Source organism: Achromobacter deleyi (genome assembly GCF_016127315.1).
GTDB lineage: Bacteria > Pseudomonadota > Gammaproteobacteria > Burkholderiales > Burkholderiaceae_B > Achromobacter > Achromobacter insuavis_A.
Map to the genome: position 1 here is coordinate 4,172,944 of NZ_CP065997.1, position 57,303 is coordinate 4,230,246.

The 57,303-nt window shown below is 67.4% G+C and carries 48 protein-coding genes and 1 pseudogene (2 of these 49 cut by a window edge); 31 read left to right on the top strand and 18 right to left on the bottom strand.

Translation table 11 applies throughout. The features are described from left to right. The 6 genes from putA to I6I07_RS18980 form a co-directional block, all read left to right on the top strand. Nucleotides 1-3,746: the 3' portion of a trifunctional transcriptional regulator/proline dehydrogenase/L-glutamate gamma-semialdehyde dehydrogenase gene (gene putA, locus I6I07_RS18955; RefSeq protein ID WP_198483250.1), read on the top strand. 76 nt of this gene lie to the left of the window's left edge; 3,746 of the gene's 3,822 nt are visible here — the last part of the coding sequence; the start codon falls outside the window, past its left edge; the stop codon is at nt 3,744-3,746. A 187-nt stretch (nt 3,747-3,933) separates the two neighbouring features. Next, complete coding sequence (locus tag I6I07_RS18960; RefSeq protein ID WP_198483251.1) at nt 3,934-5,079, top strand: branched-chain amino acid ABC transporter substrate-binding protein; 1,146 nt, start codon at nt 3,934-3,936, stop codon at nt 5,077-5,079. A gap of 235 nt (nt 5,080-5,314) precedes the next feature. Beyond that, nucleotides 5,315-6,166, top strand: a complete 852-nt coding sequence (locus I6I07_RS18965; RefSeq protein ID WP_420094591.1) for a branched-chain amino acid ABC transporter permease — start codon at nt 5,315-5,317, stop codon at nt 6,164-6,166. After that, nucleotides 6,163-7,251: an ABC transporter permease subunit gene (locus I6I07_RS18970; RefSeq protein ID WP_198483253.1), complete on the top strand. Its 1,089-nt coding sequence runs from the start codon at nt 6,163-6,165 to the stop codon at nt 7,249-7,251. Before I6I07_RS18965 ends, I6I07_RS18970 begins: the two co-directional genes overlap by 4 nt. Then, nucleotides 7,248-8,048, top strand: coding sequence for an ABC transporter ATP-binding protein (locus tag I6I07_RS18975; protein WP_006396014.1), 801 nt, complete (start codon nt 7,248-7,250; stop codon nt 8,046-8,048). Before I6I07_RS18970 ends, I6I07_RS18975 begins: the two co-directional genes overlap by 4 nt. Next, nucleotides 8,045-8,782 (top strand): ABC transporter ATP-binding protein, encoded by a 738-nt coding sequence (locus tag I6I07_RS18980; RefSeq protein ID WP_198483254.1) that lies wholly within the window; start codon nt 8,045-8,047, stop codon nt 8,780-8,782. The genes I6I07_RS18975 and I6I07_RS18980 overlap by 4 nt, the downstream gene beginning before the upstream one ends. A gap of 62 nt (nt 8,783-8,844) precedes the next feature. On the opposite strand, the gene I6I07_RS18985 is transcribed toward I6I07_RS18980, so the two are convergent. After that, nucleotides 8,845-9,642 carry an alpha/beta fold hydrolase gene (locus I6I07_RS18985; protein WP_198483255.1) on the bottom strand — a complete coding sequence of 266 codons (798 nt, stop codon included), beginning with the start codon at nt 9,640-9,642 and terminating at the stop codon, nt 8,845-8,847. Between the two features lie 149 nt (nt 9,643-9,791). Next, nucleotides 9,792-11,075, bottom strand: coding sequence for an MFS transporter (locus tag I6I07_RS18990; protein ID WP_198483256.1), 1,284 nt, complete (start codon nt 11,073-11,075; stop codon nt 9,792-9,794). A gap of 131 nt (nt 11,076-11,206) precedes the next feature. On the opposite strand from I6I07_RS18990, the gene I6I07_RS18995 reads away from it, so the two are divergent. The 7 genes from I6I07_RS18995 (at nt 11,207) to I6I07_RS19025 (ending at nt 18,149) form a co-directional block, all read left to right on the top strand. Continuing rightward, nucleotides 11,207-11,830 carry a TetR/AcrR family transcriptional regulator gene (locus tag I6I07_RS18995; protein ID WP_232625651.1) on the top strand — a complete coding sequence of 208 codons (624 nt, stop codon included), beginning with the start codon at nt 11,207-11,209 and terminating at the stop codon, nt 11,828-11,830. Nucleotides 11,831-12,008: 178 nt separating this feature from the next. Beyond that, nucleotides 12,009-12,230 (top strand): hypothetical protein, encoded by a 222-nt coding sequence (locus I6I07_RS19000; protein WP_006396009.1) that lies wholly within the window; start codon nt 12,009-12,011, stop codon nt 12,228-12,230. Between the two features lie 115 nt (nt 12,231-12,345). After that, nucleotides 12,346-13,263, top strand: coding sequence for a LysR family transcriptional regulator (locus I6I07_RS19005; RefSeq protein WP_198483257.1), 918 nt, complete (start codon nt 12,346-12,348; stop codon nt 13,261-13,263). Between the two features lie 135 nt (nt 13,264-13,398). Further along, nucleotides 13,399-15,540, top strand: coding sequence for an FUSC family protein (locus tag I6I07_RS19010; protein ID WP_232625652.1), 2,142 nt, complete (start codon nt 13,399-13,401; stop codon nt 15,538-15,540). Further along, nucleotides 15,530-15,724 (top strand): DUF1656 domain-containing protein, encoded by a 195-nt coding sequence (locus I6I07_RS19015; protein WP_198483258.1) that lies wholly within the window; start codon nt 15,530-15,532, stop codon nt 15,722-15,724. Before I6I07_RS19010 ends, I6I07_RS19015 begins: the two co-directional genes overlap by 11 nt. 7 nt (nt 15,725-15,731) lie before the next feature. Then, nucleotides 15,732-16,661, top strand: a complete 930-nt coding sequence (locus tag I6I07_RS19020; protein ID WP_420094509.1) for a biotin/lipoyl-binding protein — start codon at nt 15,732-15,734, stop codon at nt 16,659-16,661. Nucleotides 16,662-16,670: 9 nt separating this feature from the next. Beyond that, nucleotides 16,671-18,149, top strand: a complete 1,479-nt coding sequence (locus tag I6I07_RS19025) for an efflux transporter outer membrane subunit (protein WP_198483259.1) — start codon at nt 16,671-16,673, stop codon at nt 18,147-18,149. Here I6I07_RS19025 and I6I07_RS19030 read toward each other — a convergent pair. Continuing rightward, the gene (locus I6I07_RS19030; protein ID WP_198483260.1) at nt 18,122-19,411 is read right to left on the bottom strand and encodes an Nramp family divalent metal transporter; all 1,290 of its coding nucleotides are present in this window, start codon (nt 19,409-19,411) and stop codon (nt 18,122-18,124) included. The genes I6I07_RS19025 and I6I07_RS19030 overlap by 28 nt on opposite strands. A 122-nt stretch (nt 19,412-19,533) precedes the next feature. Continuing rightward, nucleotides 19,534-19,959 (bottom strand): OsmC family protein, encoded by a 426-nt coding sequence (locus I6I07_RS19035; protein WP_006395999.1) that lies wholly within the window; start codon nt 19,957-19,959, stop codon nt 19,534-19,536. 252 nt (nt 19,960-20,211) lie between these two features. Between I6I07_RS19035 and I6I07_RS19040 the strand changes: the two genes are divergently transcribed. The 7 genes and pseudogenes from I6I07_RS19040 to I6I07_RS19070 all read left to right on the top strand — a co-directional run bounded on the left by I6I07_RS19040 (nt 20,212) and on the right by I6I07_RS19070 (nt 26,768). After that, complete coding sequence (locus I6I07_RS19040) at nt 20,212-21,156, top strand: ornithine cyclodeaminase family protein (RefSeq protein ID WP_198483261.1); 945 nt, start codon at nt 20,212-20,214, stop codon at nt 21,154-21,156. 38 nt (nt 21,157-21,194) lie between these two features. Continuing rightward, nucleotides 21,195-22,364 (top strand): annotated as a pseudogene (locus tag I6I07_RS19045) (ABC transporter substrate-binding protein). A gap of 177 nt (nt 22,365-22,541) precedes the next feature. After that, entirely contained in the window at nt 22,542-23,453 is a 912-nt protein-coding gene (gene ehuB, locus I6I07_RS19050; protein WP_198483262.1) for an ectoine/hydroxyectoine ABC transporter substrate-binding protein EhuB, read from the top strand. 9 nt (nt 23,454-23,462) lie between these two features. After that, the gene (gene ehuC / locus I6I07_RS19055) at nt 23,463-24,116 is read left to right on the top strand and encodes an ectoine/hydroxyectoine ABC transporter permease subunit EhuC (protein ID WP_198483263.1); all 654 of its coding nucleotides are present in this window, start codon (nt 23,463-23,465) and stop codon (nt 24,114-24,116) included. After that, on the top strand, nt 24,113-24,784 hold the full coding sequence (ehuD, locus tag I6I07_RS19060; protein ID WP_006395995.1) for an ectoine/hydroxyectoine ABC transporter permease subunit EhuD: 672 nt from the start codon (nt 24,113-24,115) through the stop codon (nt 24,782-24,784). The genes ehuC and ehuD overlap by 4 nt, the downstream gene beginning before the upstream one ends. After that, complete coding sequence (gene ehuA, locus I6I07_RS19065) at nt 24,781-25,551, top strand: ectoine/hydroxyectoine ABC transporter ATP-binding protein EhuA (RefSeq protein WP_198483264.1); 771 nt, start codon at nt 24,781-24,783, stop codon at nt 25,549-25,551. The genes ehuD and ehuA overlap by 4 nt, the downstream gene beginning before the upstream one ends. A gap of 104 nt (nt 25,552-25,655) precedes the next feature. Beyond that, nucleotides 25,656-26,768 carry an NADH:flavin oxidoreductase/NADH oxidase gene (locus I6I07_RS19070; protein ID WP_198483265.1) on the top strand — a complete coding sequence of 371 codons (1,113 nt, stop codon included), beginning with the start codon at nt 25,656-25,658 and terminating at the stop codon, nt 26,766-26,768. A 69-nt stretch (nt 26,769-26,837) separates the two neighbouring features. On the opposite strand, the gene I6I07_RS19075 is transcribed toward I6I07_RS19070, so the two are convergent. The 3 genes from I6I07_RS19075 to I6I07_RS19085 form a co-directional block, all read right to left on the bottom strand. Further along, the gene (locus I6I07_RS19075) at nt 26,838-27,488 is read right to left on the bottom strand and encodes a dUTPase (RefSeq protein ID WP_006395992.1); all 651 of its coding nucleotides are present in this window, start codon (nt 27,486-27,488) and stop codon (nt 26,838-26,840) included. A gap of 94 nt (nt 27,489-27,582) precedes the next feature. Next, complete coding sequence (locus I6I07_RS19080; protein WP_006395991.1) at nt 27,583-28,131, bottom strand: hypothetical protein; 549 nt, start codon at nt 28,129-28,131, stop codon at nt 27,583-27,585. Nucleotides 28,132-28,142: 11 nt separating this feature from the next. Beyond that, nucleotides 28,143-28,781, bottom strand: a complete 639-nt coding sequence (locus I6I07_RS19085; RefSeq protein ID WP_049073130.1) for a DedA family protein — start codon at nt 28,779-28,781, stop codon at nt 28,143-28,145. A 105-nt stretch (nt 28,782-28,886) separates the two neighbouring features. Here I6I07_RS19085 and I6I07_RS19090 point away from each other — a divergent pair, with 105 nt between their 5' ends. From I6I07_RS19090 to I6I07_RS19115, 6 genes are all read left to right on the top strand, one after another. Beyond that, nucleotides 28,887-29,927 (top strand): metal-dependent hydrolase, encoded by a 1,041-nt coding sequence (locus I6I07_RS19090; protein WP_198483266.1) that lies wholly within the window; start codon nt 28,887-28,889, stop codon nt 29,925-29,927. A 168-nt stretch (nt 29,928-30,095) separates the two neighbouring features. Then, nucleotides 30,096-30,863 carry an IclR family transcriptional regulator gene (locus I6I07_RS19095; protein WP_198483267.1) on the top strand — a complete coding sequence of 256 codons (768 nt, stop codon included), beginning with the start codon at nt 30,096-30,098 and terminating at the stop codon, nt 30,861-30,863. Between the two features lie 93 nt (nt 30,864-30,956). Further along, nucleotides 30,957-31,661, top strand: coding sequence for a dipeptidase PepE (gene pepE / locus I6I07_RS19100; protein ID WP_198483268.1), 705 nt, complete (start codon nt 30,957-30,959; stop codon nt 31,659-31,661). After that, nucleotides 31,658-32,587, top strand: coding sequence for a DUF1177 domain-containing protein (locus I6I07_RS19105; RefSeq protein WP_006395986.1), 930 nt, complete (start codon nt 31,658-31,660; stop codon nt 32,585-32,587). The genes pepE and I6I07_RS19105 overlap by 4 nt, the downstream gene beginning before the upstream one ends. After that, nucleotides 32,584-33,273 (top strand): AroM family protein, encoded by a 690-nt coding sequence (locus I6I07_RS19110; protein ID WP_006395985.1) that lies wholly within the window; start codon nt 32,584-32,586, stop codon nt 33,271-33,273. Before I6I07_RS19105 ends, I6I07_RS19110 begins: the two co-directional genes overlap by 4 nt. Before the next feature lie 12 nt (nt 33,274-33,285). Continuing rightward, complete coding sequence (locus I6I07_RS19115) at nt 33,286-34,275, top strand: Bug family tripartite tricarboxylate transporter substrate binding protein (RefSeq protein WP_054430035.1); 990 nt, start codon at nt 33,286-33,288, stop codon at nt 34,273-34,275. A gap of 93 nt (nt 34,276-34,368) precedes the next feature. Here I6I07_RS19115 and coaBC read toward each other — a convergent pair whose 3' ends face one another. The 4 genes from coaBC to I6I07_RS19135 form a co-directional block, all read right to left on the bottom strand. After that, a complete protein-coding gene (gene coaBC, locus I6I07_RS19120; RefSeq protein WP_198483269.1) occupies nt 34,369-35,565 on the bottom strand; it encodes a bifunctional phosphopantothenoylcysteine decarboxylase/phosphopantothenate--cysteine ligase CoaBC in 1,197 nt (398 codons plus the stop codon). Between the two features lie 156 nt (nt 35,566-35,721). Next, nucleotides 35,722-36,246 (bottom strand): signal peptidase II, encoded by a 525-nt coding sequence (gene lspA / locus I6I07_RS19125; protein WP_061074174.1) that lies wholly within the window; start codon nt 36,244-36,246, stop codon nt 35,722-35,724. 2 nt (nt 36,247-36,248) lie between these two features. Further along, on the bottom strand, nt 36,249-39,110 hold the full coding sequence (gene ileS / locus I6I07_RS19130; RefSeq protein WP_198483270.1) for an isoleucine--tRNA ligase: 2,862 nt from the start codon (nt 39,108-39,110) through the stop codon (nt 36,249-36,251). After that, nucleotides 39,100-40,065, bottom strand: coding sequence for a bifunctional riboflavin kinase/FAD synthetase (locus tag I6I07_RS19135; RefSeq protein ID WP_054430028.1), 966 nt, complete (start codon nt 40,063-40,065; stop codon nt 39,100-39,102). The genes ileS and I6I07_RS19135 overlap by 11 nt, the downstream gene beginning before the upstream one ends. Before the next feature lie 63 nt (nt 40,066-40,128). On the opposite strand from I6I07_RS19135, the gene purN reads away from it, so the two are divergent. Further along, nucleotides 40,129-40,794 carry a phosphoribosylglycinamide formyltransferase gene (gene purN, locus I6I07_RS19140; protein WP_054430027.1) on the top strand — a complete coding sequence of 222 codons (666 nt, stop codon included), beginning with the start codon at nt 40,129-40,131 and terminating at the stop codon, nt 40,792-40,794. A gap of 1,109 nt (nt 40,795-41,903) precedes the next feature. Continuing rightward, on the top strand, nt 41,904-43,298 hold the full coding sequence (locus I6I07_RS19145; RefSeq protein ID WP_198487599.1) for an RsmB/NOP family class I SAM-dependent RNA methyltransferase: 1,395 nt from the start codon (nt 41,904-41,906) through the stop codon (nt 43,296-43,298). A gap of 22 nt (nt 43,299-43,320) precedes the next feature. Here the strand turns inward: I6I07_RS19145 and I6I07_RS19150 are convergent, their stop codons facing one another. Beyond that, a complete protein-coding gene (locus I6I07_RS19150; RefSeq protein ID WP_198483271.1) occupies nt 43,321-43,716 on the bottom strand; it encodes a hypothetical protein in 396 nt (131 codons plus the stop codon). Between the two features lie 322 nt (nt 43,717-44,038). On the opposite strand from I6I07_RS19150, the gene I6I07_RS19155 reads away from it, so the two are divergent. From I6I07_RS19155 to I6I07_RS19165, 3 genes are read left to right on the top strand one after another with little or no spacing between them, the layout of a single operon-like run. After that, the gene (locus tag I6I07_RS19155) at nt 44,039-45,247 is read left to right on the top strand and encodes a fatty acid desaturase (protein ID WP_006395975.1); all 1,209 of its coding nucleotides are present in this window, start codon (nt 44,039-44,041) and stop codon (nt 45,245-45,247) included. Next, the gene (locus I6I07_RS19160; RefSeq protein WP_198483272.1) at nt 45,244-47,535 is read left to right on the top strand and encodes a UvrD-helicase domain-containing protein; all 2,292 of its coding nucleotides are present in this window, start codon (nt 45,244-45,246) and stop codon (nt 47,533-47,535) included. Before I6I07_RS19155 ends, I6I07_RS19160 begins: the two co-directional genes overlap by 4 nt. A 5-nt stretch (nt 47,536-47,540) precedes the next feature. Then, complete coding sequence (locus tag I6I07_RS19165; RefSeq protein WP_006384334.1) at nt 47,541-47,846, top strand: chorismate mutase; 306 nt, start codon at nt 47,541-47,543, stop codon at nt 47,844-47,846. 117 nt (nt 47,847-47,963) lie between these two features. Here the strand turns inward: I6I07_RS19165 and I6I07_RS19170 are convergent, their stop codons facing one another. The 6 genes from I6I07_RS19170 to I6I07_RS19195 all read right to left on the bottom strand — a co-directional run. Further along, on the bottom strand, nt 47,964-49,412 hold the full coding sequence (locus I6I07_RS19170; RefSeq protein WP_232625653.1) for a cytochrome-c peroxidase: 1,449 nt from the start codon (nt 49,410-49,412) through the stop codon (nt 47,964-47,966). 169 nt (nt 49,413-49,581) lie between these two features. Continuing rightward, nucleotides 49,582-50,244, bottom strand: a complete 663-nt coding sequence (locus tag I6I07_RS19175) for a hypothetical protein (RefSeq protein ID WP_198483273.1) — start codon at nt 50,242-50,244, stop codon at nt 49,582-49,584. A gap of 131 nt (nt 50,245-50,375) precedes the next feature. After that, entirely contained in the window at nt 50,376-52,781 is a 2,406-nt protein-coding gene (locus I6I07_RS19180) for a TonB-dependent receptor (protein ID WP_232625654.1), read from the bottom strand. Nucleotides 52,782-53,343: 562 nt separating this feature from the next. Beyond that, nucleotides 53,344-53,751, bottom strand: coding sequence for a hypothetical protein (locus I6I07_RS19185; protein WP_198483275.1), 408 nt, complete (start codon nt 53,749-53,751; stop codon nt 53,344-53,346). Nucleotides 53,752-53,876: 125 nt separating this feature from the next. After that, complete coding sequence (locus I6I07_RS19190) at nt 53,877-54,647, bottom strand: TolC family protein (RefSeq protein ID WP_198483276.1); 771 nt, start codon at nt 54,645-54,647, stop codon at nt 53,877-53,879. Between the two features lie 870 nt (nt 54,648-55,517). After that, nucleotides 55,518-57,303, bottom strand: the 3' portion of a protein-coding gene (locus I6I07_RS19195) for a TonB-dependent receptor plug domain-containing protein (protein ID WP_198483277.1). 854 nt of this gene lie beyond the right edge of the window; only the last 1,786 of its 2,640 coding nucleotides appear in the window; the start codon falls outside the window, past its right edge; its stop codon occupies nt 55,518-55,520.

Consider the following 57,303-nt stretch of genomic DNA (forward strand, 5'->3'; position numbering starts at 1 on the left):
ATTGCACGCCGCACTGGCTGCACAAGCAGGCGATCCTCGCCTACCTGGACAAGATCGAGCGCGGCCACCTGCCGGCCGAGATGTCCCATCTGGGCGGCGAAGAGGGCGGCGATGACGAGGGCGGCGATCACCAGGCCGCCGCCACGCCGCCGTTCTACGAATTCGGCCAGGACGTGCAGCCGCAATCGGTGCTGCGCGCCGCCATCACCGCCGCCTACCGCCGCCCCGAACCGGAGTGCGTGCCGCTGCTGCTGGGCCAGGCCCGCATGCCGAACCTGGAAAAGGTGCACGCCGTCGCCACCGATCTGGTCAAGAAGCTGCGCGGCAAGCGCACCGGCGGCGGGGTCGAGGGCCTGATCCAGGAATTCTCGCTGTCGAGCCAGGAAGGCGTGGCGCTGATGTGCCTGGCAGAGGCGCTGCTGCGCATTCCCGACCGCGCCACGCGCGATGCGCTGATCCGCGACAAGGTGTCCCGCGGCGACTGGAAGTCGCACATGGGCGGTTCGCAGTCGCTGTTCGTCAACGCCGCCACCTGGGGCCTGATGATCACCGGCAAGCTGGTGGCCGTGAGCAGCGAACAATCGCTGTCCAAGGCGTTGACGCGCCTGATCGGCAAGGGCGGCGAGCCGCTGGTGCGCAAGGGCGTGAACATCGCCATGCGCATGATGGGCGAGCAGTTCGTGTCGGGCCAGACCATTTCCGAAGCGCTGGCCAACAACCGCAAGATGGAAGGCCGCGGCTTCCGCTATTCGTACGACATGCTGGGCGAGGCCGCCACCACGGCCGAGGACGCCGACCGCTATTACGCGTCGTACGAGCAGGCCATCCACGCCATCGGCAAGGCCGCCGCCGGCCGCGGCATCTATGAAGGCCCGGGCATCTCGATCAAGCTGTCGGCGCTGCACCCGCGTTATTCGCGCGCCCAGCGCGAGCGCGTCATGGCCGAGCTGCTGCCGCGCGTGAAGGCGCTGACGATCCTGGCGCGCAGCTACGACATCGGCCTGAACATCGACGCCGAAGAGGCCGACCGCCTCGAGATCTCGCTGGACCTGCTGGAGGCGCTGTGCTTCACGCCCGAGCTGGAAGGCTGGAGCGGCATCGGCTTCGTCATCCAGGCCTACCAGAAGCGCGCGCCGTTCGTGATCGACTACGTCATCGACCTGGCCCGCCGCAGCCGCCATCGCGTGATGGTGCGCCTGGTCAAGGGCGCCTATTGGGACAGCGAGATCAAGCGCGCCCAGGTCGACGGCCTGGAGGGCTATCCGGTCTACACCCGCAAGGTCTACACCGACGTGGCCTACCTGGCCTGCGCCCGCAAGCTGCTGGGCGCGCCGGAAGCCGTGTATCCGCAGTTCGCCACCCACAACGCCTACACGCTGGCGGCGATCTACCAGCTGGCCGGCCAGAACTACTACCCGGGCCAGTATGAGTTCCAGTGCCTGCACGGCATGGGCGAACCGCTGTACGACGAAGTGGTCGGACCGCTGGCGCAGGGCAAGCTGAATCGCCCCTGCCGCATCTACGCCCCGGTCGGCACGCACGAAACGCTGCTGGCCTACCTGGTGCGCCGCCTGCTGGAGAACGGCGCCAACACCTCGTTCGTCAACCTCATCGGCGACGAGAGCATTCCGGTCGAGACGCTGGTGGCCGATCCGGTCGAGGCCGCCTCGCGCATCGTGCCGCTGGGCGCGCCGCATGAGAAGATCCCGTTGCCGCGCGAGCTGTATGGCAATCCGCAGCAGGGCGCGCGCGCCAACTCCGCCGGCCTGGACCTGAGCAACGAACACCGCCTGGGCTCGCTCTCGGCCGCGCTGCTGACCAGCGCCGCCACGCCCTGGCGCGCCGCGCCCATGCTGGGCGAGGGCGACGGCGCCTGGGACATGGCCCGCGCCATCGAAGTGCGCAACCCGGCCAACCTGCGCGACGTGGTCGGCCATGTCATCGAAGCCAACGGCGAGGAAGCCGAGATCGCCTTGCGCGCCGCCGCCAATGCCGCGCCCATCTGGCAATCGACCCCGGTGGCCGAGCGCGCGCAATGCCTGCGCCGCGCCGCGCAATTGCTGGAAGAGCAGATGCAGACCCTGCTGGGCCTGATCGTGCGCGAGGCCGGCAAGTCGCTGCCCAACGCCATCGCCGAAGTGCGCGAGGCGGTGGACTTCCTGCGCTACTACGCCGACCAGGCCGACCGCGAATTCGGCAACGACACGCACCGCCCGCTGGGCACCGTGCTGTGCATCAGCCCGTGGAATTTCCCGCTGGCCATCTTCACCGGCCAGGTCGCGGCCGCGCTGGCCGCCGGCAACACCGTGCTGGCCAAGCCCGCCGAGCAGACGCCGCTGATCGCGGCGCAGGCGGTGGCGATCCTGCGCGCCGCTGGCGTGCCGGCCGGCGCGGTGCAACTGCTGCCGGGCCGCGGCGAGACCGTGGGCGCCCAGCTGGTGGCCAGCCCCGGCGTGCGCGGCGTGATGTTCACCGGTTCGACCGACGTGGCGCGCATCATCGCGCGCACGCTGGCCGATCGCCTGGACGACGACGGCCACACCATTCCGCTGATCGCCGAGACCGGCGGCCAGAACGCCATGGTGGTGGATTCGTCGGCGCTGTCCGAGCAGGTGGTGTTCGACGTGCTCAGCTCGGCCTTCGATTCGGCCGGCCAGCGCTGTTCGGCGCTGCGCGTGCTGTGCGTGCAGGAAGACAACGCCGATCACGTCCTGACGATGCTGCGCGGCGCGATGCGCGAGCTGAGCGTGGGCAACCCGGACCGCCTGTCGGTCGACGTCGGCCCGGTCATCGACACCGAGGCGCGCAATGGCATCCAGCGCCACATCGACACGATGCGTACCGCCGGCCACCGCGTCGACCAGGTCGAGCTGAACGGCGAATGCCGCCACGGCACCTTCGTGGCGCCCACCATCATCGAGATCGACCACGTCAGCGAGCTGACCCGCGAGGTGTTCGGCCCGGTGCTGCACGTGGTGCGCTACGCCCGCGACGAGCTGGACGCGCTGCTGGACGCCATCAACGGCACCGGCTACGGCCTGACCTTCGGCGTGCATACCCGCATCGACGAAACCATCGCCCACGTGACTGGCCAGGTCCATGCCGGCAACGTCTACGTCAACCGTAACATCGTCGGCGCGGTGGTCGGCGTGCAGCCCTTCGGCGGCGAGTGCCTGTCGGGCACCGGTCCCAAGGCTGGCGGCCCGCTGTATATGTACCGCCTGCTGGGCACGCGCCCCGAGGGCCTGCCGCCGGCGCTGGACGCGGCGGCGCCGCTGCCGCAGCGCATCGCGCTGCCGGGCCCCACGGGCGAGACCAACACCTATCTGGTCGAGCCGCGCGGCGCGGTCTATTGCGTGGCCGCCACCGAGGCCGGCGCGCGCGCGCAGTGGGCCGCGGCGCGCCTGACGGGCAACCACGCCTGGTTCGCCGATACGCCGGCCGCACAGGCGCTGCTGGCCACGCTGGATGCCGAGCAGCAGGGCCAGGCGGGTATCCTGGCGGATGACGAGGTCGACCAGGCCGATTATCGGGCGGTGCTGTTCGAGGGCGACGGCGACGCGCTGCGCGCCCTGAACCAGCGCATCGCGCAGCGGCCGGGCGCGATCCTGGCGGTGCATGGCCTGACCTCGGACGCGTTGGCGGCCGGCGTCTCGTATGTGCCGGAACGCCTCCTGACCGAGCGTTCCATCAGCGTCAACACGGCCGCGGCCGGCGGCAACGCCAGCCTGATGACCATCGGCTGAGCGTGACCGAGGGGTAACCCTTGGGAAACCAAGGGTTATCTCCAATATCTCGCAAGGTTGCACTGGAAGCAAAATCCGGTCGCACCTGAAGTTCGATTGTGGCAACCCGGCAATCGCACTCAAATAGATCACCTGGCCCAAAAGCCCAGGTATAACAAAGCCACATCCGACATACCGGAGGATTCCAATGAAGTTTCGCACCACTTTGAAGCTTGTCGCCGCCAGCATCGCCGCGGTCGGCATGGCCGCCGCCGCGCAGGCCGCCGACATCAAGTTTGGCTTTGCCGCGCCCCTGACCGGTCCCCAGTCGCACTACGGCGAGGACATGCAGAACGGCCTGAACCTGGCCTTGGAAGAAGCCAACAAGAAGGGCATCAAGATCGACGGCCAGCCCGCCAAGTTCGTGCTGGTGTCGCGCGATGACCAGGCTGACCCGCGCGTCGGCGTGCAGGTCGCGCAGCAGCTGGTCGACGAGAATGTCGTCGGCATCCTGGGCCACTTCAATTCGGGCACCACGATCCCCGCGTCGCGCGTCTACCACGAAGCCGGCCTGCCGCAGATCGCCATGGCGACCTCGCCCGAGTACACCAAGCAAGGCTACGAAACCACCTTCCGCATGATGACCAGCGACACCCAGCAGGGCGCCGCGGTCGGCAAGTTCATGGTGCAGAGCCTGAAGGCCAAGAAGGTCGCCATCATCGACGACCGCACCGCCTACGGCCAGGGCCTGGCCGACGAGGTCGAGAAGGCCGTCAAGGCCGCCGGCGGCCAGGTGGTGCGCCGCGAGTACACGACGGACAAGGCCAACGACTTCACGGCCATCCTGACCAACATCAAGGGCTCGGCGCCCGACGCCATCTTCTATGGCGGCCTGGACGCGCAGTCCGGCCCGATGAAGCGCCAGCTGGCCACTCTCGGCCTGAAGGCGCCGCTGGTCTCGGGTGAAATGACCCGCAGCGACACCTTCATCAAGCTGGCCGGCGACGCCGCCGACGGCACCTTCGCCTCGCTGGCCGGCGTGCCGCTGGACAAGATGGCCGCGGGCAAGGACTTCGAGCAGCGCTACCAGGCGCGCTTCAAGAAGGCTCCCGGCGTCTACGCGCCGTACGCCTATGACGGCGCCTGGAACATGATCAGCGCCATCGAAGCCGCCGGTTCGGCCAAGCCCGAGAAGTACCTGCCGGAACTGGCCAAGCTGAACCGCAAGGGCGCGACCAGCGAGCACATCGCCTACGACAAGAACGGCGACCTGAAGGAAATCTCCGTCACCATCTACGAAGTCAAGAATGGCAAGTGGGAGATGGTTGAAACGATGGTCAGCCAGGCCAACTAAGGTTGCCTGACCCGGCCAGGACGCGGCGCCGCCGCGCCTGGCCATCTTGACCCCGCGCGCGCCGCCCGGCGTGGCGGTGATCTGCGCGAAGGCGGCCCCCCGGGCCGCGCCGTATCCGATACTCGCGTGATTTTTCCAGGCTTATTCTGCGGCCCCTATGGATATCTTCATTCAACAACTGATTAACGGCGTCACGCTAGGCAGCGTGTACGCCCTGGTCGCCCTTGGCTACACCATGGTGTACGGCATCATCGGGCTGATCAACTTCGCGCATGGCGACGTCGTCATGATCGGCGCGATGGCGGCGACCACGATCGCCATCTCGCTGGTCGGCGGCGACCCGTCCGCGTCCGCCTTCCTGGTGCTGGGCCTGGGCCTGCTGGTGTCCGTGCCGCTGTGCATGGCCGTGGGCTGGACCGCCGAGCGCGTGGCCTACCGGCCGCTGCGCCGCGCCCCGCGCCTGGCCGCCCTGATCACCGCCATCGGCGTCTCGATCATCCTGCAGAACGTGGCGATGATGGGCTGGGGCCGCAACTACCTGAACTTCCCGCAGGTGCTGACGCCGCAGGTGTTCGAGATCTTCGGCGCCCGCATGAGCACGCTGCAGGTCGCCATCGTCGCGATCGCCGCGCTGATCATGGGCGGGCTGCTGGCCGTGGTGCACAAGACGCGCCTGGGCACCGCCATGCGCGCCACCGCGCAGAACCGCGAAGTGGCCGGCCTGATGGGCGTGAACATCAACACCGTGATTTCGGCGGCGTTCCTGATCGGTTCGGCGCTGGCCGCCGTGGCCGGCATGATGGTCGCCACCTACTACGGCGTGTCGCAATACACCATGGGCTTCATGCTGGGCCTGAAGGCCTTCACGGCCGCGGTGCTGGGCGGCATCGGCAACCTGGTCGGCGCCATGGCGGGCGGCCTGCTGCTGGGCATCATCGAATCGCTGGGCGCCGGCTACATCGGCGACCTGACCGGCGGCTTCCTGGGCAGCCACTACCAGGACGTGTTCGCGTTCTTCGTGCTGGTGCTGGTGCTGATTTTCCGTCCGTCCGGCCTGCTGGGCGAACGTGTGGGGGACCGCGCATGAGCGCCACCCTGAAAAACAGCGGGCTGTCGACCCGCAACCTGATCGGCATCGCGCTGATCGGCATCGTGCTGGCGGTGCTGCCGTTCGTGATCGGCATGGCCGGCCAGAGCTGGGTCCGCATCCTCAACTTCGCGCTGCTGTACGTGATGCTGTCGCTGGGCCTGAACATCGTGGTGGGCTTCGCCGGCCTGCTGGACCTGGGCTACATCGCGTTCTACGCGGTGGGCGCCTACACCTGGGCGCTGCTGGCCTCGCCGCACTTCGGCCTGCACCTGCCGTTCTGGGCGATCCTGCCGATCGCGCTGGCGGTGGCGTGCCTGTTCGGGGTGCTGCTAGGGGCGCCGACGCTGAAATTGCGTGGCGACTACCTGGCCATCGTGACGCTGGGCTTCGGCGAGATCATCCGCATCTTCCTGAACAACCTGAACGCGCCGGTCAACATCACCAACGGTCCGCAGGGCATCAACCGCATCGACACCTTCAAGGTGGGCGAGTTCGCCTTCGGCCGCACCGAGAGCCTGCTAGGCATCCGCGTGACCGGGCCGGAGAAGTACTACTACCTGCTGCTGGCGCTGACGCTCATCATCATCCTGGTGTGCGTGCGGCTGCAGAACTCGCGCATCGGCCGCGCCTGGGAAGCCATCCGCGAAGACGAGATCGCCGCCAAGGCGATGGGCATCAACACCCGCAACATCAAGCTGCTGGCCTTCGCCATGGGCGCCTCGTTCGGCGGCGTGGCGGGCGCGCTGTTCGCGTCGATGCAGGGCTTCGTCAGCCCCGAGAGCTTCTCGCTGATGGAATCGATCTCGATCCTGTGCATGGTGGTGCTGGGCGGCATGGGCCACATCCCGGGCGTGATCCTGGGCGCGCTGATCCTGGCCGCGCTGCCGGAATTCCTGCGCGCCGTGGTCGAGCCGGTGCAGCACATGCTGTTCGGCGCGGTGGTGCTGGATCCCGAGGGCATCCGCATGCTGCTGTTCGGCCTGGCGATGGTGTGCGTGATGCTGTTCCGTCCCGCCGGCCTGTGGCCGTCCGCCGTGCGCAAGCGCGAGCTGGCCACCAAGACCCAGGGAGGCGCGGCATGAGCAAACTGCTGCAAGCCCAGGGACTGGGCAAACGCTTCGGCGGCCTGCAGGCCTTGTCGGACGTCAGCTTCGACATCGAGCAGGGCGAGATCTACGGCCTGATCGGCCCCAACGGCGCGGGCAAGACCACGCTGTTCAACGTGCTCACGGGCCTCTACATCCCGGAAGACGGCAGCTGCACCTTCAACGGTGTCTCGATGTCGGGCAAGAAGCCGCACGAGGTGGCGCACGCCGGCCTGGCGCGGACCTTCCAGAACATCCGCCTGTTCGCCAACCTGAGCGCGATCGAGAACGTCATGATCGGTCGCCACCTGCGCACCCGCGCCGGCGTGCTGGGCGCGGTGTTCCGCACCCGCGGCACGCGCGCCGAGGAAGCCGCCATCGAGGCCCGCGCCCAGGAACTGCTGGACTACGTCGGCATCGGCCACCGCGCCAACGACGTGGCGCGTTCGCTGCCGTACGGCGACCAGCGCCGCCTGGAAATCGCGCGCGCATTGGCGACCGATCCCAAGCTGCTGGCGCTGGACGAACCGGCCGCTGGCATGAACGCCTCGGAAACCGTGGTGCTGCGCAAGCTGATCGAGAAGATCCGCGACGACGGCGTCACGGTGCTGCTGATCGAGCACGACATGAAGCTGGTCATGGGCCTGTGTGATCGCGTGCTGGTGCTGGAATACGGCAAGGTGCTGGCCATGGGCAAACCGGCCCAGGTGCAGCGCGACCCCAAGGTCATTGAAGCGTATCTGGGCGCGGGCGCCGCCCAGGATCCGCTGATTCATCAGGAGCGCCCGGCATGACGACGGCAAGCAAACCCCTACTGGAACTGCGCGGCCTGCAGGTCGCGTACGGCGGCATCCGCGCGGTGCGCGGCATCGACCTGCGCGTGGACGAAGGCGAACTGGTGTGCCTGATCGGCGCCAACGGCGCCGGCAAGAGCACGACCCTGCGCGCCATCTGCGGCCTGGTGCCGCTGGCCGGCGGCGAAGTGGTCTACGACGGCCAGTCCATCGGCGGCCGCAAGTCGCACGAGCTGGTGCGCCAGGGCCTGGTGATGGTGCCGGAGGGCCGCGGTATCTTCGGCCAGCTCACCATCGAGGAAAACCTGGCGATGGGCGCCTACATCCGGCGCGATGCCGCGCAGGTGCGGCAGGACACCGACCGCGTGTTCACGCTGTTCCCGCGCCTGGCCGAACGCCGCAAGCAGGCGGCCGGCACGCTGTCGGGCGGCGAGCAGCAGATGGTGGCCATGGGCCGCGCGATGATCGCGCGCCCCAGGCTGCTGCTGCTGGACGAGCCCTCGATGGGCCTGGCGCCACTGATGGTCGAGAAGGTCTTCGAGGTGGTGCGCACCATCGCCAGCGAAGGCGTGACGATCCTGCTGATCGAGCAGAACGCCCGCCTGGCGCTGGAGAACAGTCATCGCGGTTACGTGATGGAGTCCGGCGAGATCACCTTGTCGGGTCCGGCCCGCGACATGCTGCACGATCCCAAGGTGCGCGCCGCGTACCTGGGGGAAGTGGAAGAGGCCTAGGCCCGTCCGTTTGTCGCAATGAAAAAGCCCGGCCATGCCGGGCTTTTTTTCGTGCCTCTGGATCAGGCGGCGTGGCGCTTCAGGAAGCCTTCGATGAGGGCGGCGAAGGCGGGCGGGCGCTCCTGCATCGGGTAATGGCCGCAATGCGCGATGACGTGCAGCGTCGCGTTGGGATGCCAGGCCAGGAAGGTGCCTTGCATCGCTTGCGCGTCGATTCCCGGATCCTGGTCGCCGACCACGACCAGGAACGGCGTATCGAGTCCGCGCACGGCGTCGACGAAATCCGCCGTCACCAGCATGTCCAGGTACTTGTGCCGGCAGGCGGGCGCCACGGTCGCGCGGTTGTGCCGCACCTTGGCCCGCGCCCAGGCGTCGGACAGGCCGCCGGAGACGAACTGGAACAGCCGCCGCAAGGCCTCGTCGTCATCGGCCGTGCTGGCGAAGAACGCCAGGGCTTCCGGGCCCAGTCGGTTGCCGGTGGCCGAGACGGGGCATACCGCAATGGCGCTGATGACGCGCGACGGCGCGTCCGCCGCCAGCCGCTGCGTGATCATGCCGGTCATCGAGTGGCCGATGACGTGGAATCGTTGCCAGCCGAGCCGGTCGGCGAGCGCGAGGCAGTCGGCGGCGATTTCCTCGACCGTGCAGGCGCCGGTCAGTTCGATGGACAGGCCGTAGCCGCGCAGATCGGCGAACACGTAGGTGAACGCGTCGCCGTCGAGCCAGGGCATGACGGCGTCGTAGTTGCCGTGGTCGCCGAGCCAGTCGTGCAGGACCAGCACCGCAATCGGGCCATTGCCATGGCGCGCGTAGCCGAGGCCGGCATGCGAGCCGGGATGGATTTCAGGGGACGTCTTCATTCCAGGTTTCCTTGTGTGAGGGGAACGAAAACGAAACGCCCTCCCGGCGGACCGGGAGGGCGTTTTCAAAGTGCCGCCATCCTATCAAATCGGCGGCGCGGGCGTCAACGGGGCGGCATCGCCGGCGGCGCGCTGGCGGGAAGGCCGGCTCAGGCCGGCTGCGGCACGGCCCGCTCGCGGCCAATCAGCAGCGCGATGACGGCGGCGATCAGGCCGGTGGCGCCGGCCGCGACGAAGGCCATCAGGTAGCTGCCTTGCGATTGGCGCACCACACCCGCCATCCAGGCCGCGCTGGCCGCCCCCAGCTGGTGGCCGGCGACGATCCAGCCGAACACGATGGGCGCCTCGCGGTCGCCGAAGGCTTCGGTGGCCAGGCGCAGCGTGGGCGGCACGGTGGCGATCCAGTCCAGGCCGAAGAACACCGCGAAGATCGCCAGGCTGTAGAACGAGAAGTCGGAGTAGGGCAGGTAGATCAGCGCCAGGCCGCGCAGTCCGTAATAGACGAACAGCAGCTTGCGCGGATCGTAGCGGTCGGTCAGCCAGCCCGAGGCGGTGGTGCCGAACAGGTCGAAGATGCCCATGATCGCCAGCAGGCCGGCGGCCTGCACTTCGGGCATGCCATGGTCGCCGCAGAGCGCGATCAGGTGCGTGCCGACCAGGCCGTTGGTGGTGAAGCCGCAGATGAAGAAGGTGGCGAACAGGAACCAGAAGGTGCGGGTCTTGGCGGCGCGCGCCAGCGCGCCAAAGGTGGCGGCGATCATGCCGGTGCGTGGCGCCGCGGGCGCGGGCGGCGCATGCGGATCGCTGCCGAACGGCACCAGGCCGACGCTGGCGGGGCGGTCGGGCACCAGCCACCACGCCAGCGGCACCAGCGCGGCGGCGGCGGCGGCCACGGTCCACACCACGCGGGTCCAGTCGCCCGACGACGCCAGCGCCGCCAGCAGCGGCAGGAAGATCAGCGTGCCGGTGGCGGTGCTGGCCGTCAGCAGGCCCATCATCAGGCCGCGGTGCTTGGTGAACCAGCGGTTGACCACGGTCGCGCCCATGACCACGGCAACGGCGCCCGAGCCGATGCCCGAGAACACGCCCCAGGTCATCAGCAGGTGCCACGGCTGGGTCATGTAGGCGCTGATGGCGCTGGAGGCGGCCATCAACGACAGGGCGGCGATCAGCACGCGGCGCAGGCCGAAGCGTTCCATGGCGGCCGCGGCGAACGGCCCGACCAGGCCATACAGGAAGATGCCGACGGCGGCGGCGAACGAGGTGGTGCTGCGGTTCCAGCCGAAGTTTTCCTCCAGCGGCACCAGCAGCACGCTGGGCGAAGAGCGCAGGCCGGCCGATACCAGCAAGGCCAGGAAGACGACAGCGACCACGACGAACGCGTACTTCTGGCCGGCGCGGCGGAAGGGGATGGGGGGTTGGGCTATACTCATGTTACTGACCGGTACGTAATTTGGTTTGCGAATAGTACGTACCGGTTAGTAACATCGTCAAGTGTTATTTTGACGACCCTGTTTTCAGGGCGGCCGGCCTTGCCGGCCGGTCTCAGTGAGGAGTTCCAGTCATGGCCAGCAAATCCCCGGCGGGCGGCAAGAAAGCCGCCGCCGATACTCCCGTGAAGCCGCTCCTGGCGGCGGATCGCATCCGCAAGACGGCGCGCGAGATGTTCTACCGCGACGGCATCCGGGCGGTGGGCGTGGACGCCATCGTCAACCAGGCCGGCGTCACCAAGCCCAGCCTGTACCGCAGCTTTTCGTCCAAGGACGAACTGGCCGCGGTCTACCTGCGCGACTACGACGCCGAGTTCTGGGGGCGCTTCAACGCTGCCTGCGACGCGCATCCCGGCGATCCCCAGGCGGGGTTGCGGGCCTATCTGTCGGGCCTGAGCGTGCGCGCGGTGCAGAACGGCTATCGCGGCTGCGGACTGACCAACGCGGCGGTGGAATATCCCGAGGCCGGCCATCCGGCGCGGGTGGTCGCGGTCGAGCACAAGGTCGAGCTGCGCCGGCGCCTGGCCGCCATGGCCGCCGAGATGGGGGCGCCCGATCCCGCCAGGCTGGGCGATGGGTTGCTGCTGCTGATCGAGGGCGCCTTCGTGTCCAGCCAGTTGTTCGGCGAGGGCGGTCCGGCGGCCCGGGTGGCCGACATGGCCGACCTGCTGATCGACGCGCATCTGGGGCGGCGATAGGTTTTTGCACTGCACAATACTGGTGCCAGATATGGTGCCGGATGCACCGTTGTGGTGGTGTTTGTACCCATTCCGCAACGGCGAAAATAATGCTAGGCATTTTTATTGCAACGCAGCATGCGCGGATCTAAGATGAATTCGTGCTGTTCCCCCATCGCGCTTTCTCAAGGAGAGAATCATGAGCGATACCGCGTTGAAAAATGCCCGCATGTCGGATGCGCTGGAGCGGTCCCTGATCCGCGAGGCCATCAAGGCGGAAACCCTGTCCGGCCCGTTCTCGCGCACCGGCTGGCGCCGGCTCAAGCTGCGCCTGCGCCGCTTTGGCGGCGCTGTCGGCGAAGTGCTGCACGACATGGACGCCGGCCGCCGCCAGCATCCGGTGATCTCCGCCCGCCGTTGAACCCAGGCCTGCGCCGGAAAAAAACGCCAGCAATCGCTGGCGTTTTTCATTGATGCCGGCAACGTCATGGGATGCTGCCCTATGATTGCGTCTTGATCATTCATCGGGAGCCGTCATGGCGCGTCCGGATCTCAACCTGCTGCTGGCGTTGGATGCGTTGCTGGATGAGGGCAGTGTCATTGGCGCGGCGCGCCGCATGAACCTGAGCCCGCCGGCGATGAGCCGCACCCTGGGCCGCATCCGCGAAGCCCTGGGCGATCCGGTGTTCGTGCAGGTGGGCCGAAAGCTCATGCCCACCCCCAAGGCGCTCGCGCTGCGCGAGCAGGTGCGCGCGGCGCTCGAACAGGCCACGCAGGTGTTCGAGGCCGGCGCCGCGATCGACCTGAAATCCCTCGACCGGCGTTTCAACGTCCGCGCCACCGACGAGTTCGTCAGCGTTCACCTGGGGCAGCTGCTGGACGCCATGGCGACCGAAATGCCGCGCGCCACGCTGCGCTTTTCGCCGGAAGAGGATGACGTCGATGACGAGGCGCTGCGCAGCGGCCGCATCGATCTGTTCATCAGCGGGTCGCGCAAGCTCGGCCCGGAGATCCGCGTGCAGTCGCTGTTCACCACCACTTTTGTCGGCGTCGCCCGCGAGCATCACCCGATTTTCGACGATGAGATCACGCCCGAGCGCCTGACCCGCTGGGAGCACATCAACGTGTCGCGGCGCGGCAAGTCCGTGGCGCCGATCGACACCGCCCTGGAGGCGCACGGCCTGCGCCGCCATGTCGCCCTGGTCGTGTCGAGCCCCTACACGGCGCTGTTCGCGCTGCAGGATTCGGACCTGCTGCTGCCATTGCCCCGCCACCTCGCCAGCGGCGCGCTTGCCGCGGGCCTGCGCATCCGCCTGTTCGACTTGCCGATGCCCCTGGAAACCGCTTTGTTGACGCAGGCCTGGCACCCGCGCCAGGAGGGTGACCCCGCCCATCAGTGGCTGCGGCAGACGATCCACGCCCTGTGCAGCGGCGAGGCGCGACAGGGGCGCTGACGTCTCGTCGCGCGACGGAGGGCGCGCGCCGGTAAGTGCGTCGAGCGCAATCATGCCAGTGCGATAAATTCACTTTTCCGCACGCATGGCGGTCTCTACAGTGGTGCGTCTGAATCACCATTGAAGAGTCTCATCGTGCGTTCAACGAACGTATCCGCCGCGGCGGCAGCGCGGTCCTGCCCCAGCCTCCTGTCGCTCCGGGCAGGGGCGGTGCGCGCGCTGCAATGCCTCGACCTGACGACCCCGCGCGCCACCTATGTGATGCGCTCGATTCTGGCGGCCTGGCTGGCGCTCGTCCTGGCCTTTGTACTGGATCTGCACGCGCCTTACGCGGCGGCCTCCAGCGTGCTTCTGGTCATCAATCCGGTGCAGGGGGCGGTGATCGGCAAAGGCATATGGCGGGTCATCGGCACGCTGGTCGGCATGCTGGCCGCCTTCGTCCTGATGAGCGCTTTCGGCCAGATGCCGTGGCTGTTCCTGCTGGGGTTCGGCCTGTGGCTCGGGGCCTGCGTGGCCGCCATGACGCTGCTGCGCCATTTCCGCGCCTATGGCGCGACGCTGGCGGGATACACCGTGGGGCTGGCCGCCTATGGCGCCATGCAGAACCCGCAGCTGACCTTCGATCAGGTGATGGGGCGCGGCGCGTCCGTGTTGATCGGCGTGGCGAGCCTGGGCGTGGTGTCGGCGCTTTTCAGCCGCCGCGGCGCCCGCAGCCGCTTGACGGCCCAATTGCACCGGTTGGCGGCGTCCGCCGCCAGCGTTCTGGCGCGGGATATCCAGGCGCTTGAAGGCGCGGGCCGGCAAGGCGGCAAGGCGCTGGATGCGGGCAGGCGCAGCCTCATCGTCGACATCTACGCCGTCGATGACCTGCTGGCGCTGGGAAAGGCCGAGTCCGCCGACCTGGCGCGACGCGCCGCCGCGGTGCGGCGCGCCATGGTGTCCTTGTTTTCCGCGCTGGTCGGCGGCGTGGCGCCGATGCGGCCAGGCGGCGCCAGCTTGCAGGCGCTGGCGGCGCTGCAGCCCGCCTGGGAGCAGGCGTGGCGGCAAGCCAGCGAGGCGTTGGCGCGGGATCCGGGACCCGGCGGGTCGGACCTGGCGGCGCGGTCCTTGTCGGCGATGCGTGCGCGACTGGCGCAAACACTAGCTGCGGCAACGACCGGCGATCCGCAGGCGCATGCCGTCCTGATGATCGCGGGCGACCGGCTGATCGAGCAGCTCGACGATTACCTCGAGGTCCTCGCTGGCATCGCGGTCCTGCATCAGCATCGGCGGCCGGCGGCGGCGCCGGTCCCGGTGCCGTTCCATCGCGACACGGGGGCCGCGCTGCAGAACGGCCTGCGCGCCTTGTTGACCGTGTTGCTGGGTGGCGCCTTCTGGATGGCGACCGGCTGGTCGAATGGCAACCTGATGCTGGCGGGACTGGCGGCGGCCTGCGGGCTGCTGTCCACCGCGCCCAATCCGGCGCTCGGCGCGGTGGCGTTGATTCAGGGCACCGTCGCCGCCGTCGTGATGGCGTTCCTGTGCGCCTTTCTGGTCTTGCCGCAGGTCTCGGGGCTGCCGCTGCTGCTGGTGGTGCTGGCGCTGTTCTGGCTCCCCGGGGTCTATGCCAGCGCCATGCCCCGCCACGGATTGGCCGGCGTCGCCTATCTCGTCGCCTTCACGACGCTGGTGGCGACGGACAACCCCATGCGCTATGACGTCGCCTCGTTCCTGAATGGCGCGGTGGCCTGGATACTGGTGGCCTTCTTCACGCTGCTCGGGTTCCGGATCGTGCTGCCGCGCAATCCGTCACGCGACACGGCGCGCCTGCGCCTGGCCATTCGCGATGACGCGCTTGCCCTTTTGCGAGGCGGCCGCGCCGACGCGCGCGCCTGGCAATGGCGGCAGCAGCATCGCACGGCGCAACTGGGCGCGCTGCTCAGGACGCGGCCCGACGCGATGGAGCGGGCCATCGCCGATGCCCTGGCCAGCATTCATCTCGGCCGTGAGCTGCTGCGCCTGCGCCGGGGATGGCGGCGCATGCCCGCCGGCGCCCGGCCGCGCCGCCTGCTCGCGGTGGCGTTGCGCCACATGCGGCGGCGGGCCGGCGAACCCCGGCTGGCCGCCCGGCATGCCCGCCGGGCGGCGCAATCCCTGTCGCGATTGCCGCCGGCGGATTGGGCCGCGCACGCCGACATCGGGCGATCGCGGGCCATGCTGCTCGATATCGCGGCGCTGCTCGAAGACCACGCGGATTATTTTTCTCGACGCCCCGGGAGGCTTCCCCATGCTCAGTGAGTTCGCGGTGGCAGGCATCTACCTGCCGCCATTTTTCGTCTACGCGTGCGTGACGCTGCCGATCTATCTCGGGGTTCGCCTGGTGCTCGCGCGCAGCGGCGTGCTGCGCCGGGTCTGGCACCCGGGCCTGTTCGAGTTCGCCATTTCCCTTTGCCTCGTTTCGGTGTTGATTCTCTATGTCTGATCGTCCCTTGCCTGATCGTTTGTTGCCCTTGAGGCTGCTGGCTCGCGTCGGCTTCACGCTGTGCGCGGTGATCGCCGCCGCCGTGCTGGTCGGCGCGCTTTGGCGCGCCTACGTCGTGGCGCCCTGGACGCGCGATGGCCGCGTCAGCGCGCAGACCGTCCGCATCGCCCCGGAGGTGTCCGGCACGGTCCTGGACGTGCCGGTGACGGACGATCAGTACGTGAAGCAGGGCGAGGTGCTCTACCGCATCGATCCGGCCCACTTCGAGCTGGCGCTGGCGCAGGCCGAGGCGCGACTGGCGGCGGCGGACGCGTCGTTGCGGCAGAAAACCGAGGACGCGCGGCGCCGGCGGGGCATGGAGAACCTGGTGCCCGCCGAAGACATCCAGCGTGCGATCCAGGCCGTGGCCATCGCCGAGGCCGAGCAGCGCGGCGCGCGGGTCGCTGTGGACATGGCGAAAATGGATGTGGCGCGCACCGTCCTGCGGGCCCCGGTTGACGGCTATGTGACACGGTTGAAACTGAACAAGGGCGACTACGCGGTGACGGGCCAGCCCAACATCGCGCTGGTGGACGCCCACAGCTTCTGGATCATCGGCTATTTCGAGGAGACCAAGCTGCGCGGCATCCGGCCCGGCGCGGCGGCGCGCATCCGCCTGATGGGGTCCGATGACATCATTGCCGGCCGGGTGGTGAGCATCGGGCGCGGCATCGCCGATACCAACCAGCAGGCCGATGCCCAGGGCCTGCCCAGCGTGGCCCCGACCTTCAGCTGGGTCCGCCTGGCGCAACGCATTCCGGTGCGCGTCGCGTTCGAGCAGTTGCCGCCGGATCTGGTGCTGGCCGCCGGCATGACGGCCAGTGTCGAGGTGGCGACGGCGGGAGGCGACGCGCCTGCCCAGGGCCGCCTCCTGTCGTTGCTGTACCACTGGATGTGAGGGGCGACGATGCCGCACAAATCGAATCGTCCGCGATCCGGCCTGCGCCGCGCGGCCCTCATGGCCTCGCTGGTGATGGCGGCGTCCGGCTGCACCACCGTTGGTCCCGACTATCACCCGCCCACCGTCGAGGTGCCTGCCGCCTGGGTCGAGGCCGTGGGCGCCCAGAGCCTGCGCGACCAGGCGGGGCTGCGCGCCTGGTGGCGCGCGTTCGACGATCCCATGCTCGACCGCCTGGTCGACCAGGCGCTGGACCGCAACCAGGATCTCGATATCGCGCTGGCGCGCCTGCGGCAGGCGCGCGCCGAACGCATCCAGATCGCTTCCGCGTCCTTGCCGACGCTCGGGGTCGGCGCGGCGGGCGAGGCCCGGCGTAGCAGCAAGGCGCTCGGTCCGCTGCCCGGTGGAGAGTCGCGCACCTGGCAGGTCGGCTTCGATGCGAGCTGGGAGCTGGATCTGTTTGGCGGCACGCGCAGGGCGGTCGAAGCGGCCGATGCGGATATCCAGGCGCTGGCCGATGACCACCGGGCGTTGCAGGTGAGCCTGGTCGCCGAGCTGGTGTCCCACTACGCGGGGTTGCGCGCCACGCAGATGCGCCTGGCCATCGCCCATGACAACCTGCGCACCTTGCGCGAGGCGGAACGACTGGCGGAACAGGCCCGGCGCAGAGGTCTGGGCAGCCAGGCGGAGGTGATGCAGGCACGCGCTGAACGCGAGACGGCCGAGGCGCAGCCGCCCTTGCTGGAGGCCGATATTGCCCGATTCAGCCACGCCATCGGCGTCCTGGCGGGGGGCTTTCCCGGCGATTGGCACGCGGCCCTGGCCGAGCCTGGGGCCGTCCTGCCCGCGCCGGTCCGCCTGCCGTTGTCACTGCCATCCGAGGTGCTGCGCCAGCGTCCCGATCTGCGGGCGGACGAACGGCGCCTGGCGGCCGCGACCGCCCGCATCGGCGTGGCCGAAGCCGAACGCCTGCCCACGTTCCGCATCCCCTTGGGCATTGGCACCACGGCCAGCCTCATTCACAGCCTGTTCTCCAGCGCCAGCCTGGCCTGGGCGGCCGGGGCGCAGGCCAGCCAGCGCCTTTACGATGGCGGCCGGGCCCGCGCCGGCGTGACGGCGGCGCAAGCGAATGCCGACGCGGCGCGTCTGGCCTACGAGCGCGACGTGCGGGTGGCGCTGCGCGAGGTGGAAGACGCCCTGACGGCGTTGAGCAGCGAGCGCCAGCGGCAGGCCTCGCTGAAGGAGGCCGTTGCCGACAGCGGCAAGGCATTGGACCAGTCGACCCGGCTCTACGCGCGCGGGCTCAGCGCCTACCTGCCGGTCCTGGTGGCGCAACGCACGGTCAACCAGGCGCGAGACGCGCTGGCCCTGAGCCAATGGGAGGAAATGCGCGGGGTGATCGCGCTCTACAAGTCCCTGGGCGCGGGCTGGCCGGACGAGCCATCCGCGCAAGCCGAGGCTTACACCACCATGTCGACTAACAAATAGCCGTCCAGCAGGATGATGCCGACCGTGGCGATGACCGCGGCCCAGGCCCAGGCGCCGCGCAGCGCGTGGCGGCCCATCAGGGGCTTGCGGCAGGCCAGCCACACCAGCGGGCCCAGCGCGAAGGGCAGGGCCAGGCTCAGGATGACCTGGCTCAGCACCAGCAACTGGTCGGGGTCCTGGCCGCCGGTGAAGGCCAGCAGGCCGGCGGCGATGGCGCCGGCGATCAGCCGCGTGACCAGCGCGCGGCGGCGGTCGGACCAGCCGCTGTTGATCTGGAAGCCGCGCGACAGGATGCGGCCGGCCAGCACGCCGGTGATGGTGGAGCTTTGCCCGGCCGCGTACAGCGCCACCGCGAACACGATGGCGGCGCCGATGCCGAGGGTCTGGCCGATCACGGCGTGGGCGTCGTCCAGGCTGGAGACGATCAGGCCGGAGCCGGACAGCGAGGCGGCGGCGACGATCATGATGGCCGAGTTGATCAGCATGGCCACGCCCAGCGACACCACGGTGTCATTGCGCGCCACGCGCATGGCCAAGTCGCGGGCGTCGGCCGGCAGCACGCGGGCGCGCTGCGCCAGCGAACCGGAATGCAGGTAAAGGTTGTGCGGCATCAGCGTCGCGCCCAGGATGCCCAGCGCGATCAGGAAGCCTTGCGGGTCGCGCAGCGCGTGGCCGGTCTGCGTCATGCCGTGGGCCACGTCGGTCCAGGCGGGGCTGGCCTTGAACAGCAGGAACACGAAGGACGCGGCCACCACCGACAGCAGCACCGCGATGACGCGCTCGTGGCGGTCGGCGTTGCCGCGCGTCAGGGCCAGCACGGCGAAGGTGCCGACGCCGGTGACGGCCACGCCGCCCAGCAGCGGCAGGTTGAACAGCAGGCGCAGCGCGATGGCGCCGCCGATGAGCTCGGCTAGCGCGGTGGCCAGGATGGCGGCCTCGCCGGCCAGCCAGGCCGTCTTGGCGGTGCGCGGCGACAGGTGGCGGGCGGTGAGGGTGGCCAGGTCTTCGCCGGTGGCCAGCGCCAGGCGCGACACCAGCACCTGGAAACCCAGCGCCAGGAGGGCCGAGGCGATCACGACCAGCAGCAGGCCGTAGCCGAAGCCGCTGCCGCCGGCGATGTCGGTGGCCCAGTTGCCTGGGTCGATGTAGCCCACCGCCACCAGGATGCCGGAGCCGACCACCCGGCGCAGGTTGGCCGTGACCTGGGCGTCCTGGGGGTACGCCGCCTTGCCGCCTGAAATCGCGTAGATGAATCGGGTCATGTCAGTTCCTGAGAATGGTTCTCATTTTCCATATCTCTGGCATGACCGTCAAATTGATTTTCAGCAAGCCCCGGATAGGGCGGGCCAATGGCGCGCCCGCTGCCGGGGCCTGCCGCGGCCGGTCACGACTTGAGCTTGGCGTCCATGGTGATCTTGGCGTTCAGCACCTTGGAGACGGGGCAGCCCTTTTCGGCCTTGCGCGCGGCCTCGTCGAAGGCTTCGGCGCTGGCGCCCGGGATCACGGCTTCCACGGTCAGGTGCACCGCGGTGATGGCAAAGCCGCCCTCGACCTTGTCCAGCGTGACCTCGGCCTGCGTATCCAGCTTCTGCGGAGCCAGGCCGGCCTCGCTCAGGATGTTGGACAGCGCCATGGTGAAGCAGCCGGCGTGCGCCGCGCCCAGCAGTTCCTCGGGGTTGGTGCCCGGGGTGTCGCCGAAGCGCGTGTTGAAGCCGTAGGGCTGGTTCTTGAGCGCGCCGCTCTGCGTGGAAATCGTACCCTTGCCCGTCTTCAGATCGCCCGACCAGGCGGCGGTTGCGGTTTTCTTCATGCGTGACTCCTGTGTAGGGGACGCGCCCGCTGCGGACACGTCCGATGGGGGGAGAGCGCGCGAGCCGCCGGCGGGGGCGGGGCGCGTTGCCGGAAGGGGCACGGTCCATCATACGGGGCGGGCGGCCAGCCGGCGAGTGGCCGCCGCGCCTATCGGCAAGCCGATGTAACCGGCCGATCCCGCGGCTTGCCAGCGCTGCGCCGCGCCGTCACACTTCGCCCCTGGCTCAACCCGAACAGGCATTGGATACAGATGGTAGTGATCGACACCGAACAAACCCGCCGCGCATTGTCGTTCGACGCGGCGATTCCGGCATTGCGCGAGGCCTTCCGCCAGGGCGCCCATGTGCCCACGCGCCACGTCCATGCCATCGAGTCGGGCGGCGCGCACGGCACCACGCTGATCATGCCGGCCTGGAACGAACAGGGTTATTTCGGCGTCAAGGTCATCAACATCTTTCCCGAGAACACGCGCCAGTCGCTGCCCGGCCTGCACGCCACCTACAACCTGTACAGCGCCCGCACCGGCGTGCCGCTGGCGCAGGTGGACGGCGACCAGGTGACGGTGTTCCGCACCGCCGGCGCGGCGGCGCTGGGTGCGTCCTACCTGGCGCGGGAAGACGCGCGCGTGCTGGTCATCGTCGGTTCGGGCCGCATTGCCGGACTGGTGGCGCAGGCCATGCGCACGGTGCGGCCGATCGACAAGGTGTGGGTCTGGAACGTGCGTCCGGCCGGCGCCGAGGCGCTGGCGGCCGCGTTGCGCGAGCAGGGCTTCGACGCCAGCAGCACCCTGGACCTGGAGAAGGCCGTGCGCGAGGCCGACATCGTCAGCTGCGCGACGCTGTCGAGCGTGCCGCTGGTGCGCGGCGACTGGCTGCGCCCCGGCGTCCACCTGGACCTGATCGGCAGCTTCAAGCCCGACATGATCGAGACCGACACGGCCTGCTTCGACGGCACCACCGTCTATGTGGATACCGACGAGGCGCCCACCAAGGCCGGCGATCTGCTGGCCGCGTTCGAGGCCGGCGTGCTGGCCCGCGACGAGATCCGCGGCAACCTCACCGACCTGGTGCGCGGCCAGGCGCCGGGCCGCACCCGCGCCGATGAAGTGACGGTGTTCAAGGCGGTCGGCAGCGCGCTGGAAGACCTGACGCTGGCGGCGCTGGTCTACGAGGCGTGCAGCGGTCAGGCAAAATAACGCCATCCGCCGTTTTTTTCTTCCTGCGAGCTGTCGTCATGTCCCGCTTCTTCGTCCGCTACGCCTGCGCTGTCGCGCTGGCCGTTCCCGCCCTGTCCGCCCATGCCGAGATCGTGATCGGGGTGGATGTCTCCACTACCGGTCCGGCCGCGGCGATCGGCATCCAGACCAACAACGCCATCCGCCTGTGGCCCGCCACGCTGGGCGGCGAGCCGGCGCGCTACGTGGTGCTGGACGACGGCACCGACGTCAGCCGCGCGGTCAAGAACCTGCGCAAGCTGACCTCGGAAGACAAGGTCGACGCCATCGTTGGCCCCAATACCACCGCCGCCGCCCTGGCCGGGCTGGACGTGCTGGCCGAGACCCGCACGCCGATGATCGCGCTGGCGGCGTCCAGCGTGATCGTCGAGCCGCTGTCCGATCCCAAGCGCGCCTGGGCCTTCAAGATGCCGCAGAACGATTCGCTGATGGCGACCGTGCTGGTCGAGGACATGAAGAAGAAGGGCTTCAAGAACGTGGCCTTCATCGGCTTCGCCGATTCCTACGGCGACAGCTGGTGGAAGGAGTTCTCCGCCGCTGCCGGCAACGACGTCAAGATCGTGGCGCAGGAACGCTTCCAGCGCACCGACGCGTCGGTGGTGGGACAGGTGCTCAAGGTGATCGCCGCCAAGCCCGACGCGGTGTTGGTGGCCGGCGCCGGCACGCCGTCGGCGCTGCCGCAGAAGACGCTGCTCGAGCGCGGCTACACGGGCACCATCTACCAGACCCACGGCATCGGCACGCTGGAGTTCCTGCAGGTCGGCGGCCGGGATGTCGAAGGCACGCTGTTTCCCACGGGCCCCGGCGTGGTGGCGCGCGAGCTGCCGGATTCGAACCCGGTCAAGAAGGTCGCGGTGGAATTCGCCGACAAGTACGAGCGCCAGTATGGCGCCAACACCCTGACCCAGTTCGCCGGCGACGCCTATGGCGCCTGGATGCTGCTGGATTCCGCCGTGGCGCGCGCCCTCAAGACCGGCGCCAAGCCCGGCACCCCGGAATTCCGCGCCGCGCTGCGCGACGCGCTGGAGAACACCCGCGACCTGATCGTGCCCAACGGCGTGCTCAACATCTCCAAGGACAACCATTAGGGCTTCGACGAGCGCGCCCGCGTGATGGGCGTGGTGCGCGACGGCAAGTTCTCCTACGCGGACGCCGCCGAGAAAAAATAGGGACGACATAGTCCCCTACGGTTCGTAACGAGTGCTCACCCGCCATAGGGCTGAGCGCGGGAAAAGCAGGCTTCGGCCTGCTTTTTTTTGTCCATATCATTAGAAGTGAAATGATTTAATGTCGTATCATTTTTAGCGAAGCCATGTACCTAGAAATAAATTCGGGAGAAATAGACCATGATCGTCCAACGCACCCGCGGCATCCTGCTGGCCCTGAGCCTGGGCCTGCTGGCCGCCTGCTCCGACTCCGGCTCGGACAAGCCTGCGCAGGGGGCCAGCGCGCCCGCCGCCGGCGGCGACACGCTGGCGGCCGCCAAGGCCGCCGGCAAGATCCGCATCGGCTATGCCAACGAGGCGCCGTTCGCGTTCATGGACAGCAAGGAGGCCAAGGTCACCGGTGAATCGGTCGAAATCGCCCGGGTGGTGCTCAAGCGCATGGGCATCAACGAGGTCGAAGGGGTGCTGACCGAATTCGGCTCGCTGATCCCGGGCCTGCAGGCCAAGCGCTTCGACATCATCGCGGCCGGCATGTACGTCACGCCCGAGCGCTGCGGCCAGGTGGCGTTCTCGAACCCGACCTATGGCGTGGGCCAGGCGTTCCTGGTCAAGCAGGGCAACCCGAAAAACCTGCACAGCTACGAGGACGTGGTGAAGAACCCCGACGCCAAGCTGGGCGTGGTGGTGGGCGCCATCGAGGCCGAATACGCGACCAAGGTGAAAGTGCCGGCCGGCCAGATGGTGGTGTTCCCCGATGCGGTCAGCGCGCTGTCCGGCGTGCAGGCCGGCCGCGCCGATGCCTACGCGGCCACCGCGTTGACGGTCAACGACCTGATGGGCAAGACCAACGACGGCAGCGGCCTGGAGAAGGCCGAGCCGTTCACCGATCCGGTGATCGACGGCAAGGGCGTGCGCGGCTACGGCGCCTATGCCTTCCGCACCGACGACAAGGCCTTTGCCGACGCCTTCAATGCCGAGCTGGCCAAGTTCATCGGCACCGACGAGCACAAGAAACTGGTGGCGCCGTTCGGCTTCACGCCCGAGGAACTGCCCAAGGACGTCACGGCCGCCAAGCTCTGCGCCGGCCAATAAGGGGCGCCGATGCAGCTCATATCCGAACATATCGCCGAGCTGGTGCCGCCGCTGCTGGAAGGCCTGGCGGTGACGCTGGAAATCATGGCGGGCGCCGTGGTGCTGGCGGTGCCGCTGGCGCTGGCGGCCGGGGTGGGGCGGCTGTCGACGCAGCGGCCGGTGCGCTGGCTGGCGTCGATCTATATCGAGGTGTTCCGCGGCACTTCGGCGCTGGTGCAGCTGTTCTGGTTCTACTTCGTGCTGCCGCTGTTCGGCGTGCAACTGCCGGCCATGCTGGTGGGCATCGTGGTGCTGGCGCTCAATGCCGGCGCCTATGGCGCCGAGGTGGTGCGCGGCGCGATCCGCGCGGTGCCGCCGGGCCAGCGCGAGGCCGGTGTGGCCCTGAACCTGACGCGCGGCCAGATCATGCGCCGCATCGTGGTGCCGCAGGCCATCCCGGCCATGCTGCCGCCGGCCGGCAACCTGCTGATCGAACTGCTCAAGAACACCGCGCTGGTATCGCTCATCACCATCACCGACCTGACCTTCCGCGGCCAGCTGCTGCGCAGCGAAACCCTGCGCACCACCGAGATCTTCACGCTCATGCTGTTGCTGTATTTCGCGGTGGCGCTGCTGATCACCGCGGGCGTGCGCCTGCTTGAACGGAGGGTCCGGGTCCGATGAAACCGATATTCGACTGGTCCTTCGCGCTGGAAATCCTGCCCACGCTGGGCTCGGCGCTGGTCATCACCATCCAGGCCACGGTGCTGGGCATGCTGGTGGCCGTGACGCTCGGCCTGGCGCTGGCGCTGCTGCGGCGCTCGCGCCTGGCGCTGGTGTCGCTGCCCACGGCGTTCGTGATCGAGTTCGTGCGCAGCACGCCGCTGCTGGTGCAGATGTATTTCCTGTTCTACGTGCTGCCCTTGACCGGCGTGCAGATGTCGCCGCTGGCGACCGGCATCGTGGCGCTCGGCCTGCACTACGCCACTTACTGCGCCGAGGTCTATCGCGCTGGCATCGAGGCGGTGCCGCGCGGCCAGCTGGAAGCCGCGCGGGCGCTGAACATGTCGCCGTGGCGCACGGCCGTGGGCGTGGTGCTGCCGCAGGCGATCCCGCCGGTGGTGCCGGCGCTGGGCAACTACCTGGTGGCCATGTTCAAGGACACGCCGCTGCTGTCGGCGATCACGGTGGTCGAGCTGCTGCAACAGAGCAAGATGATCGGCTCCACCACCTTCCGCTACACCGAGCCCCTGACGCTGGTCGGCGTGCTGTTCCTGGCGCTGAGCCTGGTCGCGGCCTGGGGCGTGCGCGGCCTGGAGGCCCGCCTGCAACGATATGGAGGAAAGCGATGAGTTCCAGCATCACCATCAAGAACCTGCACAAGCGCTATGGCGAGCTGGAGGTGCTCAAGGGCATCAACCTGGAGATCCCGTCCGGCCAGACCGTGGCCGTGATCGGGCCGTCCGGCTCGGGCAAGTCGACGCTGCTGCGCGTGCTGATGACGCTCGACCCGCCCAGCAGCGGCGAGATCGAGATCGACGGCGAGCCGATGTGGACCGATGCCCAGGGCCGCCCGACCGGCCCCAATTCCGAGCACCTGCGCAAGGTGCGCGGCAAGATCGGCATGGTGTTCCAGCACTTCAACCTGTTCCCGCACATGACCGCGCTGGGCAACGCCATGGAGGCGCCGGTGCACGTGCTGGGCCTGCCGCGGGACCAGGCCCGCGAGCGCGCGGTGGAATACCTGGAGATGGTCGGGCTGGGCGACAAGCTCGACGTCTATCCGGCGCAGCTGTCTGGCGGCCAGAAGCAGCGCGTCGGCATCGCCCGCGCGCTGGCGATGTGCCCCGAGATCATGCTGTTCGACGAGGTCACCTCGGCGCTCGACCCGGAACTGGTGGGCGGCATCCTGCAGATCCTGCGCGACCTGTCGGCGCGCAAGAGCATGACCATGATCATCGTCACCCACCAGATGAAGTTCGCCGAGCGCAGCTCGGACCGCACGCTGTTCTTCGACGAAGGCAACATTGTCGAGGATGCCGCGTCGCAGACGCTCTTCAGCGATCCGAAGGAAGCGCGCACCCGGCAGTTCCTGGACAGCGTGATCGAAGGTCAATAAGAAGAGGTGCCGCCCTAAACCCCCACGCGGGCGTCGGGATTGGCGGCGCGGGCGGACGCGGGCGCTATGCTGTGCATCCGCGTCCATCGCCCGGAGCCCTACGCATGAGCCATCTTTTCAGTCCCACGTCAGTCGGCAACGTCGAACTGGCCAACCGCATCGTCATCGCGCCCATGTGCGAATACTCGGCCGACGAGGGTCGCGCCACCGATTGGCACATGATCCACCTGGGTCATCTGGCCCTGTCGGGCGCGGCGCTGCTGTTCACCGAGGCGACCGCGGTCGAGGCCGATGGCCGCATTTCGCCGGGCGATCTGGGCCTCTGGTCCGACGAGACCGAAACCGCGCTGGGCCGCGTGGTGCAGGCGGTGCGCCGCTATTCGCCGATCAAGCTGGGTATTCAACTGGGCCACGCCGGCCGCAAGGCGTCGAGCCATGCGCCCTGGGACGGCGGCCAGCTGGTGCCGCCGGAGCAGGGCGGCTGGCAGGGCTGGGCGCCGTCGGCGCTGCCGCACAACGCCACCGAGCCGGCGCCGCGCGCGCTCGACGCGGCCGGCCTGGCGCGGGTGCGCGACGCCTTCGTCGACAGCGCGCGCCGCGCCATCCGCCTGGGCTTCGACGTCATCGAGCTGCATGCGGCCCACGGCTACCTGCTGCACCAGTTCCTGTCGCCGCTGGCCAACCAGCGCGACGACGCGTATGGCGGCTCGCTGGAGAACCGCATGCGCTTCCCGCTGGAAGTGTTCCGCGCGGTGCGCGAGGTGACGCCGTCGTCGGTGGCGCTGGGCGTGCGGGTCTCGGCCACCGACTGGGTCGAGGGCGGCTGGGATCCGGCGCAGACCGAGGCGTTCGCGCTGCGGCTCAAGGAACTGGGCTGTGAGTTCATCGACGTCTCCAGCGGCGGCGTGTCGCCGCTGCAGAAGATTCCGGTGGGGCCGAACTACCAGGTACCGTTCGCCGACGCGATCAAGCGCACGGTCGGCCTGCCCACCATCACCGTGGGCCTGATCACCGAGGCGCGGCAGGCCGAGGACATCGTGGCGCAAGGACAGGCCGACATGGTGGCGCTGGCCCGCGGCATGTTGTTCGATCCGCGCTGGCCCTGGCACGCCGCCGCACAGCTGGGCGGCCAGGTCGCCGCGCCGCGCCAGTACTGGCGCTCGCAGCCGCGCGAGCTGAAGGATCTGTTCGGCGAGACCCGCTTCGGCCAGCGCTAGCGGCCGGAACCGCCGTCCCATGAAAAACGCCGCATGACGCGGCGTTTTTTTCGGGCGTGCGGGAGGCGCTTACAGGCGCGAATAGGCCGCTTCCAGCTCGCGGTGAAGGATGTCCGCGAAGTCGGCGCGGGCGGCGTCGTGCTGCGACAGCAGGCGCGCCAGCACCACGTTGTCTTCCTCGCCGTTCCAGATCTTGATGTAGGTGCCTTCCTTGTAGCCGTGCTGCTGGCGGAAGATGTTCAGCACGTTCTTGGAGACGTACTGGGTGTAGGCATCGTTCCAGCTCATTTCGCAGGCGGTCATGCTCTGCTCGAGCAGCTTGAAGCTGGCGCGGCCGCACACCGCCAGGCCGCCGATCAGTTCCAGCAGTTCGGGCACGGCCAGACTGGCCAGCGCGTAGCTCTTGCCGTCCAGCGTGATCGAGGCGGGGCCGGCCAGGTCGGCCACCAGCGCGGCGGCGGCGGCGTTGACGTCGCCCTTGGCCTGCACGATGGTGTGCGACAGGTAGAAATGCAGGATGTCGACCAGTTCCATCTGCACCTGCGGCAGGTCGATGGTCTGCTTTTTCCACCACTTCCAGCCGTAGTGCTCCAGGGCCTCGGCCGATTCGACGAAGGCGGCGCGCAGGAAGCGGGCGCCACCGTTGATCCAGTCCGGATTGATCATGCTGTTCAAGTCGCCTTGCAGCTTCAGCATCGTGGCCGCCTGGGCCTGGTTCAATCCGACAACGTTATTCACTTTTACTCCGGTATTCGTGGGGTCTGTACGACAGCGGCGGAAATGTTAGCACCATTGCCGCCGCGGCCGTGGCCGCTCACGCGTCCTTGCGGTACGACGAGGTCTTGAGCGGCGGCAGCTTTTCCAGCGGCCGCTTGCGCGGGTCGCGCGCGCCGCTGGCGGCCTTGAACAGCATCAGCGCGAAGAAGCCCAGGAACACCGCCGGCATGAAGTCGTCCAGGTCGAAGCGCGGCGCGTGCAGCGCCTTGAAGGCGACGTTGACCGCGGCCCAGCCGGCCACCGCGCCGGCAATGGTCAGGAAGATGCCCTGCTTGCGCTGGCGCGCGCGCTTGGCCAGCGAGACCGCCTCGGCGTCGGTCTGGCCGGGAGCCACGGTGGGCGGCGCGCTGTCGGCGCGGCGCGATTGCAGCGGGGGCGGGGCGGTCTTGCCCCAGGTCAGGTCATTCAGCGAGCCCTGGCTCGGCGCGGGCGCGGGCGGCGGCACCGGCGTGGCGACCGGCGCGGCGGCCTGGCGCTTGGCCTCGGCCTTGCTCGGCACCCGTCCGGGCGTGGCGCCGCCGGCGCGCGACAGATTCTCGATGTAGCGCGCGAAGTCGCCGTTCTTCGGCTCCAGGTCGATGGCCATGCTGTTCTCCGCTAGTTGCCGCGACGGATGCGCGCCGGCTGCCGGCGTTTGCGCATCATCGCGACCAGAAGCCCGCATCCTAGCAGCACCGAGAAGCCCGCGCCGATCATCATGGCGATCTGCTGCGCGTTCTCGGCCGCGCCGAGGCTGCGCGCGGTGATGTAGCCCGGCGCCAGCATCAGCGGCATCCACAGCACGGCCGACAGCACGTTGGCCATCTGGAAGCGGCCGTGGGCCATGCCCATGACGCCCGCCACCGTCGGGATGGTGGAACGGATCGGGCCCAGGAAGCGGCCGATCAGCACCGAGGCGAAGCCATAGCGGTAGAAGAACAGCCGGGCGCGGGCGACGGCGGTGCGTTGCTGCTTGAGCGGCCAGCGGCGCAGCACGCTGGGGCCGGCCCAGCGGCCCAGCGCGTACGACAGGGCGTCGCCGACGATGGCGCCGGCGATGCCCCAGGCCAGGATGCTCCACGGGTCGAGCGTGCCCGCGCCGATCAGGCCGCCGGTCAGCAGCATCAGCGCCGTCGCGGGGATGAACAGGCCCAGCAGCACCATCGATTCCCCCAGCGTGAGCAGGAAGGTGATGGGGCCGGCCCAGGCCTGGTTGGTTTCGATCAGCACGCCGATCTTGTCGATGTATTGGTCCATGAGACGAAACTTGAAAATTAGCTGAATGCAATCGGGTATCTTAACGCCTGCATTGTGGAAGACAGGTGAAAATGCCGGTCCATCGGAGCTTATCGTCGGAGTGTTATGGATTCGGTTACACAAGCCGTGCTGGGCGCGGGCATACAGGGAGCGCTGCTGGGGCGCGTGCAGGGGCGCCGGGCGCTGATCTACGGCGCCGCGCTGGCGACGGTGCCGGACCTGGACGTGCTGATGCGCTACCCGGATCCAGTGTCGCTGATGACCTACCATCGCGGCTTCTCGCACTCGATCTTCGTGCTGACGGGCCTGGCGCTGCTGCTGACCTGGCTGATACGCAAGTACTGGCCGCAGGCCCCCTATAGCGGCAGGCGATTGTTCCTGACGCTGTGGCTGGTATTGGTGACGCATCCATTGCTGGACGCCTTCACCGTCTATGGCACGCAGTTGTTCTGGCCGCTGGCGTCGATCCCCGAAAGCTGGTCGGCGATCTTCATCATCGATCCGGTCTATACCGTGCCGCTGCTGCTGGCGGCGGTCTACGCGATCATCGCGGGCATGACGCGCGGCGCCCGGCGGTTCCTGGCCGGGGCGCTGATCTTCAGCACCGCCTACCTGGGGTTCGGCCTGGCCGGCCGCATCGCCGCCGAGCACCGGGTGCGCGACGCGATGCAGGCGCAGGGCATCGCCGTCACCGAGCTGCGGGCCATTCCCATGCCGCTCAACACGCTGCTGTGGCGCGTCATCGCCAAGACGCCGGATGGCCATTACTACGAGGCCGTCAGCAGCTGGTTCGACCGCGAGCCGCCGGAATGGCTGCGCCAGCCGCTGCATCCGGAACTGGGCCAGGCGCTGGCGGGCGTGCCGCTGCACGAGCGCCTGCGCTGGTTTACCGACGACTGGCTGCGCTATGACGCGATGGGCGATGCGCTGGTGGTGACCGACCTGCGCATGGGCATGGCCGGCCACTACAACTTCCGCTTCAAGATGGCCGAGCGCGCGCCCGATGGCGGCTGGCGCCCGGTGACCCCGTCCAGCTGGCCGGGCGAGCGGGGCGGCTGGGCCGAGCTCAAGCTGCTGCTGGCCCGCATCCTGCACGCGCAGCCGCCGCTGCCGCTGGCGCAGTGGGCGCAGACCGCCACGCGCTAGCGCGGCCGGGGCGACCGCGCCCGCTTTTCCTCATGCGACCCGCCGCGATCCGGCGGGTTTTTCATTGACCCCGCTGCCAGCCCCTTGAGCACGTATTGACCGTTCGTCCGGGCCTGCATTATTCTTGTTCTCTATTAAGGAACAGTAGTTCCGTTTTGTGGAACATCAATGAGTATTCTCGACGGCGTCCAACGCGTGCTGGCGCTTTATGCGGAAGGCGCGGCGGAGCTCAGCTTTACCGACGTGGCGCAGCGCTTGTCCATGCCCAAGAGCACGGCATCGCGCCTGCTCAACCAGATGCAGCACTACGGCATGCTGGACCAGGACGCGGCCTCGCGCCGCTACCGTCCCGGCCTGTTGCTATCGCAGGCGGTGCGCGCCGGCCTGGCCGCGACGCCGCTGGATGACGCCTGCCGCAAGGTGCTGGCGCGCCTGTCCGCCGACAGCGGCCTGACCGCCTACCTGTCCACCCTGAACCAGCGCGAAACCGTGGTGCTGCAGCGCCTGAACGGCTCGCACCCGGTGCAGGTGCTGTCCCCGCCCGGCTCGCGTCGCGCCGCCTCGGGCACGGCCATGGGGCGGGCGCTGCTGTCGCGCCTGAGCCAGGCCGAGTTCGACGCGCTCTACGGCGCCGACCCCGCGCAGTCGTTGCCGATGGAAGGCAAGGATTGCCCGGCCACCGTCGGCGAGCTGGCGCAGCGCGTGGCGCAGACCCGCGCCGACCATTACGGCGTCGCCATCGACCAGGCGATGCCCGGCATCGGCGCCGTGGCGGCGGCGGTGCGCGATCCGTCCAGCGGCGAACTGCGCGGCCTGTGCCTGTCCTTCGTGTCGTTCCAGGTCGACGCCGTCCGCGTCGCCGCGTTGCGCGACGCCTTGACGCAGCAGGTCGCCGAACTGGGGCGCGAACTGAACGATCCCTACTGGCTGGACTGACGCATCAGCCCCTCTCCGATTCCTTCACCGATTTCCACTATCCGGCCGCGCCCGCGCGGCGCTCCGACTCAACGAATCCACGGAACCTTGCACATGAACCTTCTGCTCCTCAGCAATTCCAGCAGCGACGCCGGCTACCTGGCGCACGCCTTGCCCGACATCCGCGAGCTGATCGCCACGCTGCCGGCCGGCGCGCCGGCGGTGTTCGTGCCGTACGCCGGCGTCACCCGCGACTGGGACGACTACACCACGCTGGTGGTGACGGCGCTGGCCGACACCGGCCTGGACATCCAGCCGCTGCACCGCGCCGCCGATCCGGTGGCCGCGCTGGAAAAGGCCGCCGTCATCATCGTCGGCGGCGGCAATACCTTCAACCTGCTCGGCCAGCTGCGCCGCCAGGGCCTGCTGAGCGTGGTGGCGCGCCGCGTGCGCGAAGGCGCCGCCTACCTGGGCTGGAGCGCTGGCTCCAACCTGGCGTGCCCCAGCATCTGCACCACCAACGACATGCCGATCACCGATCCCGAAGGCTTCGACGCGCTTGGCCTGCTGTCCTTCCAGATCAATCCGCACTACACCAACGCCCACCCTCCCGGCCACCGCGGCGAGACCCGCGCGCAGCGCCTGGCCGAGTTCTGCACGCTGAACCCGACGATGCCGGTGCTGGGCCTGCCCGAGGGCGCCGCGCTGCGCGTGCGCGGCGCCGCCATCACGCTGGTCGGCCCGCACGATGCGCCGCTGTTCCTGGGCAGCAACGAGCCGCGCGTGTTCCAGCCCGGCGCCGTGGAGATCCCGGCATGAAACAGGTCATCGACACTATCGAGCTGCTGTCCTCGGCCCACGTCACGGGCGAGGCGGTGGCGCAGGTCCTGCGCGAGGCAGGCCATTGTGAAGTCGAGGTCACGCGGCTCGAGCGCGACGGCCTGTCCACCGACTTTCTCTCCATCGTCATTCCCGGTTCCGACGCGAACGCGCCGCAGTTGGGCATCGTCGGCCGCCTGGGCGGCATCGGTGCGCGTCCGGCCGTCACCGGCCTGGTGTCGGACAGCGATGGCGCCGTGGTCGCCGTGGCCACCGCGCTCAAGCTGATGGCCATGGCGCGCCAGGGCGACGTGCTGCCCGGCACCGTGCGCATCCGCACCCACATCTGCCCGCGCGCCGGCACCCGTCCGCACCACCCGGTGCCGATGATGCGCTCGCCGTTCCCGATGCGCGAGATGATGTCGCACGAAGTCGATCCGCGCATGGACGCGATCCTGTCGGTCGACACCACCCGCGGCAACCGCCTGGTGAACCAGCGCGGCGTGGCGCTCACGCCCGTGGCCAAGCAGGGTTACCTGCTGCGCATTCCCGAAACCATGCTGGACGTGATGGGCTGGGTCAGCGGCCAGCTGCCCCTGACGCTGCCCTTGACCACGCAGGACATCACGCCCTACGAGAACGGCCTGTGGCACGTCAATTCGTTGATGCAGCCGGCCATCGTCACCGACGCGCCGGTGGTGGGCGTGGCGCTGACCGCGCAGACCGCCGTGCCGGGCTGCGCCACCGGCGTGACCAATGCGGTCGACGCCGACGTCGCCATGCGCTTCTGCATCGAGATCGCCAAGCTGTTCGGGCAAGGCGCCATGACCTTCTTCGACGACGCCGAATGGCGCGCGCTGCAGGCCCGCTACGGCTCGATGGCACACCTGCAGACCACCGGCCAGGAACCCGGGGGCGCGCAATGAGCGCGCCCAAGCCGCGCCGCGTGGCGTTCTTCACCATCGGCCAGTCGCCGCGCAGCGACGTGGTGCCCGAGATGGCTCCCTTGCTGGGCGAGCACGTGCGCATCGACGAATTCGGCGCGCTCGACGGCCTGGACGCCGCGGCGCTGGCCGCGCTGGCGCCGCGCCCGGGCGAATACCGCTTCGCCACGCGCATGCGTGACGGCAGCCAGATCGAGCTGGACGCGGCCGCCGCCGAGGCCCGCCTGGCGCAGGTGATGCGCGAGGCCGACGCCGCCGGCTACGACCTGCTGGTGCCGCTGTGCACCGGCACCGCGATCGCGCCGATGCGCACGCTGGTGGTCGAGCCGCAGCAGGTGGTGGATCACCTGGTCGCGGGCCTGTCGCAGCACAGCCGCAAGGTCGGGCTGGTGGTGCCGCTGGAAGCCCAGGTCGACGCCTTCCACATGGCCGTGCCGCTGGAATGTCCGGCGACGGTGGTGCATGCCTCGCCTTATGAGACGGACGCGGCGCGCGCGGCCGCCAATTTCACGCAGGCCGGCCGCGAATTGGCCGACTGCGATTTCATCGTCATGCATTGCATGGGCTACGCCGAACGCATGCGCCAGGCGGTGGCGCAGGCTTCGGGCCGCCCGGTACTGCTGTCGAATCGTGTCGTCGCGCAGATGCTTGCGCAAATATTGGAATAAGGGATCCACTTCATGTTCAGCCGTAGTTTGCAACGCGCCGCGGGCGCACTGTTCGTCGTCAGCACCCTGGCGGCCGCGCCGGCCATGGCGGCGGACGCCTGGAAGCCGACCAAGCCGGTGCGCCTGCTGGTCGGTTTCGCGCCCGGCGGCTCCGCCGACACGCTCGCGCGCCTGCTGGCCGAGCCGCTGTCGCAGCGCCTGGGCCAGACGGTCGTGGTCGAGAACCTGGCGGGCGCGGGCGGCAACATCATGGCGTACCGCCTGTCGCAATCGCAGCCCGACGGCTACACCATCGGCATCGCCGCGGCCGGTTCCATGGCCATCACCCACGTGCTCAACGCCAAGGGCACCAGTTACAAGCCGACCGACTTCACGCCCATCACGCTGGCCGCGGTGCAGCCCAACGTGGTCATCGTCAACAAGGACGTGCCGGCCAACAACCTGGCCGAGCTGAAGGACTACTTCCAGAAGACGCCGACTGCCACCTACGGCACCGCCGGCGTGGGCATCTCCAACCACCTGATCGCCGAGACCATGCTGTACAAGCTGGGCGTGAAGGTGCCGCACGCGGCCTACCGCGGCGCGGCGCCCGTCATCACCGACCTGCTGGGCGGCCACATCGCGATGACGATGGACAACATCTCCACCGCCGCGCCGCTGGCGCTGCAGGGCAAGGTCAAGGCCATCGGCGTGGCTTCGCTCAAGCGCTCGCCGCAACTGCCCAACGTGCCCACGCTCGACGAGCAGGGCCTGAAGGGCTTCGACATGCCGACCTGGCAGGGCGTGTTCGCGCCGGCCGGCCTGCCGGCGGACGTGCTGGCCGCCTACTACGCGGCGCTGCAGGACGTGCTCAAGCAGCCGTCGGTGATCGAGAAGATGGCCGGCCTGGGTTCGGAACCGGTCAGCGGCATGACGCCCGAGAAGTTCGGCCAGTTCCTGGAAAACGACCGCAAGCAATGGGCCGACATCGTGCGCGCGGCCAACATCAGCCTGGAACAATAAGGCTGCCGCGCCCGCCGGCCTTGGCGGGCGCCGCAAACAAAAACGCCAGACTCGCGTCTGGCGTTTTTTTTGGCCCGGACGAACGCGGGCGTGTCAGGTCGGCAGCCGCGCCGCGATCTCGGCGATCAGGCGGCGCGCGGCGTCCAGCTTGTCGGCCGCCGGCAGCGGGTGCGCGCCTTGCGCATCGAACAGCACCAGCTCGGTGGTGTCGGCGTCCATGACCTTGTGCGCCAGGTTGCCCACCAGCAGCGGGATGCCCTTGCGCTGGCGCTTGGCTTCGGCGTGCTCGGCCAGTTTCTCGGTCTCGGCCGCGAAGCCGACGCACCACGGCCCGTCCTGCAGCTTGGCCACTTCGGCCAGGATGTCGGGATTGGGCTCGAATTCCATCTGCGGCGCGCCGCCGCCCTCGCTGGTCTTCTTGAGCTTCTGGTTGCTGACGTTCTTGACGCGCCAGTCGGCCACCGCCGCCACGGCGATGAAGATATCGGCATCGGCCGCGCTGGCCATCACCGCGTCATGCATCTGGCGCGCCGTCATCACCGACAGCGCGGTCACGCCGCGCGGCACGGGCAGGGCGGTGGCGCCGGTGATCAGCGTGACGCGGGCGCCGGCCTCGCGCGCGGCCCGCGCCAGGGCGTAACCGGTCTTGCCCGACGAGCGGTTGCTCAGCACGCGCACCGGGTCGACCGGCTCGGACGTGGGGCCGGCGGTCAGCAGCACGTGGCGGCCGGCCAGCAGCTTGGGCTGGAAGAAGGCGATCAGGTCGGTCAGGATCTCGTGGGCTTCGAGCATGCGCCCGTCGCCGGTCTCGCCACAGGCCTGTTCGCCGGCCGACGGGCCCAGGATGCTGATGCCGTCGGCGCGCAGCTGCGCCACGTTGCGCTGGGTGGCCGGGTTGGCCCACATTTCGCGGTTCATGGCGGGCGCCACCAGCAGCGGGCAGGCGCGCGCCACGCACAGCGTCGACAGCAGGTCGTCGGCCATGCCGTGCGCCAGCTTGGCCATGAAGTCGGTGCTGGCCGGCGCGATCAGCACGGCGTCGGCGCCGCGCGTCAGGTCGATGTGCGCCATGTTGTTGGGCACCCGCGGGTCCCAGGCATCGACGAACACCGGGCGGCCGGACAGGGCCTGCATGGTCACCGGCGTGATGAAGTGCGTGGCCGCTTCGGTCATCACCACGTCGACGACGGCGCCTTGTTCGGTCATGCGCCGCACCAGCTCGGCGATTTTGTAGCAGGCGATGCCGCCGGTCAGGCCGAGGACGATGCGTTTGCGGGCGAGGTCGAGCATGGGTGTCGGACGGCGGTTTGAATGCCGTCAAATCAGGGAACGGACAGTGATTTTATTCCGCATTGCCGCATCGCGCCGTTCGCCATGCGTGCAGGGGGCCTCAAATAGCCAAAAACCCGGCCAGGGGCCGGGTTTTGAAGGGGGGCGGGCGAAGGCTCAGGCGCGCGGCTTGCGGGCCCGTAGCAGTTCGTCCAGCACCAGCAGCACGGCGCCGCAACTGATCCCCACGTCTGCCAGGTTGAAGGCCGGGAAATACCAGTCGCGCCAGTAGAACAGCAGGAAGTCCACCACGTGGCCATACACCACCCGGTCGATCACGTTGCCGATGGCGCCGCCCAGGATCAGCGTCAGCGCCAGGCAGAAGCGCGGCTGGCCGCGGGTGCGGCGCAGGATCACGGTGATGACCACCGCGGCCACGATGCCCAGGCCGGTGAACAGCCAGCGCTGCCAGCCTTCCTCGGACGCCAGGAAGCTGAATGCCGCGCCGCGGTTGTACAGCAGCGTGAAGTCGAAGAACGGCAGCAGGTTCAGGCGCTCGCCATACTGGTACGAGGTGTTGAAGTACACCTTGGTCAGCTGGTCCAGGACGATGATCGCCAGGGCCAGCGCCAGCCAGCGGCCCACCCGTGCGGGCGGGGCGCTGGCGGGAGCCGCGGCGGCGGTGCCGTGGGGGCCCGCCATGCTCAGGCCTTGTCGCGGGCTTCGCCCGAGCCGAACAGGTTGGACACGCAGCGGCCGCAGATCTCGGGGTGATCCGGATCCTGGCCCACGTCCAGGCGCCAGTGCCAGCAGCGCTCGCACTTCTTGTGCCTGGACGGCGTCACCTCGATGCGGGTCTCGCCTTCGCCGGCGTGCACATTGGCGCGCGACACGATCAGCACGAAGCGCAGGTCGTCGCCCAGGCTGGCCAGCAGTTGCTGGTCTTCGCCGCTGGCGTACAGGTCGACCTCGGCCTGCAGCGACGAACCGATGTCGCCGGCCGTGCGCACTTCCTCCAGCTTGCGCTGGACTTCGGCGCGGATGGCGCGCAGGCGCGTCCACTTGGCCGACAGGGCCTCGGCGTCCGCGAACGGCGGCAGCGCGTGATAGACCTCGGTGAAGATGGTGACGCGGGCCGCGTCGGCCTGGTGCTTCAGGGCCGAGCCGACCAGTTCCTTCCAGGCCTCTTCGGCCGTGAACGACAGGATCGGCGCCATCAGCTTGAGCAGCGTCTGGGTGATGTCCAGCAACGCGGTCTGGGCCGAGCGGCGGGCGACGCTGTCCACCTTCGAGGTGTACAGGCGGTCCTTCAGGATGTCCAGGTAGAACGCGCCCAGGTCTTCCGAGCAGAACGTCTGCAGGCGCGACACGGCCGGGTGGAAGTCGTAGCGCTCGTAGTGGCCCTGCACCTCGGCCTGCATCTGCGCCGTCATGGCCAGCGCGTAGCGGTCGATCTCGAACAGGTCACCGTAGGGCACGGCCTGCGACACGGCGTCGAAGTCGGCCAGGTTGGCCAGCAGGAAGCGCAGCGTGTTGCGGATGCGGCGGTAGCCCTCGACCACGCGCTTGAGGATCTCGTCGGAGATCGACAGCTCGCCCGAGTAGTCGGTGGACGCGACCCACAGGCGCAGGATCTCGGCGCCCAGCGAATCGGACACCTTCTGCGGCGCGATCACGTTGCCGACCGACTTGCTCATCTTGCGGCCCTGGCCGTCCACCACGAAGCCGTGCGTCAGCAGGGCCTTGTAGGGCGGCTGGCCGTACAGCATGCAGCCGGTCAGCAGCGACGAGTGGAACCAGCCGCGGTGCTGGTCGGAACCTTCCAGGTAGAGGTCGGCGGGCCAGCCCAGTTCGGCGCCGTGCGAGCCGGCGAAATCGCCGTCCTTGCCGCCCAGCACGGTGGCGTGGGTGCTGCCCGAGTCGAACCACACGTCCAGCGTGTCGCGGTTCTTTTCGTACTGGTCGGCTTCGTCGCCCAGCAGCTCGCGCGGGTCCAGCGTCTGCCAGGCCTCGATGCCGCCTTGCTCGACGCGCTGCGCGACCTGTTCCAGCAGCTCGGCCGTGCGCGGGTGCAGCGCGCCGGTTTCCTTGTGCACGAAGAAGGCCATCGGCGTGCCCCACTGGCGCTGGCGCGACAGGGTCCAGTCCGGACGGTTGGCGATCATCGCGTGCAGGCGGGCGCGGCCCCAGGCCGGGTAGAAGGCCGTGGCGTCGATGCCGGCCAGCGCCGATTCGCGCAGGGTCGGGCCGCCGTCCCTGGGCTGCACGTCCATGCCGGCGAACCACTGGCTGGTGGCGCGGTAGATGATCGGCGTCTTGTGGCGCCAGCAGTGCATGTAGCTGTGCTTGTGCTTTTCCACGTGCATCAGCGCGCCGGCTTCCTTCAGGGCCTCGACGATCTTGGGGTTGGCGTCCCAGATCGACAGGCCGCCGAACAGCGCCAGGCTGTCGACGTACTTGCCGTCGCCCATGACCGGGCTGATGAAGTCGGTGTCCTTCATGCCGTGCTCTTTGCACGAGATGAAGTCTTCGATACCGTAGGCGGGGGCCGAGTGCACCACGCCGGTGCCCGAGTCGGCCGTGACGTAGTCGCCCAGGTAGACGGGGGCCTTGCGGTCGTAGGCGGCTTCGAACTGCGCCAGCGGATGGCGGAACTCGATGCCCGACAGCGCCGCGCCCGGCGCGGTGGCGATGACTTCGCCTTCCAGGTTCCAGGCCTTCAGGCAGGCCTCGACGCGGTCGCGCGCGATCAGCAGCAGCGGGCCGAACTTGGGCGCGGGCGACACGCGCACCAGCGCGTATTCGATTTCGGGGTGCAGGTTCAGCGCCTGGTTGGACGGGATGGTCCAGGGCGTGGTGGTCCAGATGACGATGGCGCCGTCGTCGACCTTGTCCAGGCCGAAGGCCTTGGCCAGCTTGTCGTGCTCGGCGAACGGGAAGGCCACGTCCACCGCCGGGTCGACGCGGTCGGCGTACTCGACCTCGGCCTCGGCCAGCGCCGAGCCACAGTCGAAACACCAGTTCACGGGCTTGAGGCCGCGGAACACGTAGCCCTTGTCCAGGATACGGCCCAGCACGCGGATCTCGTCGGCTTCATTGCTGAAGTTCATCGTCATGTAGGGACGATCCCACTCGCCCAGCACGCCCAGGCGCTTGAAGTCCTTGCGCTGGCGGTCGATCTGCTCGAGCGCGTAGGCGCGTGCCTTGGACTGCACTTCGGCCACGGGCAGGTGCTTGCCGTACTTCTTCTCGATCTGGATCTCGATCGGCATGCCGTGGCAATCCCAGCCCGGCACGTAGTGCGCGTCATAGCCGGCCATGTTGCGGCTCTTGACGATGATGTCCTTCAGGATCTTGTTGACCGCGTGGCCGATGTGGATGTCACCGTTGGCGTAGGGTGGACCGTCGTGCAGCACGAAGCGCGGACGGCTGCGGCTGGCGGCGCGGATCGCCTGGTAGACGTGGTTTTCCTCCCACTGCGCAATCCAGGCGGGCTCGCGCTTGGCGAGGTCGCCCCGCATGGGGAAGGGGGTATCGGGCAGGTTGAGGGTCTTTTTATAGTCCATGAACGGCAAAATAGGCGCGCGCGTTTCGCGCGTCTTCGGCGATGGCGGCAGTCAGGGAAGGGAGGTCAGGAAATTTTTCTTCGTCCCGCAGCTTTTGCAGGAATTCGATACGCACGAGTTTACCGTATGCGTTGACGGTCTCGTCGAGCAGGTGTGCTTCCAGCAGCACGCGTCCGCGGTCCTCGACCGTCGGGCGCACGCCCAGGCTGGCCACCGCCGGCAGGGCGCGTTCGGCCAGGCCGTAGACCTGCACCACGTAAATGCCGGAGCGGGCCGCGCAACGCTCGGCCACCCGCAGGTTCATGGTCGGAAAGCCCAGGGTGCGGCCCAGCTTCTGGCCGTGGATCACGTGGCCGCTGATATGGAAGGGGTGCCCCAGCAGGTGGCGGGCCCGGTCCAGGTCGCCCACCGCCAGGGCGGTGCGCACCTCCGAGCTCGAAATGCGGTGGCCGTGGCGGTCGGTGACGTCGGCCAGGGTCTGCACCTCGAAGCCATGGCGCAGGCCGGCCTCGCGCAGCAGGTCGATGTCGCCGCTGCGCTTGTGGCCGAAGCGGAAATCCTCGCCCACCAGCAGCCATTTGGTGTCCAGGCCGTGGACCAGCAGGTTCTCGATGAAGGCGTTGGCCGACATTTCGGCCAGGCGGGCGTTGAATCGCTCGACCACCACCTGCGAAACGCCGTAGCGCGCCAGCGCCGCCAGCTTGTCGCGCAGCCCGGAAATGCGGGTCGGCGCCAGCTCGGGACGCTGGTTCAGCGTGGCGAAGTACTCGCGCGGGTGCGGTTCGAAGGTCATCACGGCCGGCGTCAGGCCACGGTCGCGCGCGACCTGGCAGACCCGCGCCAGCATGGCCTGGTGTCCTCGGTGGACGCCGTCGAAATTGCCGATGGTCAGCGCGCTGGGAGCGCGCTGGGCGGGCGGCGGAAGGGATCGGTAGATGCGCAGCGGTGGTTTCACGAGCGAGAGTTTACAATTTTGGATTACGGGATTGTTCGTCATCCCCAATTTGGATCGCTCATCTTGCCGGAAACCTCTACTACAACGCGCCGCATCGTCATCCTGATCTCGGGACGCGGCAGCAACATGCAGGCCCTGGTCGAGGCCTGTCGCCAACAGGGCTGGCCGGCCAGCATCGCCGCCGTGATCGCCAGCCGCCCGGACGCCGCCGGCCTGGAATGGGCCGCCGCCCAGGGCATCGCCACCGCGGCGCTGTACCACAAGGACTATGCCAGCCGCGAAGCCTTCGACGCCGCGCTGGCCGCTGAAATCGACCTGCACGCGCCGGATTACGTCATCCTGGCCGGCTTCATGCGGGTGCTGACCCCCGGCTTCGTCAACCGCTACAGCGGCCGCCTGGTCAACATCCACCCGTCGCTGCTGCCGGCGTTCCCCGGCCTGCACACGCACGCCCAGGCGCTGGCCACCGGCGTGCGGGTGCATGGTTGCACCGTGCATTTCGTGACGCCGGTGCTGGACCACGGTCCCATCATCGCCCAGGGCTGCGTGCCGGTCCTGGCCGGCGACACGCCCGAAATGCTGGCCGAGCGCGTGCTGGAAGTCGAACACCAGGCTTTTCCGACCGCCGTGCGCTGGCTGGCCGAAGGCCGGGTTACCCTGACGAATGACCACCGGGTGGACGTGCAGGGCGATCCTGACCGCCTGTTCACCTGGTCCGCGGCGGCTTGAGCGCCGCCGTTGCGCACCGCGGGCCGCCCGACGGCCCCTGAATCGCTTTTATCGGGCGGCGTCTGGCCGCCCCACTGGAATACACCATGAGCAAACCCCAATCTCCGCGTTCCCGTCCGGCAGCCGAAGGCCGCGACGGCCGGTCCTTCTTCTCGCGTCCCAAGGGCGAGGCCCGCAGCGTGCAGGAACGCGCGCCCCGCGGCGAGCGCGCCGCCGGTGAGCGTGAAGGCCGTGAAGGCCGTCCGGACGAGCGCCGCGACAGCCGTCCGACCCCGCGCCCGTCCTATGACGCGCCGCGCGGCGAGGGGCGCGGCGAACGCGCTTCCTTCGGCGACCGTCGCGAAGGCTCGGGCCGCCCGACGCCGCGTCCTTCCTACGAGGGCGGCCGCGGCGAAGACCGTGGCGGCGAACGCGGTTCCTTCAATTCGGACCGCCGCGAAGGCCAGGGCCGCCCGGATTCGCGTCCGTCCTACGGTTCCCCGCGTGGCGAAGGCCGTGGCGGCGAGCGCGGTTCCTTCAATTCGGACCGCCGCGAAGGCCAGGGCCGCCCGGATTCGCGCCCGTCCTACGGTTCCCCGCGTGGCGAAGGCCGTGGCGGTGAACGCGGTTCCTTCAATTCGGACCGCCGCGAAGGCCAGGGTCGCCCGGATTCGCGCCCGTCCTACGGCGCCCCGCGCGGCGAAGGCCGTGGCGGCGAGCGCGGTTCCTTCAATTCGGACCGCCGCGAAGGCCAGGGCCGTCCGGATTCGCGTCCGTCCTACGGTTCCCAGCGCGGCGAAGGCCGTGGCGGCGAACGCGGTTCCTACAATTCGGATCGCCGTGAAGGCCAGGGTCGCCCGGATTCGCGCCCGTCCTACGGTGCCCCGCGCGGCGAAGGCCGTGGCGGCGAGCGCGGTTCCTTCAATTCGGACCGCCGCGAAGGCCAGGGCCGTCCTGATTCACGCCCGTCCTATGGCTCCCCGCGCGGCGAAGGCCGTGATGGCGAACGCGGTTCCCACGGTTCCGAGCGCCGCGAAGGCCATGGCCAGCGCGACGCGGCCCCGCAAAAGCCGCAATTCAACCGTCCGCGCCTGTCGTACGCCGCCAGCCGCATCGACCAGGTGCAGCGCGTGCTGGGCGAGATCCTGCAATGGACCTACCCGGCCGACGCCGCCCTGTCGCACTGGCTGCGCGGCCACCCCGGCCTGGGCGCGCGCGACCGTTCCGAGGTAGCCGAAGCCGTCTACGACGTGCTGCGCCACCTGCGCCGCTACCGCCAGTTCGGCGAAAGCGGCGTCGGCCCGGCTTCGCGCCGCCTGGCCATCCTCGGCCTGGCCGCCACCCTGGGCGCGGAAGCGCTGCAGGAAGGCCTGGACGCCGCCGAGGCCGAATGGCTCCAGCGCGTGCTGCAGATCGACCTGGCGACGCTGCCCCGCGCCGTGCGCGGCAGCATCCCCGACTGGCTCGACGAGCGCCTGAGCGCCATGGAAAGCCCTGAAACCCTGATCGAGGCGCTCAACCGCCAGGCCAGCCTGGACCTGCGCGTCAACCCGCTCAAGGTCGAGCGCGACGCCATGCTGACCGAACTGCAGCAGAGCGCCGGCCGCTACGAGCCCGTGGCCATGCCGTACTCGCCCTGGGGCATCCGCATGGAAGGCCGCCCGGCGATCAACCGCTGGCCGCAGTTCGAGAACGGCAGCATCGAGGTGCAGGACGAGGGCAGCCAGCTGCTGGCCCTGCTGGTGGCCCCGCGCCGCGGCGAAATGATCATCGACTTCTGCGCCGGCGCCGGCGGCAAGACCCTGCTGCTGGGCGCGCTGATGCGTTCGACCGGCCGCCTCTACGCCTTCGACGTCTCGGCCGCCCGCTTGGCGCGCGCCAAGCCGCGCTTTGCCCGCAGCGGATTGTCGAACGTGGTGCCGGTGGTGATCGACAGCGAGAACGACGCCCGCGTCAAGCGCCTGGCCGGCAAGGCCCAGCGCGTGCTGGTCGACGCGCCTTGCAGCGGTATCGGCACGCTGCGCCGCAACCCCGACCTGAAGTGGCGCCAGCACCCCGAGTCGCTGGCTGAACTGGGCCAGCTGCAGGAACGCATCCTCAACAGCGCCGCGCGCTGCGTGGCGCCCGGCGGCCGCCTGGTGTACGCCACCTGCAGCCTGCTGGCCGAGGAAAACGAGGTGCAGGCCGACCGCTTCCTGGCCAGCCATCCCGATTTCGAACGCGTGGACGCGGCCGAGATCCTGGCGGCCCGCTGCGACACCCTGAAGCTGGAAGGGCCCTACGTCCAGCTGCGCCCGGACGTGCATGGCACCGACGGCTTCTTCGCCGCCGTGTTCGAGCGTCGCAAGAAGGCGGCCACTGCGGCGGAATGCGAAGCCGAGGCGCAGGCCGATGCCGAAGCGCCGCTGGATGAGGGTGTCGATACCGCCGAGGCGCCTGCCGCCCAGGAGACCCTGGAGCCGGTGACCGCCGAAGCGTCGGCCGAAGCGTCCGGCGAGGCGGATCAGGACAAGCCCGCTTCCTGAGCGGGGCTGTCCCCGCGCCGGCTTAGGGAGCCGGCGCGATGCCCAGCGTCGCGCTGTAGCGGCGCGTTCCGATGGTCTTATTCTGGTATTTCACTTCCCAGGCCAGCGAATCCGATCCGGGTTGGTTGGCCTGGTAGACCAGTTGCGCCACCGGCACTGTCTTATATGCGCAACGTCCCGAGTCGCTGGACTGGCCGCGCGTCTGGACGATGCTGGCGGTGCCCAGGCGCGGCTGCAGCGTGATGGTGACGCGGGGCGCGCGCAGCGCCAGGCAGTCCGAGCCGCGGATCTCGTAATAGGACGCCAGCACGGTAATGTCCCCGGTTTTCAGCGACTGCGCATGCGTGGGCGCCGCGGCGGCCAGGCCGGTCGCGGCCAGGAGGGCAATAAAATGGGGACGGATTTTTTCGCGGAACATCGTGGGGCGGAAGAGGCGGTGATGGCGGACCGAAGTGTGCGCCAGACGCGTGGCGCCCGCAAGACAGCGCCCCAGCCTGACAGGAACTTTAATCGCCGAAGGTAGCCAAAACGGAGTGCCCGGCGTGGGCGCATCCCGGCCCGGGATGCGCCGTCATCGCCGCCACGGGTCGCCGACTCGGTCGCGCGCCTGCCGTCGTATGGTCAAAAGTAGGGCTTAGTCCTTGATTTCCCTCAAAAACTATTTTGAAACTCCATTGTCATAACGCGGCAAAGGTAAGCTAAACTTCAGGCACTCTTCAAGCGAGGCTCATTACAGCTTTATGGATTACATCCTCTCCTTCATTGCCGGCGGTCTGACCCAAGCGACTTGGTGGCAGGTCGTCGTTTTCACCCTGGTCGTGACGCACATCACGATCGTGTCCGTTACCGTCTTCCTGCACCGCAGCCAGGCGCACCGGGGCCTGGATCTGCATCCGGCCGTGATGCACTTCTTCCGCTTCTGGCTCTGGATGACGACCGGCATGGTCACCAAGGAATGGGTTGCGATCCACCGCAAACACCACGCCAAGTGCGAAAAGGAAGGCGATCCCCATTCGCCCATCCTGTTCGGCATCTGGAAAGTGTTGTTCCGCGGCGCCGAGCTCTATCGCGAAGAATCCAACAACAAGGAAACCATGGCCAAGTTCGGCCACGGCACGCCTGACGACTGGCTCGAACGCAACGTCTACAGCAAGCACAGCCTGTGGGGCGTGCTGACCATGCTCGCCATCGACATCGCCCTGTTCGGCGCGATCGGCGTCACGGTGTGGGCGGTGCAGATGGCCTGGATCCCCTTCTGGGCGGCCGGCGTCGTCAACGGTATCGGCCACTACTGGGGCTACCGCAACTACAACAGCCCGGACACCAGCACCAACGTGTTCCCCTGGGGCATCGTGATCGGCGGCGAAGAGCTGCACAACAACCATCACGCCCACGGCACGTCGGCCAAGTTCTCGGCCAAGTGGTACGAATTCGACATCGGCTGGTGCTACATCAACATCCTGAAGTTCCTGGGCCTGGCCAAGATCAAGAAGGTCGCGCCCAAGCTCAAGCTGGATGATTCCAAGACCGGCATCGACCTGCGCACGCTGCAAGGCGTGATCACGCACCGCTACGAAGTCATGGCCCGCTATGCGGACGTGATCAAGAGCGCCGCCCGCGAAGAGCTGGCCAAGCTGAAGGCCTCGCGCCAGGATGGCAACGCCGACTGCGGCTGGAACAAGCTGCACAAGGTGCGCCGCGCCATCCACCGCAACGAGGACATCCTCCAGCCGGAACAGCTCGAAGCCGTGGACAAGGCCATTGCCCAGAACCAGTCGCTGTCGACCCTGGTGCAGATGCGCCGCGAGCTCGGCCGTATCTGGGAAAGCTCCAGCGCCAGCAGCGAACAGCTCCTCCATGACCTGCAGGCCTGGTGCCAGCGCGCCCAGCAAAGCGGCATCGCCGGGCTCGAGCAATTCGCTCAACGTCTGCGCCGCTACGCGGCATGATGCTCGAGAAGCTCAATCCTGAACAACGCGCCGCAGTAACGTTAGAACCGCAGCACGCCCTGGTCCTGGCCGGGGCGGGCAGCGGCAAGACCCGGGTGCTCACCACCCGCATGGCCTGGCTGATTCAAACCGGCCAGGCTTCGCCTTTTGGGCTGCTGGCAGTCACGTTCACCAACAAGGCCGCCCGCGAAATGCTGGCGCGCATGTCGGCCATCCTGCCGATCGATACGCGCGGCCTCTGGATCGGCACCTTCCACGGCCTGTGCAACCGCATGCTGCGCGCGCATCATCGCGACGCCGGCCTGCCGCAGACCTTCCAGATCCTCGACGTCACCGACCAGCTCGCCGCCATCAAGCGGCTGATGAAGGCCAATGGCGTCGACGACGAGAAGTACCCGCCGCGCGACGTGCAGCGCTTCATCAACGGCGCCAAGGAAGAGGGCCTGCGCCCCGCCGACGTCGAAGCCTATGACGCGCACCGCCGCCGCCTGATCGAGATCTACCAGCTCTACGAAGCCCAGTGCCAACGCGAAGGCGTGGTCGACTTCGCCGAGCTGCTGTTGCGCGCCTACGAACTGCTGTCGCGCAACGCGCCCGTGCGCGAGCACTACCAGCGCCGCTTCCGCCACATCCTGGTCGACGAGTTCCAGGACACCAACACGCTGCAGTACAAGTGGCTGCGGCTGCTGGCCGGCGGCGGCGCGGCGATCTTCGCCGTGGGCGACGACGACCAGTCCATCTACGCGTTCCGCGGCGCCAATGTCGGCAACATGTCCGACTTCGAGCGCGACTACGCGCGCGGCACCGTGATCCGCCTGGAGCAGAACTACCGCTCGTACGGCCACATCCTGGATTCCGCCAACGCGCTCATCGGCCACAACAGCGGCCGCCTGGGCAAGAATCTCTGGACCGACCAGGGCGAAGGCGAACCGGTGCGCGTCATCGAGCAGCCCTCGGACGGCATGGAAGCGCAGTGGATCGTCGACGAGATCCGCTCGCTGATCCACGAAGGCAGCCTGCGCCGCGAGATCGCCGTGCTCTATCGCAGCAACGCGCAGTCTCGCGTGATCGAGCACGCCATCTTCTCGGCCGGCATTCCGTACAAGGTCTATGGCGGCCTGCGCTTCTTCGAGCGCCAGGAAATCAAGCACGCGCTGGCCTACCTGCGCCTGATGTCCAATCCGCACGACGACACCTCGTGGATGCGGGTGGTCAACTTCCCGACTCGCGGCATCGGCGCGCGCACGCTGGAACAGCTGGCCGACGCGGCCCGCGCGCATGATTCCAGCCTGTACGCGGCCGTGGCGCTGGTGGCGGGCAAGGGCGGGTCCAACCTGGCCCAGTTCGCCCAGTTGATCCATCGCATGACCGAGGAAACGCGCGACCTGCCGCTGCCCGAAGTGGTCGAGCACATGCTCGAGGCCAGCGGCCTGAACGCGCACTACAAGGCCGAGCGCGAAGGCGCCGAGCGCCTCGAAAACCTGAACGAACTGATCACCGCCGCGGCGGTGTTCGCGTCCGAGGAAAACTACGACGGCATGCCCGCCGGCGTGGTGCCCGACCAGGGCACCTCCAGCACGCTGATGCCCGGCGTGGTCGACGCGCCGCCGGTGGTTTCCGACGGCCTGACGCCGCTGGCGGCGTTCCTGTCGCATGCCGCGCTCGAGGCCGGCGACAACCAGGCGCAGCAGGGCCAGGACGCCGTGCAGCTCATGACCGTGCACGCGGCCAAGGGCCTGGAGTTCGACGCCGTTTTCATCACCGGCCTCGAGGAAGGCCTGTTCCCCCACGAGAACAGCATCCTGGAGCAATCCGGCCTGGAAGAAGAGCGCCGCCTCATGTACGTGGCGATCACCCGCGCGCGCCAGCGCCTGTACATCAGCCTGGCGCAAAGCCGCATGCTGCATGGCCAGACGCGCTACGCCATGCGTTCGCGCTTCCTCGATGAGATCCCCGAGCAGCACCTGAAGTGGCTGTCGCCCAAGGCCGGCCTGGCGCCCGCCCTGAGCGCCGGCGGCGGCTGGAACGGCAACCGCGGCGACGCGTTCGGCCGCAAGCCGACCAACACCATTGCGCCGCGTCAACCGCGCGGCACGGCCTCCGGCGTCACGGTGGGCGACAAGCAGTATCGTGTGGGACAGGGCGTGCATCACGCGCGTTTCGGCGACGGCACCATCGTCAGCCTGAGCGGCGCGGGACAAGACGCCCAGGCGGAAATCCATTTCCGCGATGTCGGCGCCAAGACGCTGGCGCTGGGCATCGCCAAGCTGGATATCGTTCAAGGTTGAAAGACATGGCCAATCAAGACTCCCCGAAAGCCGAACTGGCATCGCTGCGCGCCGAAGTCGACGAGATCGACCAGCAGATCATCTTGCTGCTCGGCGTGCGCTTCCGCTGCACGGACATGATCGGTGAACTCAAGCAGGCCAACGACATGGACCTGGTGGACCCGGTGCGCGAAGACCAGCAGGTCCAGCGCATCCGCCGCCTGGCCGAAGAGGCCGGCGTGCCGCCGGCCCTGGCCGAAACCATCCTGCGCGAAGTGATCGACACCGTCGTCGACCACCACACGCGCCTGCGCGAGCGTCCCTACTCGTGATGCGCGCCTGACGGCCGCTGCCCGCCAGGGCGTGGCCGTCCGCACAGGGAAAGCTCCATGGCCGCGGCTCTGCCGCGGCCATTCTTTTTTCCCGCGCCGCGTTGTCGGCGGATCGAATTACAAGGTCTTCAGGAACGCCAGCAGGGCGTCGATCTCGGCCGGGCTCAGGTCGAGCGGCTTGATGTGTTCCGACTTGCGCGGCGCATACGGGTCCGGCGGATCGGCCGGCGGCGTTTCACGGCCCATGCCGACGTTGTACATCCGCAGCAATCCCCGCAGGTCCGGGAACAGGCCGTTGTGCATCCACGGACCGGCTTGCGCCACGTTGCGCAGGCTCGGCGTGCGGAACTTGCCCAGGTCCGCCGGATCGCGCGTGGTCTCGTAGCGCCCCAGGTCCTGGTTGCGGCGGCCGTAGAAGGACAGGCCGATGTTGTGGAACTGGTGGTCGGTGAGCAACGGGCCGTTGTGGCAGTTCATGCAGCGCGCCTGGGTGCGGAACAGGTGCAGGCCCAGCAGTTCGGTGTCGTCCAGCGCATCGGCGCGGCCCGCCAGGAAATCGTCGAAGCGTGTTTTCTCCGGCCGCAGCGAAGCCACGTAGGCGGCCAGCGCGCGCGCCAGGCGGTCGGCGTCGACTGCGGATGTCGGTGTCGATGCCGCTGGCGCCTGAGCCACCGTTGTCGTAGCTGCCGTTGCCGATGCTGTCGAGGCGGCCGCTGATGAAGCCGGTGCAACCGTTGAAGAAGACGCTGCCGGCGCGCCGCCGAACGCCTCGAGGAAGCGCGCGGGATACATGTGGTTCTCCCGCAACCGAGTCACCGCCCCGACAGCGTCATGGTTCATTTCCCGCGGATCGTGCAGCGGTCCCATCACCTGTTCCTTGAGGCTGGCCGCGCGGCCGTCCCAGAACAGGCGCGGCGCGAACGGCGCGGCATACAGCGGCGTGGAACGGCGCCGGCCCATCAGCTTGTCCTCGCCCACCGCCAGCGGCAGGCCGTCGGTGAAGGCGTGCTGCGGCTGGTGACAGGAGGCGCAGGAGACCTGGCCCTTGCGCGACAGGCGGGCATCGAAGAACAGCATCTGTCCGAGCGTCACGACCGCCGGCCTGGCCACGTCGGCGGCCAGTTCCGCCTGGCCGGCATTCGCGGCGGTCCATTGCAGCGGCGGGCTGGAAGCCGGCGGGACGGCCGCCCATTCGGTCCAGTGCACGCCGGCGTCGATGGTGGGCGCGGGCCATCCGGCGGCGGGGCCGACATAGCGCGCACGCAGGCAGGCGAGGTCCCAGCCCGCCTGCGTGTGGCAGGCGGGCGCATCGGCGATGGCGCGGGGATCGGCCTGGCCGGCGGCGGTGGCTGTATCGGCCAGCGCCAGGGCGGCGCTAGGAGGGGCGGCACCGGGATGGGCGGCGTAAAGAGGCGGGGCGCAAAGAAAGGAGGTGCAAAGAAGGGAGGTGCAAAGAAGGGAGGCGCGAAGGAAAGAGGCGCGAAGATAGGAGGCGCCAAGACTGGTGGCGCCAAGAGGGACAGCCAGGGCGCCCGTCCGGGGCCTGGCGCTGCCACGCAGGGGCATGGATACGTTCCGGGTTGCGTTGATGTCAGACGTAGGACGCAACGACGGTGGCTATACCTCAGTGCCCAAGCGATGAATAATCTATATGGATCTCGATCTGTCGATTGAGCGCTGAGGTTGGGCCTTGAGGCGCGAACGGTCCAGCATCGGGAACGTGCTTGCCACGGCCTCAGGTATCGAGAATATGGAATGCGCCGTCCGGATCGCGAGCCACGATGGCCCGTCTTTCTTCCCGGGAGAGCAGCGGTTCCAGGATGTAGTCGATGTAGGCCGCGCCATCGGGCGCCAGCTTGATGCAGCCTGCGCTGTCTCCCTCGACGGGGTAGCCGGTGTAGGCATCGGCGTCGAGCACCAGCGCGCCGGGTTGGGGATCGGGGTGGGTGGCGGTCAATGCCCGCGTCTTGTCGGTGATTTCCTTGCGATAGCGGTCCAGGGCCACGTCCTTGGGCAATGGAATGCTGCCGCGGCCGCCGTGGTGCATGATGAAGACGAATTCCCCCAGCGACATGTCGTCGGGGATATGGCGATTGGTGGCGGGGCTGGTGTACCAGGACACGTAGCGCGCCAGATCGTTGTAGAAGGCGGCGGTCTGGTTGGACGGATCGTCCTTGCTGCCCAGCGTGTAGTGATGCTCGCGCCAGGCCTCGTCGGTGTATCGGAACAGTCCGGACGCGGTCGAACCGGGACTGGCGCTGTGCGAGTCTGCGCCGAACGATGATTCGAGATAGGCCACGTCCGCCGCGATCTGGATGGTCGGGGCGTTGATGCCATGCCGCCTGCCGTGGGCCACGATGGCGGCTTTGATTCTGGTTTGGGCTCGGTTCAATGCCATGCGCGTGTTCCTGCGTGGTGGCGCGGCCCGCGGGTTCCAGCGGCGAGGCTGATGCGCCATGGCCGGAATGGCCACGAAGCATGGTAGGGACAAGGCCGCCGGCGCTCCATGGTGCCTGGTCTGATTTGCGGTCAGAAGCGGTAGCCGACCTGCAGCCAGAGTTCGCGGCCGGATTGATAGGTGGCGTTGTTGCTTGCCAGCGTGGGATTACCGGCCACGATCGCGGGCATGCGGTTGAGCAGATTGAGGGTGTCGATGGTCAGTTCGAGCCTGGGCATGACGGGGGGCTGCCACGAGAGCCGGGTGTCCCAGGTCCAGTACGAGGGCAGGCCGCCAGATTGATAGCGATCGAGGAAGGACGGGCCCGGGCCTCTGCCGACATAGATGATGTCCTCGCGCCTGCCGCGCCAGTTCAGCGTATGGGTCCAGGTCAGTCCGGCGCGTGGATAGACGCCGGTCAGCGTGAGCGCGGCCAATTGGGGCTGGTGGAAACTTCGCGGCGGCAGGTCGATGGTGCGGATGGGTGCGCCGTTGTAGATCACCCTGTCGTTGGGGCCGCGCGCGTTGTCGTCATAACCCTTGGCCAGGTCGGTGTTGGTCTTGCGCTTCTGCCAGCTCCATGAGACCTGCAGGTGCCAACGGGTCGGACCGGCTCGCCAGGGTTCCAGCGTGCGTAGCGTCAGGCTGACGGCGTCGGTCGTGGAGTTGCCGCCGTTGCGGTAGGTGAAGCCGGTGTTGATCTTGCCGCTCTTGATCCACTGCCGCCGGCCGTCGCGGCGGACATAGCCCAGCAGGCCTTCCAGGCCCGCCATGCGTTGGCGCAGCGAGAATGCCCATTCGTCGTCATAGGGCATGCGCAGCCCGCTGTAGTCCACGGCAAAATCCTGTTTGCCGGCGGGCACGGGATTGCCGCGGAAGTCGGTCAACTGTTGCAGCAGGCGCAGGCGCCGGGTTTCCAGGGCGGTTTCCAGCACGGCGCCGCCGAAGTAGCGGGACCATCCTCCGCTCAGCACGGTGGCGCCCGATCCGAGCACATCCCAATCCAGGCGCGTGCGCGGCGCGACACTGTGGCTGCCGAACAGGCTCTCGTGGTCATAGCGCAGCCCGGCATCCAGCGCCAGGCGCCGCCACTCGACGCGATCGGAGAGATACAGCGCCGCCGTCTGGCTGCGCGCCCGCACCGTTCCCGGCCGCCACAGGTACCTATTGCTGTCCGTGTAGCCGCCCGTGCTGCCGTAGGTGCGCGTGTAGGCGGTCGATAGCTTCGGCCGCTTGAAGGCCGCGTCGATCCGCTGCGCGTCGATGCCCGCGTAGACGTTGTGCGTGAATGCCCGGGCGCGTAGCGGATCCAGATCGATCCGCCCCTTGAGCAGCACGGTGTCCTGCTGTTTTTGTTCCCGGCCGAAGCCGCCCTTGAAGTACACGGGCAGCCTGTAGGGGCGTGTCGTCACCCATTCGCGGCTCGTCGAACGGCGGTTGCTCATGGCGTGGTCCCAGCCGGCCTGCAGGGACAGGCGCGCCGCCGGCAATCGATATTCCAGACGGGCAGCCAGGCCATACGCGCCATGGTTGTTGGCGTATTGCGTGTCGCGGGCCGTATTGCTGCTCAGCGCTTCGCTGCGATCGCTGTATTTCAGCGTCAGATCGACCAGGGTGTCGGCGTCGGGGCGCACGCTGAACCTGCCCAGGAAGTTGTCGATGCGGTCGCGATAGTTGTTCGGCATGCGCAGTGACTTGCCTGCGTCATCCGCGCTCAGGCCCCAGCGCGCTATCCGGGATTGCCGATGCGACATGGCCAGCACCATGCCCGCCTTGTCGTTGACGGCAATGTCCGCCACCACCGAGTAGAAGCGCTTTTGCCATCGGGGCGTGAAGCCCGGCTCGCCTTGGGTCCATTTGTTCTCCTGGCCCGGCGAGACGCGCTGGCGAGTCATGTTCGAGGTGTTCCACCGATAGTCGAACTTCAGGTGGTTCTCGCCGGAAAAGCGGCGCAGGCGCGCGTCCACCACGCCGCCATTGAATCGTCCGTATTCCACCGGCACGAAACTGTCGTGCACGTGCACGGCTTCCAGCAGGCTGGCGTCGATGAAATACGACTGTGGATTGCTGGGGACATTGCCGCCTACCTGGGCCAGGTTCTTGTTGGCTGGATCGACGCGGTTGGTGGCATCGATGCCATCGATCTGGAACAGGTTCTGGTAGGGACTGGCGCCGTAGAAGGAAATGTCCTCGATATCGAGCGAACCGCGATTCTGCGCGCCGTGGGCGCCGGGGTTGGTGCGCACCGAGGGATGCGTCGCCACCAAGGTGCTCAGATCACGGTTGGACGAGGGTGTCGTGGCGATCTCCTGGCGACTGTAGACGCGTTCGCCAAGCTGTTCGCCATAGACCCGCACGGGATCGAGCCGCGACGTGTGGGTCGGGTCCGGCTGGTCGACGTAGATGAGGTAGCGGTTCTCGCCCTCCGCGCGCAATGCCAGGCCGGAGCCTTCCAGCATCTGGTCGAGCGCCAACCGGGCGGGAAACCTGCCGCGCACGACGGGAGAGACTTTGCCCGCAACTGCTGCGGGCGGGAACGATATCTCCAGGCCGGATTGACGGCCCAGCTCGATCAGCGCGTCGCCCAGGGGGAGAGCGGGGATGCATAGACGGACGGCTTCAGTGAGGGGCTCGGCTATTGCGGGTAGGGGAGAGACATACGCCAGGACTGTGCCAAGAAAAATGGTGCTGATAGTAAGTCGGCTTGCGCTTTGGTCATTGGAGCGGCATGGCATGAGGGCGTTCCACCATTGTGTTCAGTATCCACGGTGGGACGTCGCTTCGTGAGTTCGACCTCAGTGCAAATGGTTGGGCCAACAGTCCGATTTGTGTCTAGTGTCTGTCCGACTCGTCCCTGCGGTCTGAAACAATATGTCCGAATGTGGAGGAGGAATCATGGAACACGAGAGATTTTCCCTGGAAATGACTTTGCTCATCTGTGTTGCCTTGTTGGCGTTCTATTTCTATTGTGATTACAAAGAGAGCAAGCGCTCGGCAACGAGCATGGCGAAATTTATTCTGGGGTCTATGGTGTCGTTGATTGTAAATATGTTCTTTTGGTTATGAAATTTTCAGGTCGGCCACTTCACATTCAGAGAAATTCGAGAAAATATATCCAAGTCGTAGGCCTGCAATTTTCCCCTGCTTATCTACACGCAATACGATCTCCTGAATGTTCCAGTTGTTGCTTGGCCTCCACACGAAATTTTCACCCTTTTTTTGAGGGAATCCGTACTTTTTCTCTAACGTTCTCCCAATTTTATTACGAGAATCTAAAATCTCTGATTCTAGTGCAGCCTCTTTAATCGCCGTTACGCGGCAAAGTCCAACTTTGGGTGAGATCGTATAAATATATGCGTTAAATTCATTCATCTTTATCGGAGCCTGCATGCTCAGATATTCGTTCTTCCTGCCCGAGATAGGTTGAATTTTCACATGGGTTACGAGTTCTGCATGCGTCATTCCCATGTGAACGCCAAATGGTCCAAGTTCTTGTGCGTCCGATGTGGCCCACAGACCAATAGCGCATAAGAATAATATATTTCTCGTTAGCATATATAATAATATTTTCCGCATATTTCGTATCGATTTTATTAATACGAAATACGATCTATCATCGCTGCCAATTTGGATTGACTCGTTAAAATTACGGAAATGGTTTTATTCTTTTGCAGAGTGGCATCCGTTAATGATTTCTGTGCTTGTAGCAATTCCAGCATAGTACCGACTCCTGACTTATATCTACCGAATGCCAAAGCGTATGCTTCTTTTGTTGCAACTAACAGTTGTGAGGTTAGTTTTAGATTTGATAATTGAGTATCAATTTTCTCCTTTTGAAGCCACAAATTCTTAGAAACTTTGCGTTCAATCTCCGTGATGGACGCGATCCGAAAATCTCTTTGCGCGATAGCTGTCTGCTTGCTCTGAAAGCTTGAAAATCCAGAGAATATTGGAATTTTCAATTGTAGACCGATTGACCAGCTACGGATTCTCTGCTTGGTGGTTGATCCAGTAGAGGGTGTTAAACTTTGACTGCCGCTTGCTATTAATCCAATCGTAGGTTGTTGCTCTGCTTCCACAAGTGAAAGATGCGCTTCCGCAGCGTTTTTCTCCTCAATAGCAGACAGTACCATCGGATTTCTTCGTACCGCTTCTTCGAGTAGATAGTTCATGTCCGCTTGTACCAGATCGGTGTTTATATCTTGCACCTGAGTGGTGACAACAATATTTGCGTCTGGGCGTAGGCCGATCATGCTTGCCAAGTCGGCAAGGGCTTCACGTTCCTCTGTCAACGCGTTTTTCAGATCAATCTGTGCTTGTATGAGAGTAGACTCAGCTAGCAAGATATCGCCACGAGTGCCCACGCCCAAATCAAATAGCCGCTTTGATAACTCTGTCCCAATGTTGTTATATGGGAAAAATTTAAGAGAAGAATTTATATATTAAAAAAATATCATGATCTGATGTGATGTTGTGGGGAAGAGGTGGGTGTAATTCTCGTTATCGGTAAAAACAGGACGTGTCTGACGGCGACGGTGCGGGCGAGTACTACCCCGACGCATACGTTTTCACTTTAATAAGCTACTCGCGATTGTTGTGCGCAGCGGTTAGTTAGTGGCGGCCTGAATGCCAGAGTTAACCTTTGGTTGAGGCGCCGTCGTTGACTGTCTGTCGGCAGATGTTTCGTTAACGGCCTCATTTTTTAAATTCAAGCGGCTCATCTTCCGTTGGGTGATGGGATGTGTGAGCCCTACTGGTTTGATAGATTAAGCTTGGTGGCGAGGTGTTTCTTACTGGTTCTGGGTGTTGACCGATTGGCAGGCGCTTATTTCTTTGGGGGAGTATTGATGGCGTTGTGAAGATGCAGTTGGAGCGAAGGCTCGTTCGCACGGCTCGCGGAGATTGCAGCTACGACTGACGGTAAAATCTTGGGCACTAACAGGCTGACTTTTTTAGGTACGACGGAATAATCTAGTTGATATAGAACTCGCCTTCTCCCGGCGCCGCGCTGTCGTAATTGGTAAGTCCTTGCCCCAGGCACCCCTGGCCCCGCCGATCTTTACACACAAGCCTAGAGGCCGAAGAGATTGGCGCTCTGTGGCTGAGACTTAATTTCTCAATCGGATTGGGGTGTCGAGAGGCGTCCTAGGATCTCTGTCGATAGCGAGGTGTGGCAGGAGGAGGGATACCTAGACGCTGAAGCCGTGAGCGGTCGGTCATATCGTCGGGCGTTGTCAGAAGCGGTAGCCGACCTGGAGCCAGAGTTCGCGGCCGGATTGGAAAGTATTGGGCGTGGTCTTTCCTCTTGGGTTGGTCGCGGTGAGCGCGGGCATGCGGTTCAGCAGGTTCAGCACCTCGATCGCGAATTCCATGCTGGGCAAGGCAGTGGGCTGCCAGGTGAGCTTGCTATCCCAGGTCCAGTACGAGGGCAGGCCGCCGGATTTGAAGCGGTCGAGGTATTCCGGCTTGGGTCCCCGGCCTTCATAGATCGTGGCATCGCGCCTGCCGCGCCAGTTCAGCATATTGCTCCAGGTGAGGCCCATGCGCGGATAGGCGCCGATCAGGGTGAGCGCGGCGACCTGGGGTTGGTAGAAACTGGTGGGCGGCAGGTCGATCGCGCGGATCTCGGCGCCGTTGTAGATCACGCGGTCGTCGGGATCGCGCGCATCGCCGTCATAGCCCTTGAGCAGGTCGTTGTTGGTCTTGCGCTTTTGCCATCCCCAGGTGGCCAGCAGGTTCCAGCGGGTCTTGCCGACGCGCCACGGCTCCAGCGTGCTGAGTGCCAGGGTGACGCTGTCAGTGGTGGATCGGCCGTCATTGGTGTACCGGTAACTGCCAATGCCGGTGCTGCGCTTGGTCCACTGGTCCCGGCCGTTACGGTGCACATAGCTTAGCTGGCCTTCCAGCCCGGCCAGACGCTGGCGCAGCGAAACCGCCCATTCGTCGTCATGGGGCAGCCGCAATCCGTCGTAGTCCACCCTATAGGGCTTGGCGCCATCGTCAACGGGATTGCCCTTGCCGTCGATCTCCAGGCGGCTCAGGCGATGGCGTTCGGCTTCCAGGGCGGTTTCCAGCACCTCGGCGCCGTAGTAGCGCGACCATCCCGCGCTCAGGAGGGTGCCGCCGGCGCCGAACAGGTCCCAGTCCAGGCGGGTGCGCGGCGACACGTTGCGGGTGCCGAGGAAGCTCTCCTGGTCATACCGCAGGCCGGCATCCAGGGCCAACCTGCGCCATTCGATGCGATCGGACAGGTACAGGCTTGCCATGTGGTACCTGACATTGACGGTGCCGGGCAGGTTGTGGCTCTTGTTGCTGTCCCGGTAGGTGCCGGCGCCGTTGTAGGTGCGCTTGTAGGAATAGGAATCCCGCAAGCGCTCGAACCCGGCGTTTATCTGGTTCAGATCGACGCCGGCATAGGAGGTATGCGTGAACGCGCCGGTGTTCCAAGGATCCAGGTCGATGCGGCCTTTGAGGGTCCAGGTGTCCTGCCGCGTCTGTTCCTTGCCGAAGCCTCCCGTGGTGTATTTCGGCAGCTTATACACCACGTGGGTGACGAATTCGCTGTCGACCGATTGGCGGTTGCTGCTGGCACGGTCCCAGCCTGCCTGCAACGTCAATCGTCCGCCTTGCAATTGCCGCTCCAGATTGCCGTTGAGGCCATAGGCGCTATGGTTGTTGTCCCAGTGCGTGTCGCGGAAGGTATTGCTGGCCAGCCTTTCGCTGCGGTCGCTGTATTTCAACGTCAGGTCGGCGGTGGTATCCGCGCTGGCCAGCACGCTGAATTTGCCCAGGAAATTGTCGATACGGTCACGATAGGTGTTCTGGGCTGCCAGGGGCTGCTCGCCCTTGTCGTCCGCGCCCATGATCCAGCGAGTGATGTCGGATTGCCGATGCGACAGGGCGAGCACCACACCGGACTTGTCGTTGAAAGCGATATCGCCCACGGCCGAGTAGAAGCGTTTCGTCCATGCTGGCGAATATCCGGGGCTGCCTTGCGCCCATTTGTTTTCCTCTCCTTGA

Coding starts and splice junctions, on each gene's coding strand:
- I6I07_RS19000 (WP_006396009.1), top strand. CDS start 12,009: ATGAGCGATACCGCGTTGAAAAATGCCCGCATGTCGGATGCGCTGGAG.
- I6I07_RS18980 (WP_198483254.1), top strand. CDS start 8,045: ATGACGACGGCAAGCAAACCCCTACTGGAACTGCGCGGCCTGCAGGTC.
- I6I07_RS18970 (WP_198483253.1), top strand. CDS start 6,163: ATGAGCGCCACCCTGAAAAACAGCGGGCTGTCGACCCGCAACCTGATC.
- I6I07_RS19105 (WP_006395986.1), top strand. CDS start 31,658: ATGAAACAGGTCATCGACACTATCGAGCTGCTGTCCTCGGCCCACGTC.
- I6I07_RS19070 (WP_198483265.1), top strand. CDS start 25,656: ATGAGCCATCTTTTCAGTCCCACGTCAGTCGGCAACGTCGAACTGGCC.
- I6I07_RS18960 (WP_198483251.1), top strand. CDS start 3,934: ATGAAGTTTCGCACCACTTTGAAGCTTGTCGCCGCCAGCATCGCCGCG.
- I6I07_RS19005 (WP_198483257.1), top strand. CDS start 12,346: ATGGCGCGTCCGGATCTCAACCTGCTGCTGGCGTTGGATGCGTTGCTG.
- I6I07_RS19030 (WP_198483260.1), bottom strand. CDS start 19,411: ATGACCCGATTCATCTACGCGATTTCAGGCGGCAAGGCGGCGTACCCC.
- pepE (WP_198483268.1), top strand. CDS start 30,957: ATGAACCTTCTGCTCCTCAGCAATTCCAGCAGCGACGCCGGCTACCTG.
- I6I07_RS19090 (WP_198483266.1), top strand. CDS start 28,887: ATGGATTCGGTTACACAAGCCGTGCTGGGCGCGGGCATACAGGGAGCG.
- ileS (WP_198483270.1), bottom strand. CDS start 39,110: ATGGACTATAAAAAGACCCTCAACCTGCCCGATACCCCCTTCCCCATG.
- I6I07_RS19080 (WP_006395991.1), bottom strand. CDS start 28,131: ATGGCCATCGACCTGGAGCCGAAGAACGGCGACTTCGCGCGCTACATC.
- lspA (WP_061074174.1), bottom strand. CDS start 36,246: ATGGCGGGCCCCCACGGCACCGCCGCCGCGGCTCCCGCCAGCGCCCCG.
- I6I07_RS19040 (WP_198483261.1), top strand. CDS start 20,212: ATGGTAGTGATCGACACCGAACAAACCCGCCGCGCATTGTCGTTCGAC.
- I6I07_RS18990 (WP_198483256.1), bottom strand. CDS start 11,075: ATGAGTATAGCCCAACCCCCCATCCCCTTCCGCCGCGCCGGCCAGAAG.
- I6I07_RS18985 (WP_198483255.1), bottom strand. CDS start 9,642: ATGAAGACGTCCCCTGAAATCCATCCCGGCTCGCATGCCGGCCTCGGC.
- ehuC (WP_198483263.1), top strand. CDS start 23,463: ATGCAGCTCATATCCGAACATATCGCCGAGCTGGTGCCGCCGCTGCTG.
- I6I07_RS18965 (WP_420094591.1), top strand. CDS start 5,315: ATGGTGTACGGCATCATCGGGCTGATCAACTTCGCGCATGGCGACGTC.
- coaBC (WP_198483269.1), bottom strand. CDS start 35,565: ATGCTCGACCTCGCCCGCAAACGCATCGTCCTCGGCCTGACCGGCGGC.
- I6I07_RS19175 (WP_198483273.1), bottom strand. CDS start 50,244: ATGGCATTGAACCGAGCCCAAACCAGAATCAAAGCCGCCATCGTGGCC.
- I6I07_RS19110 (WP_006395985.1), top strand. CDS start 32,584: ATGAGCGCGCCCAAGCCGCGCCGCGTGGCGTTCTTCACCATCGGCCAG.
- I6I07_RS19085 (WP_049073130.1), bottom strand. CDS start 28,781: ATGGACCAATACATCGACAAGATCGGCGTGCTGATCGAAACCAACCAG.
- I6I07_RS19150 (WP_198483271.1), bottom strand. CDS start 43,716: ATGTTCCGCGAAAAAATCCGTCCCCATTTTATTGCCCTCCTGGCCGCG.
- I6I07_RS19115 (WP_054430035.1), top strand. CDS start 33,286: ATGTTCAGCCGTAGTTTGCAACGCGCCGCGGGCGCACTGTTCGTCGTC.
- I6I07_RS18995 (WP_232625651.1), top strand. CDS start 11,207: ATGGCCAGCAAATCCCCGGCGGGCGGCAAGAAAGCCGCCGCCGATACT.
- I6I07_RS19185 (WP_198483275.1), bottom strand. CDS start 53,751: ATGGGAATGACGCATGCAGAACTCGTAACCCATGTGAAAATTCAACCT.
- I6I07_RS18975 (WP_006396014.1), top strand. CDS start 7,248: ATGAGCAAACTGCTGCAAGCCCAGGGACTGGGCAAACGCTTCGGCGGC.
- ehuA (WP_198483264.1), top strand. CDS start 24,781: ATGAGTTCCAGCATCACCATCAAGAACCTGCACAAGCGCTATGGCGAG.
- ehuB (WP_198483262.1), top strand. CDS start 22,542: ATGATCGTCCAACGCACCCGCGGCATCCTGCTGGCCCTGAGCCTGGGC.
- I6I07_RS19160 (WP_198483272.1), top strand. CDS start 45,244: ATGATGCTCGAGAAGCTCAATCCTGAACAACGCGCCGCAGTAACGTTA.
- I6I07_RS19035 (WP_006395999.1), bottom strand. CDS start 19,959: ATGAAGAAAACCGCAACCGCCGCCTGGTCGGGCGATCTGAAGACGGGC.
- I6I07_RS19015 (WP_198483258.1), top strand. CDS start 15,530: ATGCTCAGTGAGTTCGCGGTGGCAGGCATCTACCTGCCGCCATTTTTC.
- ehuD (WP_006395995.1), top strand. CDS start 24,113: ATGAAACCGATATTCGACTGGTCCTTCGCGCTGGAAATCCTGCCCACG.
- I6I07_RS19025 (WP_198483259.1), top strand. CDS start 16,671: ATGCCGCACAAATCGAATCGTCCGCGATCCGGCCTGCGCCGCGCGGCC.
- I6I07_RS19095 (WP_198483267.1), top strand. CDS start 30,096: ATGAGTATTCTCGACGGCGTCCAACGCGTGCTGGCGCTTTATGCGGAA.
- I6I07_RS19155 (WP_006395975.1), top strand. CDS start 44,039: ATGGATTACATCCTCTCCTTCATTGCCGGCGGTCTGACCCAAGCGACT.
- I6I07_RS19170 (WP_232625653.1), bottom strand. CDS start 49,412: ATGCCCCTGCGTGGCAGCGCCAGGCCCCGGACGGGCGCCCTGGCTGTC.
- I6I07_RS19165 (WP_006384334.1), top strand. CDS start 47,541: ATGGCCAATCAAGACTCCCCGAAAGCCGAACTGGCATCGCTGCGCGCC.